Genomic DNA, 50,183 nt, shown 5'->3' with positions numbered 1-50,183 from the left:
CCGAGAGTTCAGCCTTGTGGCTGGAAACGCTATGTACGGACTGATTACCGTGATTCACGTTTCAACGAATCGCACCGCAAATACTCCGTGACAATCATAGGTTCACCGACTTGTCGTAACAACATATCAGAAGCCGTATTATCACTTTCAGAAACCATATACTTCAATAATTCAGCCAGAGTGAATTCCATTCCCTGCGATGAATCGTCGAGAATCCGACTACCCTGGAGAACATCGCTGGCTTCTACACGAATTTTCTGGTCTAGCTTCAGTTTTCCTCGGTCTACTTGAGCCAGAACAGCCATTGCAATAGGAAACTTGTAAACGCTTTGCATCGGAAATTTCTGATTTCCATTCAGAGTGACTGACTCTCCGGTTTCTAGCACTGTGGCTTTCACTCCAACGCGCCCTAGAGCCGCCTGAGAAATTTGTTCGATTCGATCGCGCAATTCGTTTGTGCGGTCGGCGTTGGATATTGTGATACCGCGAGGCGCGTTTGTCTCGTTGTTGGGGGTGTCTTCTCTATTACTGGAGTTAACGCTGGTGCAACCAAGAGTCAGTAATAACAAGCAAAATGTGTAAAGCCAAGCTTTTTTAATTGTTGGAATCATGTCAATAGTTCTCGGTTGGGGTTAAGCCGTATTAAGGATAGAATAAGTTAGGGATCAGATTTTAATTCCTGTACCTCTGTGCGTTGGCTTTTTAGAGGGAAACTTACAGCGACCTTTTTTGATGGTTCTAGGGTTAACCCAGAAGTATTGGCTTGATACCCTTCTTTGGCTGCAACAGGCTCCCTCAATGCCAAGCAAGGCGACAAAACCGGGAAAATGTTGGAGGCGATCGATTCAGGCAAACACATTTGGATACTGTTGAGGGAAATCTTGCCATCTGCTAAAGATATTGCGAAGGAGTACCTTTAGCAGTTCACGCTTAGTCGGGGTTGCTATCGATAAAATCATTTAACTCTTTTAAATGTTGTCGATCGCACATATTGTTTTTTTCACTAATATTCAGTCAGTATGCAATTATCAATAGTCCGGACAGTTTTCAATCACTAACGGCAGAATGCGGGTTTGGGCCTTCTCAGTGAGGTCAAATGCTAACGGTAGAATGAGGGTTTCAGCCTCTGTCTCCCAAACTGTCCGGAGTATTGAATTATTATACTTGCAACCATTATAATTTATAAAATTTTGTGAATCATTTAAGATAGCTATATCAAAGCATCAGAAGCCAATAAACTCCTTATAAACGGCTTGAAAAGCAACGCATCGCAGTAGAAAAATGGTCGTTTAGGCAATTATAAAATCGTTCACTTCGCTACCAACGGTATTGCCAACAGAAAAATCCCGAACTCCCAGGATTTGTGATTATTCTGATGAAGCTCGGTTGCTATAGCATCGTCAATTTACCATCAGGGATTGGCAGCAGGGAATCAAGGCAGAGGTGGATTTTTATGCGAGACGCTGTAGGATGGATCGAAACGCGATCGCAACTCCCTCTTGATTCCGCTGCATCTACGGCTTGTTTGACTGCAATACCAAACCAGAACGAAACCCCATGAAAATTAATCGCAAGGTATCCAAAGCCCTGGCTGCTGCTTTTTTAGCTTTATGGGGTTTGAGTAGCAATCGTGCAGAAATTTACGCCAAGCGCTGAAATTTTTGCCAGCACCCCCGATCGGGCGCGAAACCGCTGCTAAGTGGAAGTTCTATTGATAGTTGCACGGTTCTCCTGGCTCAAACCGATGATCGCAAGCGGCGTTGCACTTAATCCTGGCGAGCGTTGTATTTAATCCTGTCGAGCGTCACATTTACAGTTGCATTTAATACAGGATCGTAAGTGTCAAGATTGCTGGCTGGAGTGTTTAGATTCTTGCTAAAGGGCTTGTCCCGTTCTCTTCCAATATTTTCGCTCGTTTTTATCGGACTATTTTGTTTATATTAAGGATATGTCTATAAAAGCGAGCGATAGTTGGCATTCCTTTTGTGATTAACAATCTCCACTTAGAAATGAGAATTTTGTCACAGCAACAATTAACCATCTTTCCCTGCACCCACACCAGTAAGTCCATCAACTACTCCGAAGGTTAGGAACCGAGTCAATGAACAAAAAATTAGGCAAAATCTTTCTCGCTAATGATGCTTCAACTTTAAGTAACGTCGGATTTGAACAATCTCCTGACGCGGCAATTTTTGCTAAAAATATTGCACATTGGTTTGCGGGCGGTCGTCCAGGCAAGTTTCATTCTTACTTGGACCCGGATTTAGCAGAATCTGAATCGGCTTTAGCAGAGACAATGACTGAAGCTGGTCATACATGGACGGTTGGATATGACATCCCAGAAGATGTGGATGCGATTTTTACACATGAAATTTGTATTGATGAGACTAGAATCAGAGATTTGGTTGGAGCCGGAGGGAACGTTTATTTAGCTGCCGAGACGGAAAATGAGGACTATGCTGAAGCGTATAACTTTAACTGGTTTCTTTGGGAAGTTGGTTTACAGTTTAAAGAGGGCTATAACGGGATTTCAGGAAATCAACCCATTAATAGCGATCATCCGATTTTTGCTGGAGTTAAATCTCTCTATCAACGCAATGGCAGTTCGATTATCGATTTCCAACCTGACGAGCAGGCCAATCAAATTCTCGTTTCTAGTCCTGATGGAGAAGGGCTGTATGCAATACTCGATCTCTCACAGGCAACACCCCACGTCAGGATTTCGAGGATTTTTTCAGACGGAAGCGTTAAATCCACTTCTGCGGACGAATATATCGCTATTGTCAGCGATGGGCTGGTTGATATAGATATATCAGGCTGGAAAATTCACACAGACAATCGCAATCAAGAATTCTCTTTTCCCGCGGGGACAGTCTTGAAAAAAGGAGCTGAGTGTCGAGTTTATACTAACGAGGTGCATCCAGAGTCAGGCGGCTTCTCTTTCGGTAGCAAACGCTCTGTTTGGAATAACTCTTCAGACGAGGGAAGGCTTTTGGATGTGATGGGAAATTTGATGTCTAGCTATGCTTATACTGAGCACAGTCAAAAACTGTCTAATCTAACTTCATCCCTTGGCTTAGACAATCTAATTCTAGAGGCAGATCCAGAAGCGATTGAGGCACAGAAAGCTTTAGGCGGTCAGGTAACTTTTGAGGAAGCATTAACTTCAGCATACGATAGCTTTGAACTTGACAACTCACAAGAAGGCTCGGTTCTAGACACGATCGCTGATAATGCTGCGGCTGTGGGTGTGCCCTTCGCCTATTTTAACGGCGATCATGTACCCTCGTCTTACCAATATCTGCGAAAACCCACCACTAAAATTACCCTCTGTACTCCAGAGACACCGATGCTCCCAACAAAAGGGGAAAGCATAGAAGCTAACTGGATATTTATGTTACAAATTCCTGAACTCAACACAGTACATTGGGCGATTATTGACCGTTTGGGCGAAGAAGAAGTGTACAACTACGGTCGCTTCTTGTCCTGAGCGAGAGGCTTTCGTCTAAAGGCGTGCGGAATGTCGGATTTAATACTTTCCGCAAGAAAATCTATCGAAAAGTCCTTGTCAGCCCTTGCCATAAATCGAGAGTTGCCCGCTTTCACCGTTAGGTCATCGCACGCGATCGCTCAATTAATTGTTGTAACATCCGATCGATCTCGGCGATCGCTCCCAAGTTGAGACAAAAAACATTCTCAAGGGTAGCGCGTAACTCTGCAACCGTTGAAAGGACGCGATGTTCTGTTCGACCGTCCAAATAATGCACCGTAAACTGATTATTCCACAAGGCATAACGACAATTTGACCCCGGTTTTGCCACAATCAAGTTAGTAACAAAAATCGAGTTGGGATGAGTTGAAACGTACCAATTACTCACCTCATAATCGGGTAATTCTTGCTCCTGAAGGTCGAATCTGTAAAGGGATTTCCACTCCTGCTTGATATATGCTTGCATAATGTAGCTGCGATCCGTTGCAATCAATCGAAATGGTTCGTGGGATGTAGGTTGTTCAATATCCGGTGTCAAAGCAAGCGGCGCGGTAAGCGTTAATCCTCCAAATCCCGCATCTGCAATGTACGGCTCTCCATCAATATTGACTAACAGCACCATATGGCTGCGAGGTGCGATCGTCCCGGATGGTAAATTCCACAGCACGCGAGCTGCTAGATTCGTTACCTGAAAGCCCAGAGCAAGCAAAACAGCCCGCAACAGTAAATTTTGCTCAAAACAATAGCCACCCCGTCCCTGGTTGATGAGTTTTTGTTGCAAGGATGCTAAATCCAGCAAAACCGGTTGTTTTAGGAGTGAATTGAGGTTTTCAAAGGCGATCGTTTGGGAATGTCGCTGATGAATTGCCTGTAACGCTGTCAGCCTGGGCGAGCAGTCACCGCTATAGCCAATTCGTTGAAAATAGGCATCAAGGTCGATCTCAGTCAGTCGCTGTTGCAATTGCATATTTTATCTTTTTGAGGGGGTTTGGGGGCAGCTCTAAGACCCACGCCGTACCTGTACCCAGGTCGGCGTTGGGATACATGGACTTCCCTAGTTAAGTTTACGGGACTCGATGTCCCTAAACTTAACATTTAATGTTGCGCTACTTGCCAGTAAATTCAGTATACTAAGGGAATGCTGACCCTTACCCATCGCTACCGAATCTATCCAGATACTACTCAAGAGCAGCAGCTTATTGAGTGGATGGAACTCTGTCGAGGATCGTATAACTACGCCCTTCGGGAGATAAAAGATTGGTGCGATAGTCGTAAGTGTTTGGTTGATAGATGCTCATTGGAAAAGGAATACATCCTCCCTGCCGAAGTAAAGTTTCCTGGCGAAATTCAACAACTTAATAACTTGCCACGAGCCAAGAAGGAATTCCCCAGACTGGGTGAGGTTCCTTCCCAAGTTCGACCGCATGCTATTAAGCAGTTGCACAAAGGTTGGGAATACTTTCAGAAACGAGGATTTGGTTTTCCACGCTTCAAGAAGTACGGGCAGTTCAAGTCGTTGCTTTTTCCTCAATTCAAGGAGAATCCAGTAACCAGCTTGCACATTAAATTGCCAAAAATTGGAGCAATTCCAATTAATCTGCATCGCCCTATCCCTTCTGGGTTTGTGGTCAAGCAGGTCAGAATATTGAGGAAAGCCAACTATTGGTATGCGTCTATCTCCTTGCAGTGTGATGTTAGCGTCCCTGACCCAACTCCTCATGGTCATCCCATCGGGGTGGATATTGGCTTGGAGAAGTTTTTGGCAACCAGTGACGGTGTTCTCATAAAACCTCCCAAGTTCTTTAAAAAGCTGCAAAGCGAGTTGAAATTGCTGCAACGCAGGCTTTCGAGGAAACAGAAGAGGTCTAAGAACTACGAGAAACAACGTCTTAAAGTTGCTCGTCTTCACCACCAAATCGACAACACGAGAAAAGACTTTCACTACAAACAAGCTCATATGCTCGCTTGATGCAGGTGATATGGTTTTCATGGAAGACTTGGATTACCGCGTCAGTGCCAAAGGGATGTTTGGGAAGCATATGCTTGATGCTGCTTTTGGACAGTTTAGAACTATTGTCAAGTATGTGTGCTGGAAGCGTGGAAAGTTCTTCTCCGAAGTCGATGCAAGGAGGACTTCTCAACAGTGTCCCGAATGTGGTGGGGAAGTCAAAAAAGACCTGAGTGTGAGAATCCATGATTGTCCTCATTGTGGATACAAGACGGATAGGGATGTAGCAGCAGGTCAGAATATCAGAAACCGAGGAATCAAACTAATTAATACCGTTGGACAGACGGGAATTAAAACTGCCTGTGCAGACGATCTACCGGGGATTAAGGCAACTGAGTCTAGGCAAGTGTCGAAATCCCGCAAGGGAAAAACCAGGAAATCTCAAAAGTGATTTTGGGAAGCCCCCACCATAATCTTTGATTTGGTGGGGGAGGATGTCACTATCAGAGTCAATGCTGAGTTTCTTCATGGGGAATAATTAATCATTACGCATCCAACGTTCCTTCGTGTTTAGCATCGGAAAAATCATAGATTTCGATCGCTCCTTCACGTCGAATCATCCGCTTCCCCCGCCGCTCGCTCCTTTCATCCCATCAAGTAAATCGGTAATGTCTCTTTGGTCGGGGCCGCGATTATTGCATACACCATCAAGGTATTTAAATTTTTGTGTCTGCTGAGTTTCTGAACTTTCCGCACATTACCGTCGGTCGCATCCAGCGCGGCCGTGATAGCTGTATGTGTATTCTACGCCCGCCATCCAGACCTGGACTACCACGTTAAGAAATCCCCCCGATCGATGCAGCAATGCAGTATTTGCGGCAAACTCTGTGGTATCGGGTCGAGTATACACCAAGATGAAGATAGAACGGCACGGCCAGGCCAAAATACTCACGCAACAGGAAATCGAGCTTTTGTTCAACAAAGGTTTGCAAACCTCACGCGATCGCACCCTGTTCGGAGTTTGTCTCTACACGGCTTGTCGAATTGCCGAAGCTTGTTCTCTGATGGTCAAGGATATCTACACAAACTCTGGCACCGTCCGTTCTACGATTAACTTCCGCAAAGCCAATACCAAGGGCAAGCTGCAAACCAGAACGATTCCGGTGATCGAGGATTTGCGATCGCTCTTGACATCTTGGAAACCCCACGCGGGTCAGACTTACTTATTCCCCGGCCGCCACCCGAACCATCATTGGAAGCATCTGCACCCCAACTCAGCGGATCGGATTTTGAGAGAAGCGTTCGATCGCGCCGGCATCGAAGGAGCCTCCACCCACAGTTTTAGGAGAACGGCTCTCACCCAGATGAGCAACGCCGGGATTCCGCTGCGGATCATTCAAGAAATCAGTGGCCACCGCAACGCCAGAACAGTTGCAGCGCTACGAAAGAGGTGCCGGCCAGAACAAGTCACAGGAGCGATCTCTTCAATTTCCATCCTTTCTAACACTGGAAAACGCTCATTACCGAGTTGGCAACGGTCTGCTAGTTTCTGACGATCGCCCCCAACCGCCGCGATCACTCCATCTCCGCCTACCAGTGAAGTAATGCAGCAAGTTTGACCGACTCCGCTGTCGGGTCAGATATACACCACATGGATCACCCCAACGGTTACATGAAGTATAGGTGGGCCGTGAACTCAGTTTGCTTTCTAGATCGCTCGATAAAGAGTTTGTGATTGAGAAAATAGGCGTTAATTCAGATCGAACAGAGCGGTATGTGATATGACTGAAATATAAAAAGTTTGCAAGCTAACTCACGATGAGGTTATGAAGCAATGAATGTTAACAGCGCCGCTCAACTTCTGCAAACAGGCTTTCGCACCGCACTAGGAGCAAGCAGCGCGATCGCGGAACTGCTCAATAACCCGCAAAAATTAGCAGACATCCTCGCAAAACCGCCGCGATCGCCAGAGCAACTACTCCTAGACCTTGCTGCTAGAGGCGAAAGCATAGAACAAGAAGCACATAAATTTGGCGAGACATTTTTATCGGGCGGCAGTCACCATTTAAAACCGCCACAATACATTGAACGAGCTGGCGAGCAGTGTTTTCTTCAACCCTACGACATCAAAGGTACAAACCTCTATGGATTTATCTTAGAAGGTTCTTTGCATAAGCTACAAGCAGTATGCGACACATATCTCAACCAGCCAGCTAAAGGAGAAGTTGAGTATCGCCCTGCCATGCACTATGTTGTCCTTACTTTCGGAACGATGGATTCGCTCAGTTCCACAAACAAACCAGACAGCGAAAAGGGATATGTTCTTGAAGAAGAGGTAGTTTTTTGGATATTGACGATGGTCGGAAAACAAGTAGGACCTGCATTTGTAGTGGAGCGGCTAGCTTGGTTCATGCCTTACGTTTTTGTCAATAACTCACCAGTTTTAATTTCAGGGCGCGAGGTTTACGGTATTTCAAAACAACTGGGTTCTTTTCAAATTCCCAAACCCCCGCAGCCACCTGATTTATTCACTTTAGAGACGCTTTTATGGAAACATTTTATACCGGACATTCAAGCCCAAGATGAAAGGTTGATAGAAGTTTGCAGAGTTGGTAAGGAGGTATCTTTTAAACCTAACAAGACTTGGGATACCCCACAAGAATTAGTCAATGAAATTTTAGAGCTACTTTTTGACAACAATGGTAGGATCGAGATTCCTGGTTTTAGTTTGCCACTCAATATTTTTGACTACCTAACTCATACAGCAGTTCCAGTCGTATTTCTCAAACAATTCCGCGATGCAGAAGATGGTAGCCGAGCTTGCTATCAAGCGATCGTCGAAAATTTGATGAAAATGTACAAATATCACAGCGGACGCATCCTGAGCTTCGGTTCTTTAGGCGATCAGTTTGAGGTCACACTGTACGATTATGCCAGCCACCCCATAGTTAACGATTTGGGGTTACGCCCACGTGGTACAAAACCAGGAGAATCAGTTCGATTGCCCGTCAAGCTGTCTTTCTGGATCAACTTCAACTTCACCGTCGAAAATGGTACTACAGTTTGGAAAGCGCCTTCTTAAATTAACTTTCATTTCAGTCAAATTATAGCGCGAATCCATGAAAACCCCGGCTAAAAAGCCCGGGATGAAGCGCAGTTAAAAATATACTTTTGAAAGTAGATTCTCTACTCAATCGATAAATGCCTGAAACATCGAAACTCAAAAAAATTGCCATTTTGGGAGGAGGAATCGCCTCCATAACTGCTGCATTTGAACTCACCAGCCAGCCGGGATGGAACGCTCTCTACGATATTACTGTGTACCAACAGGGCTGGCGTCTGGGAGGTAAAGGCGCATCAGGACGCAGCGTGGAGTCTAACCCGCCTTACCACGAACCAACCTACCGAATAGAAGAACATGGATTGCACATTTTTTTTGGATTCTACGAGAATGCTTTTCGATTGATGAAACAGTGCTACGACGAATTAGGAGAAGACGGCCCGTTTTTGAGTATAGAAGATGCCTTCAAGCCGCACAGCCTGATAGTTCTCGAAGAATATATCAATGGTCGCTGGGTTCAGTGGCCTTTCAACTTTCCCACGAATAAATTGCTTCCTTGGGAAGGAGGGGGCTATTTCTCGATGTGGGAGCATATCTGCTCCCTGCTCAAATTGATGCACGATGGATTTGAAGGTTCAAACTCTTTAAAATCTCAGTGTTCAGTTAACAGATTATCCAGCAATCAGCCAATCCCGAACTGGTTAGAACTTCTTGCCAAACAGATAGATATTGGCGGGGAAACTCTTAAACTCACCTCAGAAATCGCACCGCTTCACCTTCCCGACCAACTGGTGCAGTTACTTCTCAAAGAACCAGCCCGCTGGTGTCAGTGGTTGGAAAATGCTATGAAACAGATAGGAACTACCTTAGACACTATTGATTTAACATCAGAAGGAACATTTCTCGCTCTGGCCTACAAGTTAGCCAAATCCATGCCGGACGATACCCGCACTCACCGCTCCGAACACCACAGGATCATTCTTAAGCTTTTAGAGCAATTTATGCAGCGCTTGAGAAGCTCTATCGAGTCAGAACTTGAGCAAGATGACGATACATTTCGGATTTTAGTTTTGTTAGATTTAGCATTTGCCAACATTCGGGGATTATTTGTTGATGAAGTAATTTATTCGGGTTCTTTAGACTCTTTAGACGAATATGATTATAGGGAGTGGCTGCAAAAACACGGGGCCGGGGAAACTAGCATCAATTCAGCATTTATCCGCGTTTTGTATGACCTTGTTTATGCCTTTCCTGGGGGGAACGTTCATCAGCCCAGACTAGCAGCAGGAACAGCAATCCGTATCCTAACAACCGTAATTTTCCAGTACAACGGGGCGATTATGTGGAAAATGCAAGCTGGTATGGGAGATACGATTTTCGCCCCGCTTTATAAAGTGCTGAAACGTCGTGGTGTCAAATTTGAGTTTTTCCACCGCGTGAAACAGTTGCACCTTGACGATTCGCAGCAGTCGATCGCTAGCATTTCTTTGGGACGGCAGGTGAATCTCAAAGAACCGGCTCGGGAATACGAGCCTCTGATTAAAGTTAAGAGGCTCCTCTGCTGGCCGAGCAAACCCCTCTACGAGCAAATTGTAGAAGGTGAAGAACTCCAGCAACAGCAGGTAAATTTGGAGTCTTTTTGGACTCCGTGGCAAGATAATGAAACCCCAGTCACTCTGAATGTTGGAGAAGATTTTGACTTGGTAATTCTCGGCATTTCTCTAGGAGCTTTACCCTTTATCTGCGGCGATTTGATTAATGCTGAAAAAAATCCGGCTCATCAAAAATGGGCGTTGATGGTGAATCAAATCGAGACAGTTCCCACTCAAGGCGGTCAGTTGTGGCTTAAATCTAATTTACAGCAGTTGGGATGGATTGGGGGCAGTCCTGTGGTAGGTTCTTATGTAGAACCCCTCGATACTTATGCCGATATGAGCGATTTGATCCAGCGCGAAAATTGGCCTTCCGAACATTATCCCTACAATCTTGCTTATTTTACAGGCGTAATAGCAGACTCAGGAATTCCTCCTAGCAGCGATCGCGATTTCCCCAAAAGGGAACAGGAGAAAGTAGAACAACAGGCTATCAACTTCCTCGAAAACCAAATCGGTAACTTATGGCCTAAAGCTACCACTCCAGAAAATCCTCAAGGGTTGAATTGGGATTTGCTTGTCGATCTAAAAAACCAGCCGGGACAGAAGCGTTTCTACTCTCAATACTGGCGAGTCAACATCGACCCTTCAGAGCGTTACGTGCTTTCTGTCCCCGGAAGTACAAAATATCGGCTCAAAACCGATGAATCTGGCTTCGATAACCTCTACTTGACGGGTGACTGGATCGACAACGGTTACAATTCAGGCTGTGTCGAAGCAACCGTTATGTCAGCTATGCAGGCTGCTCGTGCTATTTTGACACAAATTTTTGGGATTGAGTATGCAAAAAAAATTATCGGTGAGCGGGATTCCTGGTTCTGAAAACTGTGTCAGGGTGTAAGCCTGCTCAGCATTTAAATTGCATCTCAAGAAACAATCAAACTCTTGTCTGTCTTGGTTTTGGGATGTCCGATCTCATAAATACTTAATTAAGTTCGCTAAAAAATTCAACAATTATGCTAAGTCTTCTGAGATATACAAATTTAAAAAAAATAAATGAAGGAATCAAAACAGTTGTGTATCGAGGGCTGAATGTTCAGAACCAACAGCCTGTTATTGTTAAGTTGCTCAACTCAGAGTATCCCCATCCTATTGATGTTGCTAATTTAAAGTTTCAATATGAAATTACCAAGAACCTGAACATTTCAGGAGTTGTTAATTGCTTGGAATTGGAAAGATATCGGAATAGCTTTGCCTTAATCATGGAAGATTTTGGTGGCCAATCTTTGAATTACATTTTTGGCGAACTAAAAAACGATATAATCAGCTTTCTTAAAATAGCAATTCAGTTAGCAGAAACTTTAGGGCAACTGCACCAACAGCAGATTATTCATAAAGATATTAAACCGAGAAATATTATTATCAATCCCGCAACTGGGGTGGTTAAAATTACCGATTTTAGCATTTCTTCTCGCCTGGACAGAGAAAACCAAACAATTAACAATCCTAATTGTCTGGAAGGCACATTAGCCTATATATCCCCAGAGCAAACTGGCAGGATGAATCGGTCGATTGACTATCGCACCGACTTTTACTCTTTGGGTGCAACCTTTTATGAAATGCTGACAGGTTCCCTACCTTTTGCAGCCACTGATCCAATGGAATTGGTTCACTGCCATTTAGCAAAACAACCAGTTGCGCCGATTCACTTAAATCCAGAAATTCCCAAAGCTATTTCTGATATTACACTCAAATTATTAGCCAAAAACGCAGAAGAGCGATATCAAACTGCTGAGGGAATAAAAGCTGACCTAGAAACTTGCCTAGCTCAGTTACAGGAAAGCGGCACAATTTCACATTTTATTATAGGAGCTAAAGATTTATCCAATCAACTGCTAATTCCGCAGAAACTCTACGGTAGGGAAGAAGAGGTAGTTGTATTAATGGAAGCGTTTGAACGAACCAGTCTCGGTACCGCCGAAATGATGCTGGTCAGCGGTTCTTCAGGGATAGGTAAATCTTGTTTAGTGAATGAAATTCACAAACCTATTGTTACTAAGTGCGGATATTTTATTGCTGGTAAATTTGACCAGTTTAATCGCAATATTCCTTACGCTTCATTAATTGAAGCTTTTCAGTCACTAATGCGACAACTATTAACCGAAAACTCTGAAAAAATAGCTGTTTGGAGAGAGAAACTTTTAACTGCATTGGGTCAAAATGGTTCTCTAATTATTGATGTTATTCCCGAAGTTGAACTGATTGTCGGTCCTCAGCCAGAAGTGCCACAACTGAGTTCGTCTGAATCTCAAAACCGCTTTAATCGCGTTTTTCAACAGTTCTTCAGAGTCTTTTGTCAACCTTCTCATCCCCTCGTTCTCTTCCTTGACGACTTGCAGTGGGCTGATTCTGCATCGCTCAAACTAATCCAAATGTTGATGAGTGATCGCGATAGCCAATACCTGTTAACGATCGGAGCTTATCGAGATAACGAAGTCAATCCAGCTCATCCCTTGATTCAGACATTAGAAAAAATTCGAGAAAGTGGGGCTGCCATCAATAATATTACTGTTAAACCTTTACAGCTAAACCATGTTAGGCAGCTAATTGCAGACACGCTCAATGAATCTCCAGACACAAACCGTATAAAATCCTTCTCCGAACTACTTTTCAATAAAACCCAAGGCAATCCCTTCTTCTTGACTCAACTGTTGAAAGTCCTGTATTCTGAAAATCTACTAACCTACGATACTTTCATCGGTATTTGGCAGTGGGACATCGAAGAAATTCAAAGCATTGGCATTGTCGATTACAATATCGTTGAACTGATCGCAAAAAATATTCAAAAACTACCAGTATCAACCCAAAAAGTCTTAAAATTGGCTGCTTGTATAGGCAGCACTTTTAATTTAAACGTTTTAGCAATTGTTAATGAAGAATCAGAATTAGTTACTGCTTCTCAGTTGTGGGCATCACTTCATGCTGGTCTAATTTTACCCTTGAGTGAAAACTACAAAATTCCTCTAATTTTCGGGCAGGAGGAACTAGACGAACTTATGCTTCGTGATGCTAGAGTTGACTATAAGTTTTTGCACGATCGCGTCCAGCAAGCCGCTTATTCTTTAATCCCCGAATCCGAGAAAAAAGTCACTCATCTGAGTATTGGCAAACTACTGTTGCAAAATACCACTCCTGAAGACAGAAAAGAAAATATTTTTGCTTTAGTCAATCAACTTAATTTTGGTGCTGATTTAGTTGTTGAGCAAGTAGAAAAAGATGAACTAGCTTTCCTAAATCTAATTGCTGCTCAGAAAGCAAAGGCAGCGACTGCCTATGAATCGGCTGTTAAGTATCTGAATATGGGTTTGGAACTCCTCGCTGCTAATAGCTGGCAGAGTCAGTATGACTTAACCCTGACTCTATATGTAGAAACAGTAGAAGTGGCATACTTAACGACTAATTTCGAGCGGGCGCGAGCGCTCTCTGAGATTGTCCTGGTTAATGCTACTCTCATTTTAGAAAAGATTCAAATTTACGAGTTACAAATGCTATTTTACATAGCTCAAAATCAAATGCAGTTGGCAATAGATACAGCCCTAAAAGTTTTAGAGATACTGGAAATTAGGCTACCTCAACAGCCGACTCAAAATAATATTGGTACAGCCCTCATCCAAACAAAAACTATTATGGGAGATAGACAAATTGAAGATTTAGAAAAACTCCCACAAATGACTGATAATTATAAATTGGCAGCACTACGAATCATGATGAATCTGTGCGCTCCTGCTTATATTGCGAATCCACCTTTGCTAATTTTCACAATTTTGACAATGGTAAGTCTATGTGTTGAATATGGCAACTCAGAAATTGCCAGTTTTGCTTATGGTTATTACGGACTGCTTTTGTGTAGCGTATTGGGCGATATAGATTTAGGTTATCGCTCTGGGAAACTTTCAATTAAACTATTGGAAAATTTTAAAACTAAAAAACTAAAAGCCAAAGTTTTCGCATTATTTAATATCTTTGTCAGACATTGGAAAGAACACGCTAGAGAATCTTTAGAGCCTTTCTGGGAGGGGATAGAAAGCGGATTAGAAACTGGAGATATAGAACACGCCTGTTATTGTGCTTGCAATTATTCAACTTACCCTCTTTTTCTGGGAGAAGAGTTGAAAAATGTGGCTAATAGGCAGGCACAATTTATTGACTTTACAAAAAAAAATAAGCAAGATTTTTCACTTTATTATATTAAAGTATGGCGACAAATGGTATTGAATTTGCTGGGACATTCAGCAGATAAATACAAGTTAATTGGTGAGAGTTTTAATGAAGAAGAGATGCTACCTGTTTTAGAGAAAAATCATAATAAATTATCGATTTTTCATACCTATTTTGCTAAAGCAATTATTTATTATTTATTTAGACAATATAATCTTTCAATTGCTAGTGCTAGGCAAGCAGAAACATATTTAGATGGGGCGATAGGATTTGTAACAGTTCCGCAACACAATTTTTATTATTCTCTGGCTCTTTTGGCTGAGTATTCTGATTCTCAGGGCGATATCAGTTCTTGCAACGAACAGCAGCAATACTTGGTTAATGTTGAGTCAAATCAAGAAAGAATGAAGCTGTGGGCGTACCATGCACCAGAAAACAACCAGCACAGATACGAGTTAGTAGAGGCAGAAATAGCGCGGGTGAAAGGGCAAAATTGGGAAGCGATGGAGTATTACGATCTCGCTATCGCGGGAGCTAAAAAACAGGGGTACGTTCAGGAGGAAGCTTTAGCTTACGAACTGGCGGCTGAATTTTATTTAGGGGCTTCAAGAGAGGAGATCGGTCAGACTTACATGGCATCAGCATACTACGGCTACGCTCGGTGGGGAGCGAAGACTAAGGTTGCAGATTTGGAGTCAAGATATCCCCAGCTTCTTTCTTTGATATCTGCTGCTGGGAACACCAGCATAGAGGGAACTCTCTCTACCACAACAACAGCTACAAATAGTACAACAGGTAACTCTTTCCTCGATTTAGCAACAGTAATGAAGGCTTCGCAAGTTTTAGCAAGCGAAGTTGTTTTGAGTAAATTGCTAGAAAAATTGCTCAAAATTGTGATGGAGAACGCTGGCGCACAAAGTGGTATTTTGATTTTAGCAAAAGATGGTGATTTGCTAATAGAAGCGTCTGGCTATATTGAACAAGATCGCATAATAGTGCAGCAGTCGCTTCCAATCGTTTTCAGCCAGGATTTGCCAGTCTCTGTAATAAATTATGTAGCTAGAACGAAAAAAGATGTTGTTTTAAATGATGCTGGGAAGGATGAATTATTCAAAAATGATATCTACATTGTCAAAAATCATCCCCTGTCTATTTTATGTGTTCCTCTCATTAATAGAGGCAGTTTAATCGCTCTGCTTTATTTAGAGAATAATCTGGCAACAGGTGCTTTTACAGAAGAACGGCAGGAAGTTTTAAAGATTCTTTCTACTCAGGCTGCAATTTCTTTAGAAAACGCTTTTCTCTATAAGAATTTGTCTGCTGCTAATGAAAAGTTGCAGGAGTACAGCGAGACTTTAGAGGTTAAAGTGCAAGAGAGAACGCGGGAAGTTACAGAAAAAAACGCGCTCTTACAACAAGAAATTCGCGAGCGAATCTCTATCGAATCAGCTTTGAGGCAGTCAGAAATGCAGTTGAAAGAACAAGCAATTCAGCTAGAAATTGCTCTGCGAGAGTTACAACAAACTCAAGCTCAAATGATTCACACTGAAAAAATGTCCAGTCTGGGACAGTTAGTGGCAGGAATTGCTCACGAAATTAATAATCCGATTAATTTCATTTACGGTAATCTTACTTACACAACTCAATATATGCAAAATTTGTTGAAACTGATCGATACCTACCAGCAAACATACCCCAATGTTACTCCAGATTTGGCAGCAGTCACAGAGGAAATTGAACTGGATTTCCTTAAACAAGACTTGCCGCAAATTCTGAAGTCGATGAATGTTGGAGCTGAGCGCATCCGCAATATTGTGATAGGCTTGCGGAATTTTTCGCGTCTTTCTGAGAGCGAGATGAAGCGGGTTGACATTCACGAAGGGATTGAGAGCACGCTGCTGATTTTGCAGCACCGCCTGCACCCTGCGGAACCACCGGGGGATGGGGAGGATAGCGGCAAGCCGGTCGGCATTGCGGGCAGAGAAATTCAAGTTGTTAAAGAATACGGGAACTTGCCTTTAGTCGAGTGTTTTGCTGGAGAACTCAATCAGGTGTTTATGAATATTCTAGGGAATGCGATCGACGCACTGGTACAGTTGGATAACCAGCAGTGTCCAACGCCTGCGATTCGGATTCGCACAGAGGTAAAAGGCACTAGCGCGATCGTTTCAATTGCGGACAACGGACTTGGAATGAGTGAATCAGTCCGCGTTCGGGTATTCGATCCCTTTTTTACAACTAAGCCTGTAGGTTCGGGGACTGGTCTGGGCTTGTCTGTTTCGCACTCAATTATCGTACAAAAACACGGCGGCAAGCTAACGTGCATTTCAGCACCGAAGCGGGGAGCTGAGTTTGTTTTGGAAATTCCGTTATCGCAGGGTATATAGACGTTTTGCTAGTACATAATTGAGTTGAGTTTTGAGAACAATTTGGATAGAGAACAGTAACAGCAGTTTGTCAACCAATTTTAGCAGTGCATCAACCCATTTAGTATCCTTAATCCTACTACTTTTGTTAAGCTAATTGCTCCGATAAATGTGACCTTTGCACCTTTACTGCGTTAGCTGCACTTGGGCTAATTTATGACGCTCACCCTCAGCCATCGTGTTAAGAAATACCCCCAACCGATGCAGTAATGCAGTAAGTATGCAAGACTTTGGAGCGTCGGGTCGGGTATACACCAAGATGAAAATAGAGGGACACGGGCAGGCCAAGATATTCACTCAAGAGGAAATCGAACTCTTGTTCAACGACGGTTTGCAGAGCGACCGAGATCGCGCCCTCTTCGGAATTTGTCTGTACACCGCCTGCCGCATTGCCGAAGCGTGCAGCTTGAAAGTCATCGACGTTTTCACCCCGGCGAATGCCATCCGCTCAGAAATGATTATCCGCAAAGGCAACACCAAAGGCAAGCTCGGCACCCGCACTATCCCGATCATTCAAGAGTTGAGGCTGCTGTTAGAAACCTACAAACATCCCGAACACCCCTACCTATTCCCCAGCCGCCACCTCAATCACCGCTGGAAACACGCAAACCCGGAAGCTGCCTCTCATCTATTTCAAGAAGCTTGCGAAAAAGTTGGCATCATCGGCGCTTCCACCCACAGCCTCAGAAGGTCGGCACTCACTCAGATGAGCAACGCGGGGATTCCATTGCGGATCATTCAAGAAATCAGCGGCCACCGCAACCTCGAACAGTTGCAAAAATACTTAGAAGTGCGGCCCGACCAAGTAAGGGGAGCCGTCTCTGCGCTCTCTACCCTTTCCTACGTCAGGAAACACCCATATCCTGATTTAGCTCCCCCAACGCCAGAAAATCCGTTGCCCCCTCACCAACACCCGCAAGCCCCATCCGACGACGCGGCCCAAGAAATTCCCGATTGGTGACGGGCAATTTGAGATTTTAGATTTGAGATTTTAGATTTGGAACGCAAGGATTAAAGTCGCGCATCAAGAGCATCGAATGCCGATCGCTTTCTTTCCCAAGGCAGAAGCCCTAACCCCTGGATTTGTTACAATTCTCGATCGTGTGGAGCAGGTGCATCTACGAAAACCTGCTTTTAGGAGAACTTTTGACTATGTGGCTTAAATTTGGTGTTGCTCCCAGTGGCGAACTGACGAGCATTGATGAAGTGTCGCGGGGAAAAACTCAGCTAACTTGTCTCTACTGCGGTGGCGGATTGACAGCGAAAAAGGGGAAAGTGAAAGAACATCACTTCGCGCACACTGAGGAAACTTGCAAGCCCGTGTCACAGCGGATTAAAACCAAAGCTTTCCCCGCGCTGCCCCTCTATGACAACTTCACCATCCAGTTAAAGGGTGAGGAATTGGAACAGTTGAAGGTGCTGTGGAAAGAGTACGGCGCACAGGATTATGCTATTCCCAAAGACTTGGTAAGCTTTCGGTGGCAGTTGAAAGGATTGGTGGAGTCGTCGGGCGATCGCTGTTATCAGTTTACCGACTTGGGTAAAATCCCAGTAGGGGCACTTCCCCTAGCATTGTTCAACCAAGTTCAGGAACCTTTGCTGCTGTCGGAGCTGGCTTCGTTGGAAGGCTCTGTAGAAATTGCTGAAGCTGCGGGGTTATCTTGTTTGGATGAACGGCGGGCTGATTTGCTGATTTATCGATCGCAGCTTCGTCGGATTCTGGTGAATTCGCTCTATTTCCTTGAAGTCAAAGCTGATGGGCACAGCTTTTATAAAATTGGAATTACTACTCGATCGATCGAGGAACGCATCGCCGAGGTGCAGCGGGATGTGAGAGCGCATTACTCGGATGTGGTTGTCAATTTGCTGGGACTTTGGGAACATCGGGGGAATGTGGAGCTGTACTTCAAACACCGCTACAAAGCTTTTAATTATCGCATTGGCAAGCTGACGGAATATTTTCAATTTCCGAACGTCAAGGCGGTGCTGAATGATTTATACGGGATGGAACCCAAGGTTCTGTCGGCTACTGAGTCGGATGCGATCGCGCTCTTCACTGCAAGATGATTGTAGAAAGCGGGTTTTCAGCGACGTGCAGAGCGGGTAATCGCTGCTTTCCCATAGCCATTGCTCGCTGTATGAACGCGATCGCCCTTTAATTTAACTTGTCCAGTGAGGCGGTGGACAAGTTGTAATTATTCTCTCAAAGAAGCGCAACGGGTTTCGTTTTTAGAGCATTGCCTCTAGCAATCCAATAATTTCCTCTATTTCGTCCGCCTCTAACTCACTGGCAATTTTGAGGATTTTCTCTTTGTGATTGGCTTTCGTGCCAATATTCCCCGTTTTGAGTTTGCGGCCGCTCTTGTCAGTTCGCTCTTGAATTTCTGGCAAAAGCCCTTCTTCTTGTAAGCGCTTACGGTACTTGCTAACAGTGGGTGTGCTTACACCGCAGAAATCGGCAGGGTGGCGACTATTTTTCCGACGGTTTTCTAAATGTTTTTTGCTTCGACAAAGACTTAACAGCCCGTCGAAAAAATTTCGCTAGGGGTTTAGACAGGGGGAAAGGGTAATTTCCAACTTGCTCCAAAACCTTGTTATAGGCGGGGATAATCTAATTTCTCCATTTAGAGCTGGAAACTGTTACAGTTCCCTCAGCCTATTCATGTATTTTTAGATTTGGCAATTGACCGAGCGCCTCTGGGATGGAGGTAATCTCATTGCCACCAAGCCAAAGCTCTGTCAGATTCGACAATTGCCCGAGTGCCTTTGGAATGGCTGTAATCTGATTGTCATTGAGGCCAAGCCCTGTCAAATTCGACAGTTTGCCAAGCGCCTCTGGGATGGCTGTAATCTGATTGTCACTGAAGGAAAGCACTGTCAGATTCGACAGTTTGCCGATGGCTTCTGGAATTTCAGTAATCTGATTGCTCCAGAAGTAAAGCCCTGTCAGATTCAACAGGTGCCCGATCGCATCTGGGATGGCTGTAATCTGATTCTCACTGAGGTCAAGCCATGTCAAATTCGAGAGTTTGCCGATCGTATCTGGGATGGCTGCAATCTGATTGTCATTAAGGTCAAACTCTGTCAGATTCGACAGTTGCCCGATCCCGTCTGGGATGGCTGTAATCTGATTGTTAGTTAGGTCAAGCTTTGCCAGATTCGACAGTTGCCCGATCACATCTGGGATGACCGTAATCTGATTGCTCCAGAGGTAAAGCCCTGTCAGATTTGACAGTTTGCCGATGGCTTCTGGGATAGCTGTAATCTGATTGTCATTAAGGTCAAGCCCTATCAGATTTGACAGTTGCCCGATCGCCTCTGGGATGGAGGTAATCTGATTCTGGCTGAGATTAAGCCGTGTCAGATGCGTACACTTGACAATTTCCGGTGGTACTTCTTGCAACTGCAAGCCCGATAAATTTAATTCAGTCAAATTTTCATCAGCAACCTGCTCAATTCGTCGCACTGCTTCCTCTCGGCTCATGTCGTTTACCTCTCAGTAACATTTATTTCATTGTGACCAGAATTTAGCTTGTTGGAAAGCGACATTTCCCCGCCTAGAGCTTGAAATCCTTACAGAATCGATAGTGTGGTATGTAAACACTTTATGTGTTAGGTTAAAAAATAGCTTACAAAAGTATTACAATCAACCGAGGTAACAAAATGTTTTATAAATCTCTACCTCTAGCATCTGTTCAAACTATGTATACTATAGATAAACCTTTACACGTCTTATATACTCTTTACGACTTAACAAAAGAAGGTAGACATAATATCAGTAATTCAGACATTACAAAGTACACTAAAATTCAAGATATTCAAAATGAGGAATTGTATAATATTTTAAAGGTTTTACTAGACCAAGGTTTTATTAGTGAAATATTTTCTATTAAAGGTCTAATTGGGATGAGTGGATACACTGCTGTTTCAATTACAAATAAAGGGTTAATTCATATAGAAAATTCACTTAAAAATATAGAGGAATTGGATGAATTGTAGGAGAAAGTATCAAAGAAACTATCAAAGCAAAGAAAAACACTAGATAAAACCCGCTAGACTCCTAATCTGGCGGGTTTTTCATTATTTCGGATTTTACGATTCAGAAACGGATATTTCCCCACTTAGTGCTTGTAACCGTTGTCATATATTTACTATGAGAAACCCCCCACCTGTAAGGGAAATTGCGGAACAGTTCATGGCGGGAAAATCAAGCTCCTAGACAGGAGGAAAGGCAGTTTTTAAGAAATTAAGAGACATTGGTAGAGTGACCAAATGAACCTGAACTTCCTGGTAAGTTTGGTAAGGGTGGTGCTTTACCCCCCTTGCTTCGTTTAGCGTCTTGATTAAATTTCCGCCCAATATCTTTGTAGAAATCACCGGAAACAGCATTAGAATTTGCTGAGTCTCCATGTAGTTGCACGACTTCTTGAGACAGTATGTCCGGCAATTCTTCGGTAGTGCTAGGGTTGACGGCTTCTTCCGCTTGGGGCTTCAAGTTTTGCTCATCCATGAGAGTTTTTCCTTTTTATGGTTTGTATTTGTCCCGTTGTCGAGCTAATGCTCACTAGAGTATCTGTAGCATCATACTTAACTCTGGCGGGTTTTCTGTGTCTCACAGCACTCACCGGGGGTAAATGAGCAGCCGTACAGAAACTTACGTTAAGGCTGAAAGCTTTACTGGATAAGCATTCTGGGAATCACTCTTTTTGTCTCTTAAAAACTTAAAGAATTGAAAATTAAACTGTACCAATTAGAGCATAGGTTTTTTGGTACAGCTTTTTTGTACGGCACAGTAAGAATTTGAGGCTTTTAAATTTCAGACAGCTCAATTGGTACAGGTTTATAAGAAGCGAGCGCAGCATTCAAAACGGCTAATCAATTCCTTAGCATAAGTTTCTGTTCGACTGCTCATTTCACCCCGTCATCAGAAATCCTGGGGGGAGGCGCTGCTGCCAGTTAGCGAAGGTAGCGTTTGGCGGCCAGCGGTAGTAGGTGCTGTTAACTTCGACGGTTTGATAGTGCTGGATGTAGCAATCGAGTCGGGAGCGAGGCGGTAGCTGGTGGGGGTAGAGCACACCTTCCCAATGGTCGTAACTCCAACCTGAAGTACCGATGCGAACAACCATCGCCTTTTTACTCCACCAATAAGCGTGTGAATTTAAGTGTAGTCGGCCCGCATCGCTACCGCACTCTATCAATCAGCTAAAAATAGAGAAAGCAAGTTGAACTATTAAGGACTCCTTTAAACAGCGAACCTGACTTTACTGCTTTGGGCGAACGTCTCAGGCTTTTCTATCTTGAAGGAGTGAGGAAATTAATAGGAGCTTGAACGGCAAAACACCCAAAGAGCGATCGTTCCAAATAATAGTCCTGAACTCACGTATCTAGCAACTCCTCTAAAATCTGTTCTACTGTTACCTTCAGCGGAGGTAAATTATTTTGTACGATCGCCCAAACTAGGTTTAACGAGACTCGGAAATATTCGTGTACCACAAGATTCCTAAACGCTACAATTTGCGCCCAAGGCACGGACGAATATCGGCTAGTTAGCTCGGACGATAACGCATTTGTTGCTTCTCCAATAATTTGCAGGTGATGAACAATCCAAATCTGAATTAATTCTTGGTTGTCAAATTCCTGCCTGCCAAGGCTTGCATATCGTTCAATTGCGGTTATTGCATCTAATATATCTTGCAGCCGTTCCGCTTCTCGCCTCATAATGGTACAGCCTCCTGCAAAACGCGCTCGCGAATCCGTTCTTTGAGCATATCCACTGTGGCGATATCAACCTTGCGATTGAGTAGTTGTTCCAAATCGAGCAATAGTCCACCTGGAAACCAAGGCGTGATTTTCTCTAAATCGTAATCCACTAACAAATCAATATCGCTTTCTGGGGTCGCTTCGCCCCGCGCTACCGAACCGAATACGCGCACGTTGTAGGCTCCGTGTTTTTGGGCAATTGCTAGAATTTGCGATCGCTCACAATACAGTAATTCTTGAATACCTAATCCTGTTTTGCTCATCAAACCCTCCTCAACAGGGGTCATTGTTAGTTAATCAGCGAAAGTAGCTTAAATCTGTAAGCATTCAAAGCCAAGCTATCAGACATTGTAGAGTATTGTAGTATAGTCGATAAAGCTTGCAGAGTTAACAGGAGTTCATCTGGGAATGCAAATTGAACCCTACGACTCACCACCTTGATGCTGTTATTCGTCTTTTGCATGGGGGAGAAAATTTATGGATTTGGAAAAACTATTTCAAGCCGGAGATTTAGCACAGCAAGCTGGTGAATATGTTGAGGCTGAGTCAATATGGAGGCGTTTTCTGAAGCACGATCCTGATAATGCGTATGTCTACCTCAAGCTAGGAATGGCTTTGGATTATCAAGGTCAAGGTGAAAAAGCTATCTGGGCCTACCAAAACGCTATTAGGATTGCACCTAATTATTCAGCAGCTTACCTGAATATGGCTGCCACACTAGCCGAGCGGCAAAGATTTTCCGAGGCTATGACAGTCTATCGAAAAGCGATCGAGATTGATTCGAGCCAACCACAGGCTTTTGTTGGTCTTGGTATGGTACTTGTAAATCTAGAGAGATACGGCGAGGCAATTACTAATTTTCAACAGGCAATTCAAGTTGCTCCTCAATCTGCTGCTGCACATTACCATTTAGGTATTGCTTTGAATAAGCAGGGCAGATACGAAGATGCTATCAGCGTACTTCAGCGCACCACAGAACTGGCACCCAATTCGGTTGTTGTATATCAATACCTCGGACAAATACTGGGTAATCAAGGTCGATTTGATGCAGCAATTACAGCATTTGAAGAAGCGATCGAACTCGATCCAAGCTATGCGGCAGCTTACTATAACCTGGGATTTGTACTCAATGCTGTAGACAGAACGGAAGAAGGAAAAGCAGCCATCCAAAAAGCTTTGTTATTAACACGTGAACAGGCCGAGCGGTAAAAAGAGCAGTAGAGTCCTGTTCGGAGCCCTATTTATAGCGGTTCTAATTAGAACTGAAGAGAGATTGCACATAAGACTAATGCTTGGAGAGTGAAGTGTGACTCCTAGATTTATAGTTGGAAATCTAATGCAAGTGATGGCATTGTATCCTTCAACTTAATGCGATGCCCAATCTTGCACGTTGGGTTGAAGGATAAAACCCGATACTCATAAATGCTTCTCCTCCTCAACCCCGGTGCGATCGCCCCATCGAGCCATGTTTGGTTTCACGTTACCCTGATTCACAAGCCTTGACGTGGCAAGCTCAACTCAACCTAGGGCAACGGGCAATTGCACTCGTTCCTGTTCTGCGAAGGCTCCGCCTCCAGCAAGCGGCAAAGCTGCATCAGAGCGGTGATTGTGACATTAGGTTAATGTTGGATAAGACCGATATAGGGGATGGTATCCAGCAAAAGTCACGGATAACACCCAAAAACCCGGACTTAACCTGCTTTCGTTTCTGTTTAATTCCTTAAAACTAGGATGTTATCTAACCGATCTGATGGATAATCCTGGAAGGTAAGGGTATTATCCAGCATATCTGCGGTTGAATACACAGTTATATTTTTTTGGCATTAAATGTGCCAACAGCAACAATTGGAGAAAACAGATGTGGGATGAAAGATACAGTGCCCAAGAGTACGCATACGGCACAAACCCGAACGAGTTTTTGGAAGCAAACGTCAGCAGTATTCCAAAAGGTAAAGTTCTGAGCGTGGCCGAAGGAGAAGGGCGGAATGCCGTTTTCCTTGCGAAACAGGGTTACTCTGTAACCGCTGTAGATGCCTCTCTAGTTGGTTTGAATAAGGCCAGAAAGCTGGCAGAGGATAACGGGGTGGTTGTTGAGTTTATTCATGCTAATTTAGCAGATTATGATTTAGGCGAGAATCAATGGGACGGAATTGTATCTATATTTTGTCCATTGCCCTCTTCAATCAGAAAACAACTTCATAAAAAAGTGGAAGCAGGGTTAAAGCAAAACGGTGTTTTTCTGCTTGAGGCTTATACACCCGCTCAGTTGAAGTACGGTACTGGCGGCGGAAACTCAGTAGATGTGATGCAATCTAAAGAATCTTTAAGCCTTGAGTTGGCTGGCTTAAAGTTTAAGCATCTAATTGAGCTTGAGCGTGATGTAGTAGAAGGTATTTATCACACTGGCATTGGTGCCGTAGTTCAGGCGATAGCATCAAAAGAAATATAACTTTCTGGTGCAGCGGATTGACTGAAGCCACTTGGGTTGGATGCAAAGTTCTCGGCAACCGCTGACCACGAACATTAGATCGCTATGTATGCGAAATAAGCTATCGGTTGTAATCCAATAAAGGCTCGCTCGTTGGAGATTCTAATTGGAACTTCACGAGAATTGCAGGTACGACCAATGCTGGGAGAGCGAAGTGTGACTGCTAGATTCGCAGTTTGAAATCTAATTACCCAAAGCACTTTGCCGAGCTTGCCCAATTTTTGCGAGGTATCCTTGACAAAGGTAAGGCAGCGGTGGATTGATGCGAGTGCGATCGCCCATCAACTTTGAGCGGCTGTTACTGAGCAAATTCCACCAGCAGCCGGCGATCGCGTAAGAAATTTAACTGACGGGCATTGTTGAGGTTGTGCGCGGAAAAACTCAGCTAATTTGCCTCTACTGCAGTGGCGGACTTACAGCGAAAAAAGGTTCGGTGAAAGAACACCACGCAAGCCCACACCGGGGGAACTTGCAAGGCAAGTCAGCCAGCTACTCACAACTAAAGCCTTCCTCTGGCTTCTCCTCTACGACTATTTCAAAATCCAACGAGAGGGCGAGGAATTACAACAATTGAAAGTGCTGTGGAAAGAGTACGGTGCTGCTAATTGTCCGATTCCGAAAGATCCGATCGACTTGCTATGGCGGTTGTTGAGATTGCTAGAATCAGAGGGAGCTAACTTTCTGGGCGATTGCATTCCCTGATTGTGTCGCGGATACAGAACACTTTGTAATTACAGCGCCAAACCTCATGACAGGATCTTTTCACTTGGTTTACAAAGAAATCTACGTAAGGATTCAGGTCTAAAAACTTACAGCTCCAACGCTTATCTAGCAAGGGTTTCAGGGTTAAATTATGGCTTTTACCTCGCTCTGTTAATTGTCAATAAGTGACCAGAAATCAAACTTTCGCCCAGTTTATTGACAATAGACATTGATTTAGCATCAATCTACAGATCTAAAGTCTTTGCCCCGCAAGGAGTTATGTTACCTGAATCCTTACCCTAAATCATTATCACGGGCGGTGATTTCCCCAAAATCTATCTGTAGGGACACTCAAGATGCCGTGTCCCTACAGAAAATCATTTAGGATTGCTATATTTAGTTACTTTCAATACAATAAGCAATTCATAAAGCTGATATGCTTAAAAAATATGTGAAAAATTTAAAAATAAAAAGTAGTAAGATCTCTATGGAGCTAACTCACAAAACCATAAGTTTGGTCTCTGGTTTAAGAAATGTCAATGCGTCACAAGTTTATATTTTAAGAAACTTGATGGATTACACGGCGGGACAAGAGCCTGGGAGACGCTACAGCGATTGCTGCAACGTTTCCCAGGCTTTTTTGTTTTATAGATTGCAAACCAAAAATTTTATCAGGGCGATTACCTTAACCTTTTAGGCGCGTTTTTCCAATGCACAATATTCATTCAATATCTCCGAACATACCAGAGCAGGCTGTTAACCAGAATCCTTTTAGTGAATTAATCCCCAATTCAATTGCCAAACTGGAGGTACAGAATGTCTGCAAATCCTATGCAACGCGCGACAAGCAGAAGTTGACTGTCTTGCAAGAGGTTAACTTTCAAATTTTTCCCAGAGAAATGGTCTGCTTAGTAGGCTCCTCCGGTTGTGGCAAGTCCACCTTGCTCAATATTATTGCGGGGCTGATTCCTCCATCTTCCGGGCAGGTGCTTGTAGATGGTAAGCTTGTCACTGGACGACCAGGTTCTGATCGCGGCATGGTTTTCCAGGGCTATACTCTCTATCCTTGGCTGAGTGTTGCTCAAAATGTAGCCTTTGGCTTGCAATTTCAGAAGATGCCCAAAGCCCAACAGCGCGATCGCGTCCGCTATTTTCTGGATGTCGTGGGGCTGTGGCGATTTGCCAATAGCTATCCTAAACAGTTGTCCGGTGGGATGAAGCAACGGGTAGGGATAGCTCGTGCCTTAGCTAATGAGCCTGCCCTACTGCTAATGGATGAGCCATTTGGGGCACTGGATGCCCAAACAAAGGAACAAATGCAGCAATTTTTACTGGAGTTGTGGGAGAAAACTCATGTGACTGTGTTAATGATTACCCATGATGTAGAAGAAGCCATTTATCTGTCCCAACGAGTCTACGTTATGGATACTCATCCAGGGCGGATCAAACTAGAAATTCCGATCTCACTGCCGGAACACCGAGATCTGGATATTAAGCTTTCCTCAAAGTTTGTGGAGATTAAACGGCAAATTATTCATACGTTACGTGATGCTGCTCACACAGTATAATGGTCATCTATTTGTAGCCCCTTAAATTGAGTAATAAATTTATCAATGTTGAAGTTGTCTTCTCTTATTCGTTTGTTCGGTTTAGCGATCGCTTCTCTTGTTCTAACTATTGCCTGTTCGCAACAACCCAATACCAATTCTTCCAATACTAATTCACCCCAATCCCAGCCATTAGTGTCCGCTACAAATAACTGGGTGGGACTCTCTGGACATCATGTTGCCGTGGGTAATAATTTCTTCAAGGAACAAGGTTTAAAGGTTCAAGACCTATTTTTCCAAAGTTCAAGTGAAGAAATAACCGCATTTTTGGCTGGCAAGGTCGATCTAGGTTGGTTAACCTCTGGAGATGCAATCCAGATGATAGCCAAAGATCCGTCAATAAAGATCATTTACTTGGTTGACTACTCGAATGGATCAGATGGCATTTTGGGACGTGGGATTAAATCACCGCAGGATGCCAAAGGTAAAACTGTTGGTCGTGAAAATGTTCTGTATGAAAGAGTTTTACTGCAAGCCTACTTACAAAAAGCTGGCTTGACCGAAAAAGATGTCGCCATCAAAGACTTAGTAGCCGCTGATGCTGCCGCTGCTTTCGCTGCAAAGAAGGTTGATATTGCGGTAAGTTACGAGCCTTACCTGGGCAAAGCTGCCAAGCAGGGTGAAGGTGAAGTCATCTTCTCTACAAAAGGCACAAACTTAATTGCTGACGTTGTTGTTGCCCACGATCGCTTGATTCAATCGCGCAAGTCAGACCTGCAAGCTTATTTTCGAGCCGTTGATAAAGCCGTGGATTTGCTGAATGCTGGTGAGGCAGAAGCACTAAAGATTTCGGGGTCAAAACTGGGAATTACGGGTGAGGAAGTAAAAGAGCAACTACTCGGTGCCAAACTCTTTGATTTAGAAGGCAACAAGTCGATGGCATTTAATAAAAATAACCCCAACAGTTTGATTGGCAATTTGGAACTGACAGCAAAGGCAGCTTATGACTTCAAAATTGTTTCCCAACCCTTGAAAGCTGAAACTTTCTATGACGATTCGATTGTGCAGTCAATGTAATCATGCTTAACAAACCTGTGTGTGACAGTTGGTTTTCTACCAAACGCATCCGAGAGGATTTGTATCTGATTACAGAACCTTATTACTACTGGTACAACCGCGCTAATCTTTGGTTAATTAAGGGTCAGACTCAAGATGTATTAATTGACACTGGCTTGGGTGTTTCCAGCTTGCGCCAGTACATTGCTTCCCTGATCGATAAACCACTGCTAGCGATCGCTTCTCATATCCACTTTGACCATGCAGGTGGGATGAATGAATTCGAGCGTTGCGCCATTCATGCCGCAGAAGCAGAAGCGCTGAGAAGGGGAGACAACTACGAAGCCCTCTGCACTCCAGAACAAGGCTGGGTACAGGATGAGCATTTTGATCGGCTGCCCCATGCAGAATTTAAGGCTGAGCAGTACACCCTGCATGGAGCGGAACCGACTCAGGTTTTGCAGGAAGGGGATGTACTGGATTTGGGCGATCGCGCTTTGGAAGTCCTGCATTTACCGGGACATTCACCGGGCTGTATCGCGTTATATGATTTGCGAGCACAGGAGTTATTCTCTGGCGATGTGATTTATGATGGCGAGTTGCTCGATGAACTCCATTGCAGCCACATCCCCACCTATATTGCCACCTACGAACGCCTGCAAAAACTGTCAGTAGAGACAGTTTATCCCGGTCACTATCGCATCTTTGGGCAGGAGCGCTACCACCAAATTATGCAGGAATACCTGGATCGACGACGCCACCCGGGATGCCCTTCTGAACCCCTAATGATACAATGAGCAACTCTTCGAGCGGACAGCCCGTGCTGTGGGAAGAACTGACCTGGGAGCAAATTACTGCGCTGCGGGAGGATGGGATGACGATGGTTATCCTGCCTGTCGGTGCAACGGAACAACATGGACTCCATTTACCAGTTGGCGTAGATACCTTTTCTGCGATCGCCGTTGCCCACGGTGTCTCTGCCAGAACCGGAATTCCCGTGCTGCCTGCCCTTCCTTACGGCTGTTCCTTGGGACATTCCAAAAAATGGGCAGGGACTCTTTCTCTGCGTCCCGAAACCCTAGCACAGCTAGTGCTGGAAATTGCCGAGTGGGTCTATAGTGCTGGATTCAATCGCCTGCTGTTACTCAATGGTCACGTCACTAACTGGGCACCCCTGCGCTGTGGTTTAGAGAATGTGCGACATACCTACCCAGATTTGCGGATTGCCTTGCGCTCCATCTGGGAAATTGCGCCTAGCATTCATCAGTTCTACCACCAGGATGCAGCAAACTTCCACGCCAATTGTGCCGAAACCTCTATCATGTTGTCACTCCGTCCCGATCTAGTGCAGATAGATAAAGCAGTGGATGAACCGGATCGTTCTGCTGGTTGCTTCTTTGCCTACACCGTCAACAAAGAAAGTGTATACGGTGCGGTTGGAACTCCCAGCAAAGCGGATATCAGCTTTGGCAAGCAAATTTTAGAAACCTGCATTGCTGAACTCAGCGAACAACTAAAACGTGCCTTGGTGGAGGGAACACCTTTGGAGGAAATGCCTCCCAACCTAACACCTAACACCTAATATAGCAATCCTAAATGATTTGCTTGCGCCATACGCCAGAAAGATGCTTGCACTACAAGGATTCTGATCTCAATCAATTTTGCGACTGATTTAGGACTACTATAGCATCCAGCATGATATGCTACCGTGTAAATGTATATTTTAACGGTAATTTATGCTAATTTTATCTTACCCATATCTAACATTTAGACAGGTATTCCTTAATAAGACTAACCTCAACTTCCAAATTTGACTTATAAAAACGAGACAATGACCGAAACTCTAACCCCTGAATTGCAAACCCTCAAACAATCCCTAGAGTCTCAAGGTGTTAAGTATGCCCTTGCCAGCTTTGTCGATATTCACGGTATGTGCAAAGCAAAATCTGTTCCCCTGTCTCATCTAGGGCAGATGATGGCGGGGTCAGAATTATTTACTGGAGCAGCACTCGATGGTGTGCCCCAGGATGTGAATGATGAAGAAGTCGCTGCCCACCCCGATCCCAATTCAGTTACAATTCTGCCCTGGAACCCAGAGGTTGCCTGGTTTACCAGTGATCTATATTTGCAGAAAAAGCCTTTTGAAGCCTGTAGCCGTGGAATTCTTAAGCGAGTTCTGGCAGAAGCTGCCAGTATGGGGTTTACCTTCAATTTAGGGATTGAGACGGAATTTTTTATTCTCAAAGAAACGGAGGAGGGAATTACCCCCGTTAGCGATCGCGACACCTTGGCAAAACCCTGTTACGACCTGCAAGGACTACTCGACAACTACACCTGGGTAAAGGAAATTGTCGAGGCAATGAATAGCTTGGGTTGGGATGTCTACTCCTTTGACCACGAAGATGGGAACGGGCAATTTGAAACGGATTTTGCCTACTGTGATGCCCTGAAGATGGCAGATCGTTTCACCTTCTTCCGGCTGATGGTAAAAGAAATAGCTCGTAAGCATGGCTTCTTCGCCACCTTCATGCCCAAACCCTTCGCCAACCGCACGGGCAGTGGTGCTCACTACAATATGTCGCTGGCAGACATAAGGACAGGAGAAAACCTATTTTACGAGTCTGAAGATACCAGGGGATGTAAACTCTCTAAGCTAGGCTATCAGTTCATTTCAGGCATCCTTCGCCATGCTCCTGCTATCTGTGCTGTCATTGCGCCAACTGTGAACAGTTATAAGCGCCTAATTGCCAGGGGTAGTATGTCTGGTTTTACCTGGGCACCTGTTTATATCTGCTACGGAAATAACAACCGTACCAATATGCTGCGGATTCCCTTAGCAGGGGGGCGGGTAGAGTGCCGTGCAGCAGATATTTCTAGCAACCCCTATCTGGGTGCAGCAATGCTCCTAGCAGCAGGGTTGGAAGGCATCCGAGAAGGACTCGATCCAGGAGATCCCCATACCGAAAATATGTACAACTACTCGCTAGAACAACTGGTAGACATGGGAATTAACTTCCTACCGCGTAACCTGGATGAGGCAATCACTGCCTTTGCCCGTGATCCCTTAAGCGAGAAAGTAATGGGTTCGTTGATGTACAAAACCTATGTGCAATTTAAATCTCAGGAGTGGCAGGAATATCACACTCATGTCTCTGACTGGGAAATTCAACGATATCTCAAATTTTTCTAGCAGCAACTACGCTCTAAGCTGTCGCGCATTTAAATTGCATATTCGGGACGCTGCTCGAAGCCCATCTCACAAGACTTTGATTATTTCTTGACATACAGTTTAAATGCAGAACAGCTTAATCCTTCGCAAGCTATTGTTGTCTGCATTTTTTTGAACAACTAAGGCTAAAGCTCTAAGAAAATACGAAATTTTGCGTAAGTCCTTTGTAAGGCTGAATACTTGTCCAAATCCTTTGTGTTAACAAAATCAAACTGTGCGGACAGACTCTAGTTTCTTGCCAAAAATAATAGTAAAGGTACTCTCAATGGCTCAATCTACTATGACAACGCCTGAACCTGCCCCCCGTGAATATCGCTACTTGAAACCGTCAGTTTTCTGGAGTATACGTCAGGGTTTTCCCAGATGGTTATCATTGCTGCTTGTTGGGCTTGCTCTAATTGTGCCATTGCTATTGTGGATGGCGATCAGTTCCCTTAAACTCGTGCCCCCCATGTTCTTGCCAACACCAGCATCAGTGATTGATGCCGGAATCAAAATGTTCACCGATGAAAACTTAATCGTAGATGTCCTAGCGAGTAGCACTCGTGTTCTGGCAGGTTTTGTTGTTGCAGGAATTATTGGTGTGCCCATAGGACTGGCGATGGGGACGTTTTACAGTCTAGATAGTCTCTTTGCGCCGATTGTTGGCACGGTTCGTTATATGCCAGTCACAGCCTTTGTTCCTCTAATTGTCATCTGGTTGGGTTTAGAAGAACCCTCTAAAATCCTGATTATCATGTTGGGGGTTGTGCTATATAACGCCATCATGGTTGCAGATGCAGTCAAGTTTATTCCCAACGAGATGATTAACGTCGCTTATACACTTGGTGCAACTCGTCGAGATGTTGTGTTTAAAGTGATTATTCCTGCCGCATTTCCCAGTGTTCTTGATACCCTTCGCGTCAATATTTCGGGTGCCTGGAACTTTTTAGTGATTGCTGAGTTGGTAGCTTCCCAAAATGGTTTAGGATTCAAAATTATTCAAGCTCAACGTTTTTTGCAAACCGATAAAGTTTTGTTCTGCATTGCCTTAATTGGGATAATTGGATTAGTGATTGACTACGGATTGAAGTGGAGTTTTCAACAACTCACGCCTTGGGCAGATCAAATTCGTCATTAAAGCGTTAACAATTTATCGGAAGATGTAACCCAACCAATTGCGCCGTTTTCTCCAAGCACTACATCAATGGCAGCCTGATGTTCCCACGGTGTTAATGCCGCACAGCAATCCTCTAGTAATAGGCAGTAAAAACCTAGATCGCTGGCATGGCGATAACTGCCTAGCACACAGCACTCAGTGGTAACTCCTGTAAACAGGAGATGAGTAACATTGTGTTGCCGCAGTAGAGTCTCCAAATTGGTGGAAACAAATATAGATTGGGCAGGTTTGTCTATTTGCAATTCAGTGTCGAGAGGTTGTAATTCTTCAATCAGTTGAGTTCCTGGCTCACCTTGAATTAAAAAGCGTCCCATTTTACCCAAACTACCGATGGGGTAACCTGCATTGATGTATCGTTCTTTTTTACTGGGCGTAACATCTGACAGATCAGGTAAATGGCTTTCTCGCGTATAAATAATTAGCAGCCCATGTTCTCTTGCCCAAGCAACCATCCTCTGGAGGCTAGGAATCATTACACGCACAGCGGATAGATCTGCTCCCAACTCATTGCCACAGAAACCCTCCAGATTACAGAAGGCATTTTGCATATCAATTACAAGCAAAGCAGCCCGTTTTAAATCAAGCGGAAAGGGGTATTTATAGGTTGGAACTAAAATGTGAGAAGATTCTTGATTACTTATAGCCATTGTCTTTACTCTATTTTTAAATTTACTGTCAGTTCTGGTAAAAAGATTGGGACTTAGGTTGGAAAAATTGCTACTCGTGCAACGGGTAATTTCAACATCTCAACAGAGCATCACCGTGCCAAAACGGGAAATTTGTACGCACTTGGCTGAAGCTCTTCCCCTGTCTGATTTCTATAAATATTATTCTGGATTGGTGCAGAGTATAAGGTTAGGACTATTGCTGACAAGTTAAGCTAGGGAAACATTTTTCAATCAGCAATTATACTCAAAATATCATCAATTTTAACCCACATTCCGCAGATGTGATTCATCTTACTGGTATTTTTGAAAAATCCCAGCCATCCAACTTTTTTAGTCTAACTTTTTTAACTTTGGTTTCTACTTTTTGTGTAAGGATTCAGGTATCTGAAACGTAGTCACAGAAGGACTTCTACAATTCAAGCCTTCGCTAAATCAACAGCTTAATTCTCAATAGGTACGACAATCAAAGCTTTCATGGTTTCTTAATAAGAATGGATATTTGATGATTATTGGATCGAATTGTTACACCGTATAGGTTTTACTGTTTTTTACATGACCTGAATCCTTACCTTTTTGTTAAAATTAGTAGACAATATCTTAAGTTGAATCCCGGCTTTTTTTCTGACAATAACTTGCTCAATTTATCAGACAATACAATCCAATAAATTCATAGGTTCTTCGACCAATATAATAATTATATTGGCTAACAATTTATTTTTCAGAGTAGAAGGAGAGAACACGCGCTTACGTCATTATTTAGCTCGTCTACACCGCAAAACTTTATGCTATTCCAAGTCCAGAGAAATGCTGCGTCACTCGATTCGTCTATTAATTCATTACCTCAAGTTTGGTGATGTTCCTGTACCCGCGCGCTTCATCCATTAATTCAGCAACGCCCTTTTGCTCACATCGAATCTAGACGCTATTTTTCTGATCGAGGTGTTACCTTGTTCGTTTTGACTATTTTTTCTCGGAAGTCGATGGAGTATGCTTTCATTATCCCTTTTGATGCAGTCCCTTGATTGTACTCTATTTACCTGCAATCTGCTGTAAGATAACCAGCACTCAAAGAACAGACGAGTGATCAATACAGGATAATCTTTTTTGGGCAGTTTTTTCAAGATGCCTTTAACAATTTTTGTTAATGAATTTACCATTAGTATCAAATAAATACATTTTGATAGGCTCTCCTGATTTTGAGGTGATAAGCAAACCGCATATCCTTGACGAGGAGGGCATCACAAAATTGCCGGTAGTCCTATTTAGGTAAGGGTGGACATAGCTCTTTTCATGTAAGGCTTTCAGAGCTTGGAGCCAACCTTACAGACCTGAAGTATCTAGGCTTTTTTAATGCTTTTGCAGCTACAAAGCCAAGACATTAACGAAATAATCAGCACTTTGAACCCTGTCCTAAGCAGATACTTGGATCTTTGTACACAGTAGTAAATCAATGAACTCCAGACTGCCAAGGAATTTCAACCATCCTTACCTTTAGGGCACTACCCGATCGCCAAGAAAATGTTGAGGGACGCTCCCGAACCTCTGCATCTAGCTGGTACGTTGGGCGAGCTATAATTTTTATACTTGAACAAAACTGAATATTCACCATGCACGTCGATCCCAACTCCAACACTCCTCAAGATAACTATAAGTTATTGACAAATCTTGTCGTTCCCCGTCCGATTGCTTGGGTAACTTCACAAAATACGGAGGGTGTAATCAATCTCGCACCCTTTAGCTTCTTTAACGCAGTGGGTGCTGACCCTTTATACCTAATCATCAGTATTGGCAATAAAGATGATGGCAGCATGAAAGATACGGGGAAAAATATCACTTTGAGTAGTGAGTTTGTGGTGAATTTGGTGACAGAAGATTTGTTGACTGCCATGAATATTTCTTCTGCCAACTTCCCAACAGAAGAAAGCGAACTCACGGCTGCTGGTTTACATTCGGCGGCATCAAAGCGGGTTAAGGTTCCTCGTATAGCTGAGGCTCAAGCAAGTTTGGAATGCGTTCTCCACAGCCAACAACCACTAGGAACTTACACGCTTTATATTGGGCAGGTGGTTATGTTTCATATTGACGACCGTCTTCTTGGCGATCGCCTACATATTAACGGTTTTGCTCCCATCGGCCGGCTTGGCTCTCCGTCTTACTATTGCCGTACAACAGATCGCTTCGAGCTTCCACGCATCACCTACGAGCAGTGGCAGAAAGATGATGCCTAATTTCCAAATATTTCCCAATAACTGGCCCTAAATCGCACCAACTCGCGTGAAAGAAAATGCAGGTTGGTGTTGCGCTTGCAGCCGGCAATGTTTGCGCCCTGGCGATGATACCAAATTCCTTCGCTAACGCTACCGTGCGCTTGAAAGGTTATTAGTATAACTTGAGAATTTTTAACGCGATCGCACCAATCAGTACGCAGAAACCTAGCGCTCTCCGAAAATAATTCACGCCTTGAAATAATTCCTCCCACGCCCAAGTAAACAAGGAGCCAAATGCTACCAAGTCTAACGCTGTATTGATTTCACCTGTTGTTAAAACAAGTTTAAGCAAACTCGCTGCCCGACGTGACAATCAGCGGTAGGTTTGGCGGCTGAGCCACAACAATTTTGCCGTTGGGATCGCGGAATATTTGATCGAATGCTGTATTTGTCATTACTTTAAATAGTGAGTTGATAGTTTTTACTATATTTAAATAATCCCAACATTCCCTCTACCTTTTTGTTGATTGAACTAACGGTTCTTATGGCTGGCACGCCTTACAGTTAATGTCACGATGGCTGCTAACCTAAGCGCGTTCAAGCACATAACGGACGCATCGACAGCTTCAGCGACTCAGCTAATCCGTAGCGTTTGCCCGGACTACGACCTCTGCCACCGCATTAATAAGAAATCCCTCAAACCAGCGCAGCAATGCAATAACTCTCGGTTCGCTGATTTGAGGAGAGGAAAAAGAATTAAACTCTTACGCCTCAAGGGATAGGGAAATTATGTAACTGGATAAAGAGTATAACCCAAGAGAGGTAGGCTAGAGAGCAGTTGCTGGAGAGGGAAATGGGATGAAAAACGAAACGGTCGAAATAACTTCCGAACGAATTGATGACATTCCAATAGTCGTAGAGTGGCTCAAGCAGATGGAGATTGCTAAATGGATCGATAAAAGTCTATCAAAGCCACACGGAAACCATCAAGGAATGAGCTATGGGCAATTGAGTGTGTTGCTATTAACATACATAATTACCCAAGCAGATCATCGATTGAGCGCAGTAGAAGAGTGGGTAAAAAAACACATAAAAGTGTTAGAAGCAGTTACAGGCTGGTCAATTGGGGAGAAAGATACTAGCGATGACCGATTAGCCAGAGTAGTAGAAGAGTTAGGTTTACAAACATCGGCTTGCACTCAAATAGAAGAAAAAATTGGGCAACATCTCATCCGAGCTTATGACTTACCAACAGAAGTAGCAAGAGTAGACACGAGTAGTTTTAGTGTGAATCACCAACAGCAGGAATCTGAGTCCGAGAGTTTGCTACGCTATGGACATTCTAAAGACAAACGACCAGACCTACTCCAATATCGTCAAATGTTAGGTACTCTTGACCCAGCGGGAATCCCATTGGTAAGTGCAACTCTAGCTGGGAATGGAGCAGACGATCCAATTTATTATCCAACTTGGCAGAAGATGGCAAAAGTCATTGGTCACAACCAGTTTGTCTTGGTCGCCGATTGTAAGGCAGGAGCCATCGCCACCCGTGCCCAGATAGCCAACGAAGGCGGTATTTATTGTTTCCCGCTACCAATGACTGGACAACACCCAGAGTTACTCAAACAATGGGTGCTCGCTCCACCTGCTGACTCGGTAGAGATTCGATTACCACGACAGGATATGATTGAGCCTGCTGTCGGAAAAGGATTTGACGTAGAGTTGGGTAAATTTTGGTTAAATCCAGGCACTGGCAAATGGGTACGCTGGAATGAGCGATATCTATAGCAATCCTAAATGATTTTCTATATCTAGAGCAATCCTAAATTATTTTCTGTGTGTAAGTATATTGACGTATTTTGGGGAAATCAAATTTATGTTCGTTAGTAAAAAAGTCAAACAAAAATTTGACAATCTTAAAAGACCTACATAAATACCAATACTTTCTTAAAAAGTTTTTAGCTTGTAACCAAATATCTTCAACGGGATTCTGTTGGGGAGCATTGGGAGCAAATAAAATACAAGTAATTGACCAATTATCAGGTTCTTTGTCACCATTTAGTTCTAATAAAAAGTCTCTAAATTCTCCATATTTATGATAACTAGCTCCATCCCAAATCAAGATAATCTTTCGATTTTTATATTTATTTTGTAAGTATTTTATGAATTTAACTGTTGATTTTCCATCACCAGATGGATGGCTCTGAATATGGAATTCTTTGCTGTGATAATTGAGTGCACCAAAATAAGTTTGTCTATCTTTTTCATGGGTAATTGGGACTTCAATTCTGATTTTGGATTGACCCCAAACATAACCAGTTAGATCACCATGAAGTAGATGACATTCATCTAAAAACAATACTATTATTTCCCCAGCTTCTATACCAGCCTTGTTTTTAAATAAAATATTGTTAATTTCTTCCGTCTTTTTTTTTACCAGTTCTTTATCAAATTTAGGATTGGTTTTTTGAGTTTTTTTCCAACTAATTTTCGCCCGGTCGAAAAGTTCATAGTAACTCTGTTTTGATTTATACATCACACCAAATTCTTGAACTAAATAAGTAACCAGCTCATCTAAATTCCAATATTCTTTATTCTTTAACCACTCGATTACTTCAGTATTTTGTATAGCTGTTAAATACCCTTTTGACCCTTTATGTCCTAGTTTGATTCCGGCAATGCCTTTGGTTTCAAATTGTTTTTTCCAATAACCAATAAAAAATTCACTTACACCTAAAATTTTGCTGATTTCATGGTAGATATTACCTGAAAGTGCCATCCTTACAGCTATTGCTCGTTTTAGTTCTCTGGCATCGATATCGCTTTTAATGAAAGAGTCTAAAGAAGCTATTTCTTTTTCCCTCTCTTTTTGTTGCAGTTGTAAGTTATTCATTTTTTTATGGTCACAATCAAGTATTGCATATAATTGTATCATAGTCTTGATAATGATTTAGGATTGCTATAGTTGTCTACTCTGATGACTTCGCACGAGCGACAATAATTGGTTTACAACAGCGCATCGATCAAGCTACTGCTTCCCTCAATAAACTAGCTGCGAAACCAGGCGATGACCTCGAACAACTCTCGGTGAAGGTAGAGACAATTCTCAAACGTTGCCGCGTCAAAGAATTGTTTGTGGTCACGACCGCGACTGAAACCATCACGGAAACTCGCTATATCGGACGGGGAAGACCCACTGCCAAATCACCAACACAGCAGATAACTCGGCTTGAGATCCAACTTCACATTCAGCCACAATCTACGGCGATTGAACAGGCGTTAAAATTGGCGGGATGGAGATTGTATGTCACCAATGCCTCCACGGAACGACTCACCCTTCCGCAAGCTGTTATTTACTATCGGGATGAATGGCTTTTGGAACGCAGTTTTCATCGTGTTAAACGTGGTCATTTGCCTGCGCTACCCATCTATTTCCAAAATCAAGACCGGATTACCGGCTTGATGTTTCTGTTGACTATCGCATTGAGGGTATTTACCCTAATTGAGTTTGTGGTTCGACAGGCACTTCAAACCAATCAACAGTCTTTGGCTGGTCTTTACAATGGTAATCCTAAGAGAGCGACTGCTCGTCCCTCTACCGAGCAACTACTCCACGCTTTTTGCCACCTCACTCTTTATTTTTTGCCCAATTCTTCTTTCTTCATTACACCGCTTAACGAGCTCCAGCGAGAGATTCTGCGACTAATGAAAATGCCAGAGTGTCTTTATCAGCTACATCTCTGTCTACATAAGCCATAAATCTTTGATGTGACTTGAATTCAGCGAACCCACAGTAGTAAGTTTAAGTCAACCCCATATTCGTCCCATAGTCAGAGGAAAAGCATCTTAAAGCGTAGAGTTTGGAGCCAAGCTATCAGCCAGTTGTTTTGAAGGATATGTATTTTTAGACCGGATGAGCTGGGATAACTTTAACGAATCACGGGACTTGAAAGCCCAAGTAGAAGCATATCATAGGTTCACAGGATATTATCCAGAGTCAGTTCATGCAGATCGGATTTATCGTACAAGAGAAAACCGAGCATGGTGCAAAGAAAAAGGAATTAGAATCAGTGGACCGCCCCTAGGAAGACCAAGAGCAAATGTGAGTAAAGCAAAAAAGAAGCAAGCGAAAGAAGATGAGAGGATTAGAAATGCAATTGAGGGAAAGTTTGGGCAAGGCAAACGCAGATTTAGTCTCGATCGCATCATGGCAAAACTTGATAATACTTCACAGACAGCTATTGCTATCACTTTTTTGGTAATGAATCTTGCTACCTGGTGGCGCCGGGTTTTTTGTGTGTTTTTCTGTCTATTTGGAAACAGAACACCTGTTTTTGGGTGGAAGATAATCTACAATTATAATTTGATGGGATTGATACAGAAAAAATTATATTTAACTGGGCTTTCAGATATCGTGAGCTCCTGTTCTTAGTTTGCGATCGATTATTCAGCAAACCCTATATACCTAGAGATAGGACTTACCGTAAATGTTTGTACCCGTTGTAAACAGTGAAAATAGACCGTTAATGCCGACTACCTCAAGCCGCGCTAAGCGCTGGATTAAGTCAGGTAAGGCAACACCATTCTGGAAAAAGGGGGTATTTTGTGTTCGATTGAATATAGAACCTTCAAGCCACAACTATCAACCCATCGCGGTTGGCATCGATCCAGGTAGCAAACGCGAAGGATTTACCATTAAATCCAAATCGCATACCTACTTAAACATCCAGACCCATGCAATTGATTGGGTAAAAGACCATGTTGAAGTAAGGCGAAATATGCGACGTGCTCGGCGGTTTCGGAACACACCGTGCCGTCAAAACCGAGCTAACAGGTTGGTTAACAAAAATCTGCTCCCTCCATCTACTAAGGCGAGATGGCAGTGGAAGTTAAGGATAGTTAACTGGCTAACGTTGATGTTTCCGATATCAACATTTGTTGTGGAGGACATCAAAGCGCGAACGTGGAAAAACGGACGTAAGTGGAACGTATCGTTTAGTCCTTTAGAGGTTGGCAAGCACTGGTTTTACTCTGAGCTTAGAAAGATTGCCCATCTTGAGATTAAATCTGGCAATGATACTTACAACACGGGCGATCAAGAACTTGGACTTAAAAAATCAAAACAGAAGCTATCAAACAAGTTTGAGGCTCACTGCGTTGATTCTTGGGTATTGGCTAATTGGTACGTGGGCGGGCATACTCAACCCGACAATACCAAGCTAATAGAAGTAATCCCTCGCTTTGTTTCATCGCAGACAACTCCATCGCTTGCAGCATTCCACAGGTCATATTCGCCCCCGTTATGGTGGCACTTTGAGTGTGGGGTTTAAGCGCGGTTCAGTCGTCAAGCACCCTAAATACGGATTTTGTTACGTTGGCGGTTGGCAAGAATCTCCAACAAAGAAAGACCCGTACCGGAAAACAATTAGCTTGCACGATTTAAAAACAGGCAATCGTCTCACTCAAAACGCATCGCCCGCAGATTGTAAGTTTTTGTCCTACAACTCGTGGCGCATTACAAATTAAATTGTAAAGCCGTCCTAGAAGGACCTGCTGTGTACACACAAGTTGCTCTAAACTAGAGGAAAAGCGTTGAAAGCCTTATCAGATATGAATAGCCCCATTTTGATCCATGCCGCTAACCTCCCACAAACCGCCTTTGGAGACCCTCGGCTGGTAAAAAGGGGGCTTCACTTTACGAGGCAATCAGCCAGCATCACTCGATAAATATTCGCCGAATTAGCCGTAATCGGGCTGAGCAAGTGGGATATTACCGCTTCCTAGAGAATGAGAATGTGACGATATCCGAACTCGTTCGTAGTCTGTCAGACCATTGCCAACAGCAGGTAAATGGCCGTCATGTCCTAGCCATCAACGACAGCAGTGAGATTAACTTGCAAGCCCATGCTGGACGATTGAAATCTAAGTCGTTAGGTGTTGTCGGGAACAATCAAGATGTGGGCTTTTTCCTTCATCCAACCCTGATATTGGACGCACAGTCCGGCTTTCCTCTGGGATTGAGTCACGTTCAACTCTGGACTCGGGAAGCTGGCCATAAGACAAAAAAAAAACGAAACTATCAGAAATTACCCATTGAAGACAAGGAGTCTTTTAAATGGATTGACTCTGCCCAGAGCTCTGGGCGGTGTCTCCAAGGCGGTGGTGCTAAGTTGGTGACGCATATTGGAGACCGTGAAAGCGATATCTATGAAGCTTGGGCTAGAATTCCCGATGGCTATAACCATCTGTTGGTCAGGGTTCGTCAAGATCGTCGATTGCATCACGAATCTGATTCTTTGTATGCTTTTTTGGGTCAGCAAAGCGTTCAGGGAACCTATTCTGTAGAAGTTCTGGCGGACGCAAGACTCAACCGTACAGCCCGCAGTGCGTGGCTAGCCGTTCGTTGTGCATCAGTTAAAATTCAAAGACCGGATAACCTGAGTGCAGAGGACTATCCAGACCATGTTGGACTGTGGGCCGTTGAAGCCAGAGAAGTGAGTCCGCCCACAGGCCAAAAACCGATTCTCTGGCGATTGCTGACGACCCATCCAGTCGAATCTGTTGAACAAGCTTTACAAGTCGTCCTGTGGTACCGCTGGCGTTGGTGGATTGAACAACTATTTGCCACGCTCAAACGCGATGGTTTAGATATTGAATCCACCCAACTAGAATCGATAGAGGCCATTCAACGCTTGACGATTTTAGGGCTAGGGGTGGCGCTGAAGACGCTTCAATTGGTGGAAGGCCGGGACAAACCAGACCTCGAAGCAACCCTGGCATTCACCAAAGAGCAGCAATCATTCCTGGAGCAATTAGAGCCAAAGCTAGAAGGCAGGACTAAAAAGTTGCAAAACCCTCACCCTAAACGCTCCTTACCCTGGGCAACTTGGCTGATTGCTAGATTGGGTGGATGGTCTGGCTATCAATCCCAGCGCCCCCCCGGAATCGCCACTCTGGTCCAGGGTTTGAGGAAATTTGAGTCCATCTTTTGGGGATGGCTGCTAGCTCAACCCTGACTTGTGTGTACACAGCAGCCTAGAAGGACGGGGTTTCTACCCATTTTTCTGATGACTGACTCACCGCTCGAACAAATCAATTTGCTGGACACCGAACGCCGACATCCTTGCCAACAGCAGCCATCCCCCATTCGAGCTGCAACTGGTGAGGTCGGGGATGGAGCCAGCAAAAGCCCGCATCAAAACCAATTTCCTCACTCTGGTGCGCCAAAAACCTGAGACTCCCGAACAATGGGCTGCTTTGACCGAAGCATGGTTCGTAGCTTGCGAGTATGAACCCACCGTTGAAGATTTTCGCTTATTGGCAGAATTCCTGTGGGAGAATCAAGACAGCATTGAAGTTGACATTGACTGCTGACAACTTAGAATTTACTTTCACTTCGATAACAAAGCGATCGCCCTATTTTAAAAAGATGAGCTTTTACCGCTATGCCTAAACCAAAGAGGTATCCCGACAATTGGCAACAGATTGCGCTCTCGGTGAAAGAAAACGCGGGCTGGCGTTGTGCAAAGTGCAATCAACAATGCCTCCGACCCGGTAAAATCCGACCCGGTAAACAAAGCGGCTTAACCAAATCTGAACGGTGTGCTTTAACTTTGGCGGTGCACCATCGCAACCGGATACCAGAGGACAACCGCCCGGAAAACTTAATAGCCCTCTGCACCGCCTGCCATTTGTCCTATCACAATCGCGGTCAGTCCAACGTATCGCCGGGGCAGTTATCCTTGTTCCCTGATGATGACATTGATTGGGATATCATGAATTTTTCTGAGGAATTGGCACCGGACAATTTATCGGCTGGTGAACTACCAGACGCTGACCGTTTAGGCGGTACAGCGCTGGCTTCCTGATTCATTGGGGATAGCGTCCAACAAAACCGAAGTTTTGCCTCTTCGACTTACATCCCCTCCACAGGCAAAAGCGCTAGTTCCTAACGCCAGAATCCGCAAGGCTTCATTTCTGATGTTGATCGCCGCATTTACATCACGGTCATGATGAGTACCACAATGCTTACAAGTCCATGCCCTAACATCAAGAGTGAGATGCTCAACTTGATTTAGGCAGACATGGCAGGTCTTCGAGCTAGGGAAAAACCGATCGATCTCGATATAAGTTTTCCCTTCGTTTTCAGCCTTATATTTGAGCATGGTGCAGAACATACCCCAACCAACATCGCTAATTGCTTTAGCTAGATTATGATTCTTGACCATACCCTTGATGTTGAGATTTTCTACGGCAATAACTTGGTTTTCGTTTACTATCTTGCGGGATAGCTTGTGTAGGAAATCTTCACGACACCTAGCAGTTTTGGAGTGAACTTTCGCCACTGCCAATCTGGCTTTTTTACGATTTTGACTGCCTTTCTTTTTACGAGATAGCTTGTGCTGTTTCCTTTTTAGATTGCGCTGACGCTTCACAAAATAGCGAGGATTGTCAAATTTTGAGCCATCACTGGTAATAGCAAAGTGGCTCAGCCCAACATCAATGCCAACAGCTTTGTTTACTGCTACTGACTTAGGATTAGCTTTGCAATCGTCAACTCGAACGGAAACAAAATATTTTCCATCAGGATTTCGAGACACAGTGACAGTTTTGATATCACCCTCAAAGCTTCGGTGAAGCCGACAATGTACTAATCCAATCTTAGGTAAATTGATATAGTCGCCATCAAACTTGACGTTTTGAGGATAGCCAATTGATTGCCTGCTGTGCTTTGACTTGAATCGTGGCAGCCTCGCCCTTTTGTCAAAGAAGTTCTTATAGGCAGTGGATAAATTTAGAGCTACTACTTGCAAACATTGAGAATACGGGTCTTTTAACCATTCATACTCTTTCTTGAGTGCAGGAAGCAAACCTTGTATATATCCTCTCGATAATCCCTTGCCAGTATTCTTATAGGTTTCTTGACATAGGTTTAAGGCGTAGTTCCAAAACCATCTCGCACAGCCAAACGACTTGGCAAGCAAGATTTCCTGCTCACTTGTGGGATAGATTCTGTATTTGTATGCCTTATACATTTATCAAGACTATTGAATACTGATAAGATTATAGCATACAGGAATACCATATTGATTCGCTGTCGCTTAATTTGTTTCGGGCTGCGCTTTCACCCCGTCGCTCATCCTTGTAAACGGATAGAGCGCGGGACTTCCCGTTCGCATTAGTTAAATTGAAGAATTTGTAGCTATTGCTTCAAGCAGAAACAGACCGACTTTCTTGTGCAGTCCCTGGTTTTGTTGGGGACAGCCAATCTGAATCAAGCATTTAGGGCACCCGTCAGAACACTCGCAATTTAAGGCTAGAGACATTGCTTTAGCAGCAAATAGCGGTAGGTGCTTCCCAATTTCTTCCGATGCTCCATTTCCTCCATCTGTGGTATCAAAAAAATAGGCGACGATACCCGAATCATCTTGTTTTACCGTACAGTTCACATCGTGAGTAGAGGAAAGCACGACTAGGGGAACAGCTAGTTGAATTTGATGAGCCATACTGTGCAGAGCAACTGCAACTGCATTGCCACCCCAAAACAAACCTTCCAACTCTTGAGGAATATCATCTCCATATTGGGTTCTTGCACTAGCTTTGTGGCGGTTAACTTCACCTGTAATTGCTGCAATCAGAGGCGGATTTACTTCGACTTTAACGACAGGAGCTTCATATTGTATTTGATAGGGCGGATTGAATGAGACTAATTTTATAAGTTTATTTATTTCGATCGATTTCAAAGTCCGACCGCAAGACGTACATATTTTACCTTCAAGGGGCTGTTGGTGACAGCGGCATTGGACGTTGGTGCAAGTGTGTCGGTATTCTCTTTTACAAAGCTTGTAGCCTGTTACTTGCGATTTAATCTCGCCCCATCCCAAAGTTAACCTCAACCTTCCTTCGGATAAGCTGGTATCGATAATACGGGGCTCTTCTAGGTTTTCTAAAAGTTCGATTTGCAAACCTAAATCAGGTTCAGTAAACAAGCTGGGGTCTTCTTCAAAGGGCTGGAGTATTGCTTTGTTCTGCTCGGTATCTAGACTCTGACACCGATAAGTAACTAAACGGTTGCTTTCGTCAAAAGCCGTGTAAATTGCACCGGGAAAGACTTCTCGATAGGCAATGTCGCGCGGCATTTCCTCAAAGGATTCTCCCGTATTCTCGTCAATTAATTCAATAGCATCTATAGCGTTGCCTCTAATATTGACTTTTAGATGAGGTTCTCCTCGCCCTCGAAGGAGCGTACCATTGCGAGAGAGAGAGAGTCTGTCTTGATCCAGCAGTTCCTCAGCAACGGCACCTCCCACAGCCTCAAATCGACTTTCTACCTCAACAGCAGGCAAACCGCTTTCGACGCAGCAACATTCCAGGTGTTTGCTCACAATGGTGGGATAATTGGGATTGAATGCGGCGCTTTCTACTTCTCCTAATAGCAATTTGTCAGGATTCTTACCGTAATAGGAGTCTAGGGGATTTTGGGCAACTGGCAAGAAAATTACCAATCCCGGACTGATTCTACCAGCACGTCCCAGGCGTTGGCGAAAGGACATAATAGAACCGGGATATCCCTTCACCAAACAGCAATCTAATTCTGGTAAATCCAAACCCGCTTCTAGTGCTGATGTGGAAATAATTACTTTAAGTTTCCCCCGTTGCAGTTGGTTGATAATGTCTCGGCGGCGGTCGCTTTTTAAAGAGCCGTAGAAAGCAGTCACTTTTTGCGCTAAATAACTATTTCCGTGTCGCGTACTTTCTTTTTGAATTAAATCTACAAGTTTTTTAACCGCTCCTCTACTATTGCAAAAAACAATGCCGCTTAAGTCTTGTTGCAGCCAAGATAACACAATCTTACAAGCATCGGAATTTGGTGTGTCACTGGGAGCCAAACACAGAACAGTTTTTCCAGCAGTACCCGCCCCGCTGCCTTCAATTAAATGCAGGCGATCGGGTTGAGACGTTCTGCCGCTAAATCTCATTGCCATGTCTCGGGGGTTGCCAATAGTAGCGGAAGAACAAATAAATTGGAGTTTGCTGCTGTTGCCTCCCACGCTATCAACCGCCCTACGCAAACGGCGCATTAGGTTAGCAAAATGAGCCCCAAACGCGCCTGTATAGGAATGGCTTTCATCAATCACTACCCACCGCAACCGTCGCAGAAATTGTCGCCAGGGTTCCCATTGTGAGCGCGGAATCTTTGATAATTGATGATGCAGCAAATCGGGACTGACCGCTAAAATATTGGGGAGATGAGGCACGAAGAGTCCCAAACGTTCGGTGTAGGGAGTATCGCCAGTCATTTGCCCCACTTTTACAGGCTGCGTTGGAGGAAATGTTTCGACAATACGTTGCAGTTTGCGAAACTGATCGAAAGCTAGAGCTTTCAGCGGAAAGATATAGAGCGCGGAAGTTTGAGGGCGATTCAAACAATCTTCTAGAATTGGGAGGTTGTAGCACAGGCTTTTTCCCGATGCTGTGGGAGTCACAATACTCAAATCGCAGCCCTTCCGCAAGCAATCTAAGGCTTCAATTTGATGCGAATACAGTTCCTTAATTCCCAATCCCCGAAGAGCATTTTGTAAAGGGGAGGGTAAGTCTTTGGGAATGGCATCCAACGAGCCAGATGCAGGAGGAGTAATGCGAACAGCGCTAAGATTTGAAGCTAACTCAAGCGCGATCGCCCTAAATTTGGGTTGAGGAATAGCGGCAATTTCTGCTGCACTTACCTGAGAAAAGCTAGCAGACTGTATTTCACCTGCACCGTTTTCTTCAGATTCGGATGAGGATTCAGGTGTTTTAGATGCCTCCCCAGGGGCGATTTCACTCCTTTCAAGAGCTTGCTGCCAATCTTTGTATAGAACGGGAACCGAGTATCCGGGAAACTTCACTATCAGTGTGTTACCCATCCAAGACAGAACCTCGCCTTGTCCGTACTTGGGAGAACAGAGCTGCTGTCCGGGGTCTAACCACTCAGGATGCTTTCGTTCGCTGTTGGGAGTCACAGCGCGGATAAGAGCAGCATAGTCAGTGGGCTCGGGGTTTGTCATTGTTTTGGGGATAACACCAATTGCTTCATATTATCGAATCTCGATCGCCCAAGTAGCCGGAAGCATACGCACGACTACTCACGATGTGCTGAATTTTTTAGCAGCAAAAACGGAGAGGCAACTAATCGGCGACATTCAAAGTTTTTATTTTGTGTGTCGCACAGTCGCTAGAAAACTTAGAAGAACGATTTGACGAGGCCCTCAACCGAGCACCTCGCATCAAACCGGGGCGGTGGCATCAAATAATCGAGCGCGTTCAACAGATTTTTTGCACGCTTGATGAGCTCTCTCAGGGAGGGTAAACGTTAAATGATAAATAGCGGAATATCTGGACGCTTCAATGTCTTATTCTTTTTGCAACAAAAGCTCATTATTCACGCTAGCGATAGTCCACAGGAACCCAGGCATAGCCCTGATTTTCCGCACGAATATGACCGACTCCTGGAAAAGACACATGGGCGGGTGCTACGAGACGGCGGGATGTTTCTGCCTCGGCAAATTGTTTCGCCCGTTGCGCTGCTGCGGCATTAGAATCGACATCAAACTCGATCGTGATTTTGGGCTTCGGAAATTGAACCGAGGCGACGTGCAAAATATCGCCCCAAAACTCGATACTCTCGCCTTTGCTTTCCACCAGGTAGAAACTGTGCCCGGGCGTATGTCCTGGTGTGGGGCGGGCAGTAATCCCGGGTAAAATTACCGTCTCGCCGGAAAACGGCTTCAGCTTATCCACATCGATATAGGGTTTGACTGTCTTAACTGCTTCGTTGATATATCTTTGATAGTTTGGCGAACGCTTTGCATTAGCAGGATTAAGCCAAAAATCAATATCGGGTTTGCCGACATAGACCGTAGCTGCAGGAAACATGAGTTGACCGCCTACAACCAAACCACCGCTGTGATCCGAATGGATGTGAGTAAGGAGAACGATATCGATATCGTCGGCCCTATAGCCTGCTGCCTGCAACGACATCGGTAGCTTGCCGCCCCGGTCCCCAAACAATTCCCCTGAACCAGTGTCTACCAACACCTGCTTGTCTCCAGTGTCGATGAGAAATACATTGATCGAAGTTTCAACGGGGTTTGTAAGGAAGCTGCGATCCAGGAGGCGATCTATTTCTACCGGGTTCGTATTGGTCAGGACAGAATGCAAATCCAGTGGCACTGTGCCGTCGCTGAGGGCGGTAATTCTGAAATCGCCTAACTCGAATTGATAGACACCCGGCACTTTAGGTTTCACCGTTTTCTCCGAAGTAATTCCCGGAGACATAATTGAGGTCGCAATAATCAATATTGCGGTGAGAGCAGCTATGGCAAGTCTAAAAAACATATTCGAGATATCCCAGTGGTAATTGAAAATTGATTCAATATAAGCTTAGTTTGTAAAGCCTCACCCTACCGTATCAGAAATTTAAAAATAATAATCCAATAATTTTCAGAACCCCAATATTGCGTACTCTCCGGCAATATCACTACAATATCAATGTAGAGGTCACTTGCTGCGAGACTTTGCTGTGGAACGATGTGAGGTAGGGTTATAAATTTGTTTACTGCTGCTGTACCTAAAATTCTTTCTATAATCCTTGACAGTTACCCATAAGCTATCTATATTCAGGAATATCTGGAACACGCTAATATTAGTCACCAAGTTATTGGGTCTGAAGCCCCGTCCTTCTAGGACGGCTTTTTCTTCGCATTTCTAAATCCATAATTTAAATATTTCTTAATGAATCATCCTCCTTTTTGCTGTATTATGAATAATAGGAGGATTTAGCAATGTTTGGATGTCAACAAAATCTAATTCGAGCTAATTCAGATACTCAATCGATACTAGAATACCTGTGTTCCGAGTCAGCAAAGCTTACTAATTGCGGTATCTATTATTCTCGCCAGATATACTTTAAGACTGGCAAAATTCCGAATCGCGCCAAACTACATAAAGTCTTGGGAACCGAAGATAAAAACTTGCACTACCAAGCGTTTTATTCAGATACAGCTCAGCAAATTCTGACAGGGGTAGCAGAATCTTTTAAGTCTTTTATGGGCTTACTCAGAGGAATCAAAAATGGGACGGTTACGCAACGCCCTAAATTGCCGGGATACCGTAAAGGTGGAATGGCACTTGTGACATTTACAGGTATCCGCTCAATAAATCGGGGTAACAGCAAAAAAAGAAGGTTCACAATCTAGGCACAGCATGGTAGAATATGACATATTATTAATCATAAAATCAAGAATGTCATAGTCTTTTTTAGCCACTAAAGTCACAATTAACCGTGGGTTTATACGACACTTACTACAGGAATTAAGGGCCAATAATTCAGAGCCTTTATATTTTTTTGAATTTCTTCAATCAGACCAGGACACACCCAGAGAATAAACCGAAGATTGTTGACGAATAATCGTCCCTAGAGATGGAATATTTCCCAGGTAAGAAATACGGTCGTGCATATATTCAAAAAAGCTAATTCCTAATTTGCGGGTAGTCGCCACCAGAGACATGAAAACATCCATCGCCTTAGTTCCTTCACAAGTTTGGGTTGCATAACTAATATTTCGTCGCTGCACGATTGTTCTAGCAGCTA

General features: G+C 43.9%; 43 protein-coding genes and 4 pseudogenes. 31 read left to right on the top strand and 16 right to left on the bottom strand.

Annotated features, from left to right (window positions below; translation table 11 throughout):
* Positions 1–44: 44 nt before the first annotated feature.
* Entirely contained in the window at positions 45–611 is a 567-nt protein-coding gene (locus QUB13_RS24885) for a serine hydrolase (protein ID WP_333386204.1), read from the bottom strand.
* A 165-nt stretch (positions 612–776) separates the two neighbouring features.
* On the opposite strand from QUB13_RS24885, the gene QUB13_RS24880 reads away from it, so the two are divergent.
* Both QUB13_RS24880 and QUB13_RS24875 read left to right on the top strand, forming a co-directional pair.
* Positions 777–920, top strand: coding sequence for a hypothetical protein (locus QUB13_RS24880; RefSeq protein ID WP_333386202.1), 144 nt, complete (start codon positions 777–779; stop codon positions 918–920).
* Positions 921–2,101: 1,181 nt separating this feature from the next.
* Positions 2,102–3,490, top strand: a complete 1,389-nt coding sequence (locus tag QUB13_RS24875) for a lamin tail domain-containing protein (RefSeq protein WP_333386199.1) — start codon at positions 2,102–2,104, stop codon at positions 3,488–3,490.
* 118 nt (positions 3,491–3,608) lie between these two features.
* On the opposite strand, the gene QUB13_RS24870 is transcribed toward QUB13_RS24875, so the two are convergent.
* Entirely contained in the window at positions 3,609–4,457 is an 849-nt protein-coding gene (locus QUB13_RS24870; protein WP_333386196.1) for an arylamine N-acetyltransferase family protein, read from the bottom strand.
* Positions 4,458–4,628: 171 nt separating this feature from the next.
* On the opposite strand from QUB13_RS24870, the gene QUB13_RS24865 reads away from it, so the two are divergent.
* From QUB13_RS24865 to QUB13_RS24830, 8 genes are all read left to right on the top strand, one after another.
* On the top strand, positions 4,629–5,459 hold the full coding sequence (locus QUB13_RS24865) for an RNA-guided endonuclease InsQ/TnpB family protein (RefSeq protein WP_333386193.1): 831 nt from the start codon (positions 4,629–4,631) through the stop codon (positions 5,457–5,459).
* A 19-nt stretch (positions 5,460–5,478) separates the two neighbouring features.
* On the top strand, positions 5,479–5,889 hold the full coding sequence (locus QUB13_RS24860) for an RNA-guided endonuclease InsQ/TnpB family protein (protein ID WP_333386190.1): 411 nt from the start codon (positions 5,479–5,481) through the stop codon (positions 5,887–5,889).
* Positions 5,890–6,352: 463 nt separating this feature from the next.
* A complete protein-coding gene (locus QUB13_RS24855) occupies positions 6,353–6,991 on the top strand; it encodes a tyrosine-type recombinase/integrase (RefSeq protein ID WP_333386187.1) in 639 nt (212 codons plus the stop codon).
* A 281-nt stretch (positions 6,992–7,272) separates the two neighbouring features.
* Complete coding sequence (locus tag QUB13_RS24850) at positions 7,273–8,520, top strand: hypothetical protein (RefSeq protein WP_333386184.1); 1,248 nt, start codon at positions 7,273–7,275, stop codon at positions 8,518–8,520.
* A gap of 119 nt (positions 8,521–8,639) precedes the next feature.
* Positions 8,640–10,973: an NAD(P)-binding protein gene (locus QUB13_RS24845; protein WP_333386181.1), complete on the top strand. Its 2,334-nt coding sequence runs from the start codon at positions 8,640–8,642 to the stop codon at positions 10,971–10,973.
* Positions 10,974–11,107: 134 nt separating this feature from the next.
* Complete coding sequence (locus tag QUB13_RS24840; protein WP_333386178.1) at positions 11,108–16,696, top strand: trifunctional serine/threonine-protein kinase/ATP-binding protein/sensor histidine kinase; 5,589 nt, start codon at positions 11,108–11,110, stop codon at positions 16,694–16,696.
* Positions 16,697–16,955: 259 nt separating this feature from the next.
* Positions 16,956–17,696, top strand: a complete 741-nt coding sequence (locus QUB13_RS24835; RefSeq protein WP_333386174.1) for a tyrosine-type recombinase/integrase — start codon at positions 16,956–16,958, stop codon at positions 17,694–17,696.
* Positions 17,697–17,887: 191 nt separating this feature from the next.
* Positions 17,888–18,802, top strand: a complete 915-nt coding sequence (locus QUB13_RS24830; RefSeq protein WP_333386171.1) for a GIY-YIG nuclease family protein — start codon at positions 17,888–17,890, stop codon at positions 18,800–18,802.
* Positions 18,803–18,964: 162 nt separating this feature from the next.
* On the opposite strand, the gene QUB13_RS24825 is transcribed toward QUB13_RS24830, so the two are convergent.
* A complete protein-coding gene (locus tag QUB13_RS24825) occupies positions 18,965–19,126 on the bottom strand; it encodes a hypothetical protein (RefSeq protein ID WP_333386168.1) in 162 nt (53 codons plus the stop codon).
* Positions 19,127–19,391: 265 nt separating this feature from the next.
* On the bottom strand, positions 19,392–20,219 hold the full coding sequence (locus QUB13_RS24820) for a leucine-rich repeat domain-containing protein (protein WP_333386165.1): 828 nt from the start codon (positions 20,217–20,219) through the stop codon (positions 19,392–19,394).
* A gap of 179 nt (positions 20,220–20,398) precedes the next feature.
* Here QUB13_RS24820 and QUB13_RS24815 point away from each other — a divergent pair, with 179 nt between their 5' ends.
* Entirely contained in the window at positions 20,399–20,734 is a 336-nt protein-coding gene (locus QUB13_RS24815; RefSeq protein ID WP_333386163.1) for a hypothetical protein, read from the top strand.
* 247 nt (positions 20,735–20,981) lie between these two features.
* Here the strand turns inward: QUB13_RS24815 and QUB13_RS24810 are convergent, their stop codons facing one another.
* The 4 genes from QUB13_RS24810 to QUB13_RS24795 all read right to left on the bottom strand — a co-directional run bounded on the left by QUB13_RS24810 (position 20,982) and on the right by QUB13_RS24795 (position 22,758).
* Positions 20,982–21,245 (bottom strand): hypothetical protein, encoded by a 264-nt coding sequence (locus QUB13_RS24810; RefSeq protein ID WP_333386160.1) that lies wholly within the window; start codon positions 21,243–21,245, stop codon positions 20,982–20,984.
* Positions 21,246–21,648: 403 nt separating this feature from the next.
* On the bottom strand, positions 21,649–21,861 hold the full coding sequence (locus QUB13_RS24805; protein ID WP_333386157.1) for a DUF72 domain-containing protein: 213 nt from the start codon (positions 21,859–21,861) through the stop codon (positions 21,649–21,651).
* Positions 21,862–22,111: 250 nt separating this feature from the next.
* Positions 22,112–22,453 (bottom strand): HepT-like ribonuclease domain-containing protein, encoded by a 342-nt coding sequence (locus QUB13_RS24800; protein WP_333386154.1) that lies wholly within the window; start codon positions 22,451–22,453, stop codon positions 22,112–22,114.
* On the bottom strand, positions 22,450–22,758 hold the full coding sequence (locus tag QUB13_RS24795; RefSeq protein ID WP_194060141.1) for a nucleotidyltransferase family protein: 309 nt from the start codon (positions 22,756–22,758) through the stop codon (positions 22,450–22,452). Before QUB13_RS24795 ends, QUB13_RS24800 begins: the two co-directional genes overlap by 4 nt.
* A 214-nt stretch (positions 22,759–22,972) precedes the next feature.
* On the opposite strand from QUB13_RS24795, the gene QUB13_RS24790 reads away from it, so the two are divergent.
* Positions 22,973–23,704 carry a tetratricopeptide repeat protein gene (locus QUB13_RS24790; RefSeq protein WP_333386149.1) on the top strand — a complete coding sequence of 244 codons (732 nt, stop codon included), beginning with the start codon at positions 22,973–22,975 and terminating at the stop codon, positions 23,702–23,704.
* A 649-nt stretch (positions 23,705–24,353) separates the two neighbouring features.
* Positions 24,354–24,944 (top strand): class I SAM-dependent methyltransferase, encoded by a 591-nt coding sequence (locus tag QUB13_RS24785; RefSeq protein WP_106332216.1) that lies wholly within the window; start codon positions 24,354–24,356, stop codon positions 24,942–24,944.
* Positions 24,945–25,166: 222 nt separating this feature from the next.
* Here the strand turns inward: QUB13_RS24785 and QUB13_RS24780 are convergent, their stop codons facing one another.
* The gene (locus QUB13_RS24780; protein ID WP_333386145.1) at positions 25,167–25,292 is read right to left on the bottom strand and encodes a hypothetical protein; all 126 of its coding nucleotides are present in this window, start codon (positions 25,290–25,292) and stop codon (positions 25,167–25,169) included.
* A gap of 81 nt (positions 25,293–25,373) precedes the next feature.
* On the opposite strand from QUB13_RS24780, the gene QUB13_RS24775 reads away from it, so the two are divergent.
* The 7 genes from QUB13_RS24775 (at position 25,374) to QUB13_RS24745 (ending at position 32,637) form a co-directional block, all read left to right on the top strand.
* Positions 25,374–25,685: a hypothetical protein gene (locus QUB13_RS24775; protein ID WP_333386143.1), complete on the top strand. Its 312-nt coding sequence runs from the start codon at positions 25,374–25,376 to the stop codon at positions 25,683–25,685.
* Between the two features lie 710 nt (positions 25,686–26,395).
* Positions 26,396–27,253, top strand: coding sequence for an ABC transporter ATP-binding protein (locus tag QUB13_RS24770; RefSeq protein WP_333048774.1), 858 nt, complete (start codon positions 26,396–26,398; stop codon positions 27,251–27,253).
* A 45-nt stretch (positions 27,254–27,298) separates the two neighbouring features.
* Positions 27,299–28,309: an ABC transporter substrate-binding protein gene (locus tag QUB13_RS24765; RefSeq protein ID WP_333386141.1), complete on the top strand. Its 1,011-nt coding sequence runs from the start codon at positions 27,299–27,301 to the stop codon at positions 28,307–28,309.
* Between the two features lie 2 nt (positions 28,310–28,311).
* Positions 28,312–29,085, top strand: coding sequence for an MBL fold metallo-hydrolase (locus tag QUB13_RS24760; protein WP_333386139.1), 774 nt, complete (start codon positions 28,312–28,314; stop codon positions 29,083–29,085).
* Positions 29,082–29,870: a creatininase family protein gene (locus QUB13_RS24755; RefSeq protein WP_333048771.1), complete on the top strand. Its 789-nt coding sequence runs from the start codon at positions 29,082–29,084 to the stop codon at positions 29,868–29,870. Before QUB13_RS24760 ends, QUB13_RS24755 begins: the two co-directional genes overlap by 4 nt.
* 249 nt (positions 29,871–30,119) lie before the next feature.
* Positions 30,120–31,478, top strand: coding sequence for a type III glutamate--ammonia ligase (glnT, locus tag QUB13_RS24750; protein ID WP_333100557.1), 1,359 nt, complete (start codon positions 30,120–30,122; stop codon positions 31,476–31,478).
* Positions 31,479–31,782: 304 nt separating this feature from the next.
* A complete protein-coding gene (locus tag QUB13_RS24745) occupies positions 31,783–32,637 on the top strand; it encodes an ABC transporter permease (RefSeq protein WP_333048769.1) in 855 nt (284 codons plus the stop codon).
* Here QUB13_RS24745 and QUB13_RS24740 read toward each other — a convergent pair.
* Positions 32,634–33,323: a cysteine hydrolase family protein gene (locus QUB13_RS24740; protein WP_333100556.1), complete on the bottom strand. Its 690-nt coding sequence runs from the start codon at positions 33,321–33,323 to the stop codon at positions 32,634–32,636. The two genes, QUB13_RS24745 and QUB13_RS24740, sit on opposite strands and share 4 nt — an antisense overlap.
* Positions 33,324–34,061: 738 nt before the next feature.
* On the opposite strand from QUB13_RS24740, the pseudogene QUB13_RS24735 reads away from it, so the two are divergent.
* Positions 34,062–34,229, top strand: a pseudogene (locus QUB13_RS24735) (IS1 family transposase); the annotation flags it as partial.
* A gap of 164 nt (positions 34,230–34,393) precedes the next feature.
* Here the strand turns inward: QUB13_RS24735 and QUB13_RS24730 are convergent.
* A pseudogene (locus QUB13_RS24730) lies at positions 34,394–34,501 on the bottom strand (IS4-like element ISAva3 family transposase); the annotation flags it as partial.
* Positions 34,502–34,951: 450 nt separating this feature from the next.
* Between QUB13_RS24730 and QUB13_RS24725 the strand changes: the two are divergent.
* Positions 34,952–35,572 carry a flavin reductase family protein gene (locus QUB13_RS24725; protein ID WP_333386135.1) on the top strand — a complete coding sequence of 207 codons (621 nt, stop codon included), beginning with the start codon at positions 34,952–34,954 and terminating at the stop codon, positions 35,570–35,572.
* Between the two features lie 837 nt (positions 35,573–36,409).
* On the top strand, positions 36,410–37,339 hold the full coding sequence (locus tag QUB13_RS24720; RefSeq protein ID WP_333386132.1) for an IS1634 family transposase: 930 nt from the start codon (positions 36,410–36,412) through the stop codon (positions 37,337–37,339).
* Positions 37,340–37,373: 34 nt separating this feature from the next.
* Here the strand turns inward: QUB13_RS24720 and QUB13_RS24715 are convergent, their stop codons facing one another.
* Entirely contained in the window at positions 37,374–38,444 is a 1,071-nt protein-coding gene (locus QUB13_RS24715) for an IS630 family transposase (protein ID WP_333386129.1), read from the bottom strand.
* A 62-nt stretch (positions 38,445–38,506) separates the two neighbouring features.
* Here QUB13_RS24715 and QUB13_RS24710 point away from each other — a divergent pair, with 62 nt between their 5' ends.
* The 7 genes and pseudogenes from QUB13_RS24710 (at position 38,507) to QUB13_RS24680 (ending at position 43,419) form a co-directional block, all read left to right on the top strand.
* Positions 38,507–39,310, top strand: a complete 804-nt coding sequence (locus QUB13_RS24710; RefSeq protein WP_442922202.1) for an IS1634 family transposase — start codon at positions 38,507–38,509, stop codon at positions 39,308–39,310.
* Positions 39,311–39,344: 34 nt separating this feature from the next.
* A pseudogene (locus QUB13_RS24705) lies at positions 39,345–39,983 on the top strand (transposase); the annotation flags it as partial.
* 55 nt (positions 39,984–40,038) lie between these two features.
* A complete protein-coding gene (locus tag QUB13_RS24700; protein ID WP_333386123.1) occupies positions 40,039–40,881 on the top strand; it encodes an RRXRR domain-containing protein in 843 nt (280 codons plus the stop codon).
* A complete protein-coding gene (locus QUB13_RS24695; protein WP_333386210.1) occupies positions 40,793–41,077 on the top strand; it encodes a hypothetical protein in 285 nt (94 codons plus the stop codon). Before QUB13_RS24700 ends, QUB13_RS24695 begins: the two co-directional genes overlap by 89 nt.
* A 179-nt stretch (positions 41,078–41,256) precedes the next feature.
* Positions 41,257–42,567 carry an IS4 family transposase gene (locus QUB13_RS24690; protein WP_333386207.1) on the top strand — a complete coding sequence of 437 codons (1,311 nt, stop codon included), beginning with the start codon at positions 41,257–41,259 and terminating at the stop codon, positions 42,565–42,567.
* 157 nt (positions 42,568–42,724) lie between these two features.
* Positions 42,725–42,925: a hypothetical protein gene (locus QUB13_RS24685; protein ID WP_333386120.1), complete on the top strand. Its 201-nt coding sequence runs from the start codon at positions 42,725–42,727 to the stop codon at positions 42,923–42,925.
* Positions 42,926–42,996: 71 nt separating this feature from the next.
* Complete coding sequence (locus tag QUB13_RS24680; protein ID WP_333386118.1) at positions 42,997–43,419, top strand: HNH endonuclease; 423 nt, start codon at positions 42,997–42,999, stop codon at positions 43,417–43,419.
* Here QUB13_RS24680 and tnpB read toward each other — a convergent pair.
* From tnpB to QUB13_RS24665, 3 genes are all read right to left on the bottom strand, one after another.
* Positions 43,393–44,586, bottom strand: coding sequence for an IS200/IS605 family element RNA-guided endonuclease TnpB (gene tnpB, locus QUB13_RS24675; RefSeq protein ID WP_333386115.1), 1,194 nt, complete (start codon positions 44,584–44,586; stop codon positions 43,393–43,395). The genes QUB13_RS24680 and tnpB overlap by 27 nt on opposite strands.
* Positions 44,587–44,733: 147 nt before the next feature.
* Positions 44,734–47,598, bottom strand: coding sequence for a DEAD/DEAH box helicase (locus QUB13_RS24670; protein WP_333386112.1), 2,865 nt, complete (start codon positions 47,596–47,598; stop codon positions 44,734–44,736).
* Between the two features lie 379 nt (positions 47,599–47,977).
* A complete protein-coding gene (locus tag QUB13_RS24665; protein WP_333386110.1) occupies positions 47,978–48,928 on the bottom strand; it encodes an MBL fold metallo-hydrolase in 951 nt (316 codons plus the stop codon).
* A 446-nt stretch (positions 48,929–49,374) separates the two neighbouring features.
* Between QUB13_RS24665 and QUB13_RS24660 the strand changes: the two genes are divergently transcribed.
* A complete protein-coding gene (locus tag QUB13_RS24660; protein WP_333386107.1) occupies positions 49,375–49,788 on the top strand; it encodes a hypothetical protein in 414 nt (137 codons plus the stop codon).
* Between the two features lie 159 nt (positions 49,789–49,947).
* On the opposite strand, the pseudogene QUB13_RS24655 reads toward QUB13_RS24660, so the two are convergent.
* Positions 49,948–50,183: pseudogene (locus tag QUB13_RS24655) on the bottom strand (hypothetical protein); the annotation flags it as partial.

The sequence above is a fragment of the Microcoleus sp. B4-D4 genome (assembly GCF_036705185.1).
Lineage (GTDB): Bacteria > Cyanobacteriota > Cyanobacteriia > Cyanobacteriales > Microcoleaceae > Microcoleus.
The sequence above is the reverse complement of the archived record's forward strand: the minus strand, read 5'-3'. Positions and strand labels throughout refer to the sequence as shown.

What these genes read in the sequence shown, in the direction of transcription:
- QUB13_RS24885 (WP_333386204.1), bottom strand. Translation starts at nt 611, where the DNA reads ATGATTCCAACAATTAAAAAAGCTTGGCTTTACACATTTTGCTTGTTA.
- QUB13_RS24875 (WP_333386199.1), top strand. Translation starts at nt 2,102, where the DNA reads ATGAACAAAAAATTAGGCAAAATCTTTCTCGCTAATGATGCTTCAACT.
- QUB13_RS24870 (WP_333386196.1), bottom strand. Translation starts at nt 4,457, where the DNA reads ATGCAATTGCAACAGCGACTGACTGAGATCGACCTTGATGCCTATTTT.
- QUB13_RS24865 (WP_333386193.1), top strand. Translation starts at nt 4,629, where the DNA reads ATGCTGACCCTTACCCATCGCTACCGAATCTATCCAGATACTACTCAA.
- QUB13_RS24860 (WP_333386190.1), top strand. Translation starts at nt 5,479, where the DNA reads ATGGAAGACTTGGATTACCGCGTCAGTGCCAAAGGGATGTTTGGGAAG.
- QUB13_RS24855 (WP_333386187.1), top strand. Translation starts at nt 6,353, where the DNA reads ATGAAGATAGAACGGCACGGCCAGGCCAAAATACTCACGCAACAGGAA.
- QUB13_RS24850 (WP_333386184.1), top strand. Translation starts at nt 7,273, where the DNA reads ATGAATGTTAACAGCGCCGCTCAACTTCTGCAAACAGGCTTTCGCACC.
- QUB13_RS24845 (WP_333386181.1), top strand. Translation starts at nt 8,640, where the DNA reads ATGCCTGAAACATCGAAACTCAAAAAAATTGCCATTTTGGGAGGAGGA.
- QUB13_RS24840 (WP_333386178.1), top strand. Translation starts at nt 11,108, where the DNA reads ATGCTAAGTCTTCTGAGATATACAAATTTAAAAAAAATAAATGAAGGA.
- QUB13_RS24835 (WP_333386174.1), top strand. Translation starts at nt 16,956, where the DNA reads ATGCAAGACTTTGGAGCGTCGGGTCGGGTATACACCAAGATGAAAATA.
- QUB13_RS24830 (WP_333386171.1), top strand. Translation starts at nt 17,888, where the DNA reads ATGTGGCTTAAATTTGGTGTTGCTCCCAGTGGCGAACTGACGAGCATT.
- QUB13_RS24820 (WP_333386165.1), bottom strand. Translation starts at nt 20,219, where the DNA reads ATGAGCCGAGAGGAAGCAGTGCGACGAATTGAGCAGGTTGCTGATGAA.
- QUB13_RS24815 (WP_333386163.1), top strand. Translation starts at nt 20,399, where the DNA reads ATGTTTTATAAATCTCTACCTCTAGCATCTGTTCAAACTATGTATACT.
- QUB13_RS24810 (WP_333386160.1), bottom strand. Translation starts at nt 21,245, where the DNA reads ATGGATGAGCAAAACTTGAAGCCCCAAGCGGAAGAAGCCGTCAACCCT.
- QUB13_RS24805 (WP_333386157.1), bottom strand. Translation starts at nt 21,861, where the DNA reads ATGGTTGTTCGCATCGGTACTTCAGGTTGGAGTTACGACCATTGGGAA.
- QUB13_RS24800 (WP_333386154.1), bottom strand. Translation starts at nt 22,453, where the DNA reads ATGAGGCGAGAAGCGGAACGGCTGCAAGATATATTAGATGCAATAACC.
- QUB13_RS24795 (WP_194060141.1), bottom strand. Translation starts at nt 22,758, where the DNA reads ATGAGCAAAACAGGATTAGGTATTCAAGAATTACTGTATTGTGAGCGA.
- QUB13_RS24790 (WP_333386149.1), top strand. Translation starts at nt 22,973, where the DNA reads ATGGATTTGGAAAAACTATTTCAAGCCGGAGATTTAGCACAGCAAGCT.
- QUB13_RS24785 (WP_106332216.1), top strand. Translation starts at nt 24,354, where the DNA reads ATGTGGGATGAAAGATACAGTGCCCAAGAGTACGCATACGGCACAAAC.
- QUB13_RS24770 (WP_333048774.1), top strand. Translation starts at nt 26,396, where the DNA reads ATGCACAATATTCATTCAATATCTCCGAACATACCAGAGCAGGCTGTT.
- QUB13_RS24765 (WP_333386141.1), top strand. Translation starts at nt 27,299, where the DNA reads ATGTTGAAGTTGTCTTCTCTTATTCGTTTGTTCGGTTTAGCGATCGCT.
- QUB13_RS24760 (WP_333386139.1), top strand. Translation starts at nt 28,312, where the DNA reads ATGCTTAACAAACCTGTGTGTGACAGTTGGTTTTCTACCAAACGCATC.
- QUB13_RS24755 (WP_333048771.1), top strand. Translation starts at nt 29,082, where the DNA reads ATGAGCAACTCTTCGAGCGGACAGCCCGTGCTGTGGGAAGAACTGACC.
- glnT (WP_333100557.1), top strand. Translation starts at nt 30,120, where the DNA reads ATGACCGAAACTCTAACCCCTGAATTGCAAACCCTCAAACAATCCCTA.
- QUB13_RS24745 (WP_333048769.1), top strand. Translation starts at nt 31,783, where the DNA reads ATGGCTCAATCTACTATGACAACGCCTGAACCTGCCCCCCGTGAATAT.
- QUB13_RS24740 (WP_333100556.1), bottom strand. Translation starts at nt 33,323, where the DNA reads ATGGCTATAAGTAATCAAGAATCTTCTCACATTTTAGTTCCAACCTAT.
- QUB13_RS24725 (WP_333386135.1), top strand. Translation starts at nt 34,952, where the DNA reads ATGCACGTCGATCCCAACTCCAACACTCCTCAAGATAACTATAAGTTA.
- QUB13_RS24720 (WP_333386132.1), top strand. Translation starts at nt 36,410, where the DNA reads ATGAAAAACGAAACGGTCGAAATAACTTCCGAACGAATTGATGACATT.
- QUB13_RS24715 (WP_333386129.1), bottom strand. Translation starts at nt 38,444, where the DNA reads ATGAATAACTTACAACTGCAACAAAAAGAGAGGGAAAAAGAAATAGCT.
- QUB13_RS24700 (WP_333386123.1), top strand. Translation starts at nt 40,039, where the DNA reads ATGTTTGTACCCGTTGTAAACAGTGAAAATAGACCGTTAATGCCGACT.
- QUB13_RS24685 (WP_333386120.1), top strand. Translation starts at nt 42,725, where the DNA reads ATGGAGCCAGCAAAAGCCCGCATCAAAACCAATTTCCTCACTCTGGTG.
- QUB13_RS24680 (WP_333386118.1), top strand. Translation starts at nt 42,997, where the DNA reads ATGCCTAAACCAAAGAGGTATCCCGACAATTGGCAACAGATTGCGCTC.
- tnpB (WP_333386115.1), bottom strand. Translation starts at nt 44,586, where the DNA reads ATGTATAAGGCATACAAATACAGAATCTATCCCACAAGTGAGCAGGAA.
- QUB13_RS24670 (WP_333386112.1), bottom strand. Translation starts at nt 47,598, where the DNA reads ATGACAAACCCCGAGCCCACTGACTATGCTGCTCTTATCCGCGCTGTG.
- QUB13_RS24665 (WP_333386110.1), bottom strand. Translation starts at nt 48,928, where the DNA reads ATGTTTTTTAGACTTGCCATAGCTGCTCTCACCGCAATATTGATTATT.
- QUB13_RS24660 (WP_333386107.1), top strand. Translation starts at nt 49,375, where the DNA reads ATGTTTGGATGTCAACAAAATCTAATTCGAGCTAATTCAGATACTCAA.